The organism is Janthinobacterium longum (genome assembly GCF_051380735.1).
Taxonomy (GTDB): Bacteria; Pseudomonadota; Gammaproteobacteria; order Burkholderiales; family Burkholderiaceae_D; genus Janthinobacterium.
On the sequence record NZ_JBNYXQ010000016.1, the window covers coordinates 1 to 57671 of the forward strand.

General features: G+C 62.6%; 45 protein-coding genes and 1 tRNA gene (1 of these 46 running past the window's edge). 34 read left to right on the top strand and 12 right to left on the bottom strand.

Annotation, left to right across the window (positions count from 1 at the left end; translation table 11 throughout):
• Positions 1-231: 231 nt before the first annotated feature.
• Positions 232-306, bottom strand: a tRNA-Arg gene (locus ACQ4WM_RS24075).
• 183 nt (positions 307-489) lie between these two features.
• On the opposite strand from ACQ4WM_RS24075, the gene ACQ4WM_RS24080 reads away from it, so the two are divergent.
• The 21 genes from ACQ4WM_RS24080 to ACQ4WM_RS24180 all read left to right on the top strand — a co-directional run bounded on the left by ACQ4WM_RS24080 (position 490) and on the right by ACQ4WM_RS24180 (position 29329).
• Positions 490-2379, top strand: coding sequence for an ATP-binding cassette domain-containing protein (locus ACQ4WM_RS24080; RefSeq protein ID WP_436549182.1), 1890 nt, complete (start codon positions 490-492; stop codon positions 2377-2379).
• Between the two features lie 386 nt (positions 2380-2765).
• Positions 2766-4004 (top strand): XrtB/PEP-CTERM-associated polysaccharide biosynthesis outer membrane protein EpsL, encoded by a 1239-nt coding sequence (gene epsL / locus ACQ4WM_RS24085; RefSeq protein ID WP_436549183.1) that lies wholly within the window; start codon positions 2766-2768, stop codon positions 4002-4004.
• A 9-nt stretch (positions 4005-4013) separates the two neighbouring features.
• On the top strand, positions 4014-5396 hold the full coding sequence (locus tag ACQ4WM_RS24090) for an undecaprenyl-phosphate glucose phosphotransferase (protein ID WP_436549184.1): 1383 nt from the start codon (positions 4014-4016) through the stop codon (positions 5394-5396).
• Positions 5397-5645: 249 nt separating this feature from the next.
• Entirely contained in the window at positions 5646-6611 is a 966-nt protein-coding gene (locus ACQ4WM_RS24095; protein ID WP_436549185.1) for an EpsD family peptidyl-prolyl cis-trans isomerase, read from the top strand.
• A gap of 65 nt (positions 6612-6676) precedes the next feature.
• Entirely contained in the window at positions 6677-7465 is a 789-nt protein-coding gene (gene epsE / locus ACQ4WM_RS24100; RefSeq protein ID WP_436549186.1) for a polysaccharide export protein EpsE, read from the top strand.
• A 42-nt stretch (positions 7466-7507) separates the two neighbouring features.
• Positions 7508-8914 (top strand): chain length determinant protein EpsF, encoded by a 1407-nt coding sequence (epsF, locus tag ACQ4WM_RS24105; RefSeq protein WP_436549187.1) that lies wholly within the window; start codon positions 7508-7510, stop codon positions 8912-8914.
• 13 nt (positions 8915-8927) lie between these two features.
• A complete protein-coding gene (gene epsG / locus ACQ4WM_RS24110) occupies positions 8928-9809 on the top strand; it encodes a chain length determinant protein tyrosine kinase EpsG (protein WP_436549188.1) in 882 nt (293 codons plus the stop codon).
• Positions 9809-10717 carry an exosortase B gene (gene xrtB / locus ACQ4WM_RS24115; RefSeq protein ID WP_436549189.1) on the top strand — a complete coding sequence of 303 codons (909 nt, stop codon included), beginning with the start codon at positions 9809-9811 and terminating at the stop codon, positions 10715-10717. The genes epsG and xrtB overlap by 1 nt, the downstream gene beginning before the upstream one ends.
• Positions 10714-11400, top strand: a complete 687-nt coding sequence (gene epsI, locus ACQ4WM_RS24120; protein ID WP_436549190.1) for an exosortase-associated protein EpsI, B-type — start codon at positions 10714-10716, stop codon at positions 11398-11400. The genes xrtB and epsI overlap by 4 nt, the downstream gene beginning before the upstream one ends.
• A 43-nt stretch (positions 11401-11443) precedes the next feature.
• Positions 11444-12982: a lipopolysaccharide biosynthesis protein gene (locus ACQ4WM_RS24125; protein WP_436549191.1), complete on the top strand. Its 1539-nt coding sequence runs from the start codon at positions 11444-11446 to the stop codon at positions 12980-12982.
• The gene (locus ACQ4WM_RS24130; protein ID WP_436549192.1) at positions 12975-14393 is read left to right on the top strand and encodes an O-antigen ligase family protein; all 1419 of its coding nucleotides are present in this window, start codon (positions 12975-12977) and stop codon (positions 14391-14393) included. The genes ACQ4WM_RS24125 and ACQ4WM_RS24130 overlap by 8 nt, the downstream gene beginning before the upstream one ends.
• Positions 14393-15337 (top strand): glycosyltransferase family 2 protein, encoded by a 945-nt coding sequence (locus tag ACQ4WM_RS24135; protein ID WP_436549193.1) that lies wholly within the window; start codon positions 14393-14395, stop codon positions 15335-15337. Before ACQ4WM_RS24130 ends, ACQ4WM_RS24135 begins: the two co-directional genes overlap by 1 nt.
• Positions 15338-15520: 183 nt before the next feature.
• Positions 15521-17779 carry a heparinase II/III domain-containing protein gene (locus tag ACQ4WM_RS24140; protein ID WP_436549194.1) on the top strand — a complete coding sequence of 753 codons (2259 nt, stop codon included), beginning with the start codon at positions 15521-15523 and terminating at the stop codon, positions 17777-17779.
• 180 nt (positions 17780-17959) lie between these two features.
• Positions 17960-19174, top strand: a complete 1215-nt coding sequence (locus ACQ4WM_RS24145; protein ID WP_436549195.1) for a glycosyltransferase — start codon at positions 17960-17962, stop codon at positions 19172-19174.
• 70 nt (positions 19175-19244) lie between these two features.
• A complete protein-coding gene (locus ACQ4WM_RS24150) occupies positions 19245-20339 on the top strand; it encodes a glycosyltransferase family 4 protein (RefSeq protein ID WP_436549196.1) in 1095 nt (364 codons plus the stop codon).
• Positions 20340-20358: 19 nt separating this feature from the next.
• Complete coding sequence (gene asnB, locus ACQ4WM_RS24155; protein ID WP_436549197.1) at positions 20359-22227, top strand: asparagine synthase (glutamine-hydrolyzing); 1869 nt, start codon at positions 20359-20361, stop codon at positions 22225-22227.
• A 9-nt stretch (positions 22228-22236) separates the two neighbouring features.
• The gene (locus ACQ4WM_RS24160; protein ID WP_436549198.1) at positions 22237-24231 is read left to right on the top strand and encodes a heparinase II/III family protein; all 1995 of its coding nucleotides are present in this window, start codon (positions 22237-22239) and stop codon (positions 24229-24231) included.
• A gap of 12 nt (positions 24232-24243) precedes the next feature.
• Positions 24244-25554: a nucleotide sugar dehydrogenase gene (locus ACQ4WM_RS24165; RefSeq protein WP_436549199.1), complete on the top strand. Its 1311-nt coding sequence runs from the start codon at positions 24244-24246 to the stop codon at positions 25552-25554.
• Positions 25535-26764: a glycosyltransferase family 4 protein gene (locus ACQ4WM_RS24170; RefSeq protein ID WP_436549200.1), complete on the top strand. Its 1230-nt coding sequence runs from the start codon at positions 25535-25537 to the stop codon at positions 26762-26764. Before ACQ4WM_RS24165 ends, ACQ4WM_RS24170 begins: the two co-directional genes overlap by 20 nt.
• A 16-nt stretch (positions 26765-26780) precedes the next feature.
• Positions 26781-28217, top strand: a complete 1437-nt coding sequence (locus tag ACQ4WM_RS24175; RefSeq protein ID WP_436549201.1) for a mannose-1-phosphate guanylyltransferase/mannose-6-phosphate isomerase — start codon at positions 26781-26783, stop codon at positions 28215-28217.
• 89 nt (positions 28218-28306) lie between these two features.
• Positions 28307-29329 carry a TIGR03790 family protein gene (locus tag ACQ4WM_RS24180; RefSeq protein ID WP_436549202.1) on the top strand — a complete coding sequence of 341 codons (1023 nt, stop codon included), beginning with the start codon at positions 28307-28309 and terminating at the stop codon, positions 29327-29329.
• Between the two features lie 280 nt (positions 29330-29609).
• On the opposite strand, the gene ACQ4WM_RS24185 is transcribed toward ACQ4WM_RS24180, so the two are convergent.
• Both ACQ4WM_RS24185 and murJ read right to left on the bottom strand, forming a co-directional pair.
• Positions 29610-30368 (bottom strand): PEPxxWA-CTERM sorting domain-containing protein, encoded by a 759-nt coding sequence (locus ACQ4WM_RS24185; protein ID WP_436549203.1) that lies wholly within the window; start codon positions 30366-30368, stop codon positions 29610-29612.
• Between the two features lie 271 nt (positions 30369-30639).
• The gene (gene murJ / locus ACQ4WM_RS24190; protein WP_436549204.1) at positions 30640-32187 is read right to left on the bottom strand and encodes a murein biosynthesis integral membrane protein MurJ; all 1548 of its coding nucleotides are present in this window, start codon (positions 32185-32187) and stop codon (positions 30640-30642) included.
• 297 nt (positions 32188-32484) lie between these two features.
• On the opposite strand from murJ, the gene rpsT reads away from it, so the two are divergent.
• Positions 32485-32751, top strand: coding sequence for a 30S ribosomal protein S20 (rpsT, locus tag ACQ4WM_RS24195; RefSeq protein ID WP_010395935.1), 267 nt, complete (start codon positions 32485-32487; stop codon positions 32749-32751).
• Between the two features lie 151 nt (positions 32752-32902).
• Here rpsT and ACQ4WM_RS24200 read toward each other — a convergent pair whose 3' ends face one another.
• Positions 32903-33466, bottom strand: coding sequence for a pseudouridine synthase (locus ACQ4WM_RS24200; RefSeq protein ID WP_436549205.1), 564 nt, complete (start codon positions 33464-33466; stop codon positions 32903-32905).
• Between the two features lie 162 nt (positions 33467-33628).
• On the opposite strand from ACQ4WM_RS24200, the gene icd reads away from it, so the two are divergent.
• Positions 33629-34882 (top strand): NADP-dependent isocitrate dehydrogenase, encoded by a 1254-nt coding sequence (gene icd, locus ACQ4WM_RS24205; protein WP_436549206.1) that lies wholly within the window; start codon positions 33629-33631, stop codon positions 34880-34882.
• Positions 34883-34959: 77 nt separating this feature from the next.
• Here icd and cspE read toward each other — a convergent pair whose 3' ends face one another.
• Entirely contained in the window at positions 34960-35163 is a 204-nt protein-coding gene (gene cspE / locus ACQ4WM_RS24210; RefSeq protein ID WP_008446468.1) for a transcription antiterminator/RNA stability regulator CspE, read from the bottom strand.
• A 323-nt stretch (positions 35164-35486) separates the two neighbouring features.
• On the opposite strand from cspE, the gene clpS reads away from it, so the two are divergent.
• The 3 genes from clpS (at position 35487) to ACQ4WM_RS24225 (ending at position 41602) form a co-directional block, all read left to right on the top strand.
• Positions 35487-35789 (top strand): ATP-dependent Clp protease adapter ClpS, encoded by a 303-nt coding sequence (clpS, locus tag ACQ4WM_RS24215; RefSeq protein WP_065306728.1) that lies wholly within the window; start codon positions 35487-35489, stop codon positions 35787-35789.
• Entirely contained in the window at positions 35786-38092 is a 2307-nt protein-coding gene (clpA, locus tag ACQ4WM_RS24220; protein WP_436549207.1) for an ATP-dependent Clp protease ATP-binding subunit ClpA, read from the top strand. The genes clpS and clpA overlap by 4 nt, the downstream gene beginning before the upstream one ends.
• Positions 38093-38254: 162 nt before the next feature.
• A complete protein-coding gene (locus ACQ4WM_RS24225) occupies positions 38255-41602 on the top strand; it encodes a S41 family peptidase (RefSeq protein ID WP_436549208.1) in 3348 nt (1115 codons plus the stop codon).
• On the opposite strand, the gene ACQ4WM_RS24230 is transcribed toward ACQ4WM_RS24225, so the two are convergent.
• The 5 genes from ACQ4WM_RS24230 to prpR form a co-directional block, all read right to left on the bottom strand.
• On the bottom strand, positions 41599-42300 hold the full coding sequence (locus ACQ4WM_RS24230; RefSeq protein WP_436549209.1) for a LytR/AlgR family response regulator transcription factor: 702 nt from the start codon (positions 42298-42300) through the stop codon (positions 41599-41601). The two genes, ACQ4WM_RS24225 and ACQ4WM_RS24230, sit on opposite strands and share 4 nt — an antisense overlap.
• Positions 42297-43331 carry a sensor histidine kinase gene (locus ACQ4WM_RS24235; RefSeq protein WP_436549210.1) on the bottom strand — a complete coding sequence of 345 codons (1035 nt, stop codon included), beginning with the start codon at positions 43329-43331 and terminating at the stop codon, positions 42297-42299. Before ACQ4WM_RS24235 ends, ACQ4WM_RS24230 begins: the two co-directional genes overlap by 4 nt.
• A 16-nt stretch (positions 43332-43347) precedes the next feature.
• The gene (locus ACQ4WM_RS24240; RefSeq protein ID WP_436549211.1) at positions 43348-44244 is read right to left on the bottom strand and encodes an alpha/beta fold hydrolase; all 897 of its coding nucleotides are present in this window, start codon (positions 44242-44244) and stop codon (positions 43348-43350) included.
• A 109-nt stretch (positions 44245-44353) separates the two neighbouring features.
• Positions 44354-45274 carry a phytanoyl-CoA dioxygenase family protein gene (locus tag ACQ4WM_RS24245; RefSeq protein WP_436549212.1) on the bottom strand — a complete coding sequence of 307 codons (921 nt, stop codon included), beginning with the start codon at positions 45272-45274 and terminating at the stop codon, positions 44354-44356.
• The gene (gene prpR / locus ACQ4WM_RS24250) at positions 45274-46893 is read right to left on the bottom strand and encodes a propionate catabolism operon regulatory protein PrpR (RefSeq protein ID WP_436549213.1); all 1620 of its coding nucleotides are present in this window, start codon (positions 46891-46893) and stop codon (positions 45274-45276) included. The genes ACQ4WM_RS24245 and prpR overlap by 1 nt, the downstream gene beginning before the upstream one ends.
• Before the next feature lie 180 nt (positions 46894-47073).
• Between prpR and ACQ4WM_RS24255 the strand changes: the two genes are divergently transcribed.
• Positions 47074-50352 carry a bifunctional diguanylate cyclase/phosphodiesterase gene (locus ACQ4WM_RS24255; RefSeq protein WP_436549214.1) on the top strand — a complete coding sequence of 1093 codons (3279 nt, stop codon included), beginning with the start codon at positions 47074-47076 and terminating at the stop codon, positions 50350-50352.
• On the opposite strand, the gene xth is transcribed toward ACQ4WM_RS24255, so the two are convergent.
• Positions 50349-51113, bottom strand: coding sequence for an exodeoxyribonuclease III (xth, locus tag ACQ4WM_RS24260; RefSeq protein WP_436549215.1), 765 nt, complete (start codon positions 51111-51113; stop codon positions 50349-50351). The two genes, ACQ4WM_RS24255 and xth, sit on opposite strands and share 4 nt — an antisense overlap.
• 547 nt (positions 51114-51660) lie before the next feature.
• On the opposite strand from xth, the gene ACQ4WM_RS24265 reads away from it, so the two are divergent.
• The 4 genes from ACQ4WM_RS24265 to ACQ4WM_RS24280 are packed head-to-tail and all read left to right on the top strand — an operon-like array spanning position 51661 to position 53346.
• Positions 51661-52032 (top strand): phiTE_015 family protein, encoded by a 372-nt coding sequence (locus ACQ4WM_RS24265; protein WP_436549216.1) that lies wholly within the window; start codon positions 51661-51663, stop codon positions 52030-52032.
• A 10-nt stretch (positions 52033-52042) separates the two neighbouring features.
• Positions 52043-52231, top strand: a complete 189-nt coding sequence (locus ACQ4WM_RS24270) for a DUF1653 domain-containing protein (protein ID WP_065306721.1) — start codon at positions 52043-52045, stop codon at positions 52229-52231.
• Positions 52232-52290: 59 nt separating this feature from the next.
• Entirely contained in the window at positions 52291-52776 is a 486-nt protein-coding gene (locus tag ACQ4WM_RS24275; protein ID WP_436549217.1) for a CreA family protein, read from the top strand.
• Between the two features lie 12 nt (positions 52777-52788).
• Positions 52789-53346 carry a hypothetical protein gene (locus ACQ4WM_RS24280; RefSeq protein ID WP_436549218.1) on the top strand — a complete coding sequence of 186 codons (558 nt, stop codon included), beginning with the start codon at positions 52789-52791 and terminating at the stop codon, positions 53344-53346.
• Between the two features lie 70 nt (positions 53347-53416).
• Here ACQ4WM_RS24280 and ACQ4WM_RS24285 read toward each other — a convergent pair whose 3' ends face one another.
• The gene (locus ACQ4WM_RS24285; protein WP_436549219.1) at positions 53417-54913 is read right to left on the bottom strand and encodes a leucyl aminopeptidase; all 1497 of its coding nucleotides are present in this window, start codon (positions 54911-54913) and stop codon (positions 53417-53419) included.
• 67 nt (positions 54914-54980) lie between these two features.
• Between ACQ4WM_RS24285 and lptF the strand changes: the two genes are divergently transcribed.
• The 3 genes in view from lptF to ACQ4WM_RS24300 are tightly spaced (each overlapping or abutting the next) and all read left to right on the top strand, a layout consistent with a single transcriptional unit that may run on beyond the window.
• Positions 54981-56126 (top strand): LPS export ABC transporter permease LptF, encoded by a 1146-nt coding sequence (gene lptF, locus ACQ4WM_RS24290; RefSeq protein WP_436549220.1) that lies wholly within the window; start codon positions 54981-54983, stop codon positions 56124-56126.
• On the top strand, positions 56123-57292 hold the full coding sequence (gene lptG / locus ACQ4WM_RS24295) for an LPS export ABC transporter permease LptG (protein ID WP_436549221.1): 1170 nt from the start codon (positions 56123-56125) through the stop codon (positions 57290-57292). The genes lptF and lptG overlap by 4 nt, the downstream gene beginning before the upstream one ends.
• On the top strand, positions 57292-57671 hold the 5' portion of the coding sequence (locus ACQ4WM_RS24300; protein WP_436549222.1) for a sirohydrochlorin chelatase. 22 nt of this gene lie beyond the right edge of the window; the window shows 380 of its 402 coding nt (coding positions 1-380); the start codon lies at positions 57292-57294; its stop codon lies beyond the right edge, outside the window. The genes lptG and ACQ4WM_RS24300 overlap by 1 nt, the downstream gene beginning before the upstream one ends.

The window sequence follows — 57671 nt, forward strand, 5'->3', positions numbered from 1 at the left end:
GCGGGTCCGAAAAATGTCGAGGGCAAGGCGCAGCGACGACAACAGTACGCATGTACGGTTAGGAGCTGCAACGCAGCCATCGGCATTTTCTCGGGCTCGCGTCTCCGGCCCGCCATTTTTAAGTTTTTACGCCTTGCGCCTTCAAATACGTCAGGCAGCATAATTGAACGGCATTACGGCCAAGTAGCTGTTTTTAGTTGGTGCTTTGTGTGGGTAAGCAGAAAAGCTGCTTGGTCCCCCCGACTGGAATCGAACCAGTATCCCACGCTTAGGAGGCATGTGCACTATCCATTGTGCTACGGGGAGGACGCTGGCCCCGCCGATGTGGCGAAGCGAGCGCAATTATAGCCGACACTGCGCAACTTATCGCAAGATCTGCCTGTGCTGGCGCGACTATCGGTACAATGCGTGCTTCATTCATCCAAATCGGCGGCTGTTTTGCCTGCTTTCTGGCAGGCAGGCGACGGCACCCGAGCACTTTTACTCATTATGGCTGTCATTTCTCTTTCATCGGCGCAACTTGCGTTCGGTCACGTCGCGCTGCTCGATCACGCGGAATTTTCACTGGAAAACTCGGAACGGGTCGGCCTGATCGGCCGCAACGGCACCGGCAAGTCCTCGCTGCTGAAGGTCATCTCGGGCAAGTTCAAGCTCGACGATGGCTTGTTGGTGATGCAGCAAAACATCAAGATCGCGTATGTCGAGCAGGAACCGCAGTTTGAGCCCGAGATGTCGGTGTTCGACGCGGTGGCCTCGGGCATGGGCGAATCGCAGGCATTGCTGAAGGAATACGACGCGCTGACGGGCCAGTTTGGCCAGGGTAACGATGACGAATTGATGGAACGCATGCACGACATCCAGGTCAAGCTCGATGCGGCCGATGCGTGGAGCTTGCCGAACAAGGTTGAAACCGTGCTCGACCGTCTGAACCTGACCGGCGACATGTTGATGAAGACTTTGTCGGGCGGCATGCAGAAGCGCGTGGCGCTGGCGCGCGCGCTGGTCTCGGCGCCTGACGTGCTGCTGTTAGATGAGCCGACCAACCACCTCGATTTCACTTCCATCCTGTGGCTTGAAGGCTTGCTGCGCGACTTCCGTGGCAGTGTGTTGTTTATTACCCACGACCGCTCCTTCCTCGACAATGTGTCCACGCGGATTATCGAACTCGACCGAGGACGCTTGCTGTCGTATCCGGGCAACTTCACCACCTACCAGGCCCGCAAGGCCGAGCAGCTGGAAAACGAAGAAGTGGAAAATGCCAAGTTCGACAAATTCCTGGCACAGGAAGAAGTATGGATACGCAAGGGCGTCAAGGCGCGCCGCGTGCGTGACGAAGGCCGCGTGCGCCGCCTCGAAGCGTTGCGCCTGCAGCGCACCGCCCGCCGCGACCAGCAGGGGCAGGTCAAGCTGGAAGTCGGCTCTGGCGAACGCTCGGGCAAGATCGTGGCCGAGCTGGAAAATGTCAGCAAGCGCTTTGGCGACCGCGTAATCATCGACAACTTCACCGGCACTATCCTGCGCGGCGACAAGGTTGGCCTGATCGGCGCCAACGGCGCCGGCAAGACTACTTTGCTCAAGATGATACTGGGCGAACTGGCACCCGATACCGGATCGGCCAAGCTCGGCACCAAGCTGCAAGTGGCGTACTTCGACCAGATGCGCACCCAGCTCAATGAAGAAGCGAGTCTGATCGAAACGATTTCGCCGGGCAGCGACTGGGTCGAAGTGAACGGCCAGCGCAAGCACTCGATGAGCTACCTGAACGATTTTCTGTTCTCGCCCGAGCGTGCACGCTCGCCGGTCAAGACGCTGTCCGGTGGCGAGCGCAACCGCTTGCTGCTGGCGCGCCTGTTCGCCAAGCCGGCCAACTGCCTGGTGCTCGATGAGCCGACCAACGATCTCGATATCGATACCCTGGAACTGCTGGAAGAGTTGCTGGAAGAATACAAGGGCACCGTATTCCTGGTCAGCCATGACCGCACCTTCCTCGACAACGTCGTCACGCAAGTGATCGTTGCAGAAGGCGCCGGCAAGTGGCGCGAATTCGTCGGCGGCTACACTGACTGGGAGCGCGTGCGCACCTTGCCGGTGGCCGCCGCACCAGCCAGCAAGCCGGCTGTCAAGGCCGAGGCCGCCGCGCCTGCCGCCAAGAAAAAGCTCAGCTATAAGGAGCAGCGCGAACTCGATGAATTGCCGAAGCTGATCGCCAGGCTGGAAGACGAGCAATCGGTGCTGGCGGCCGAATTGTCGCATCCCGACTTCTACAAGAAAACGCCGGCCGAAGGCAAACGCCTGAACGCACGCGTGGCCGAGATCGAAAGCGAATTGCTCGACGCCCTGGAGAAGTGGGAGCTGATCGAGGCGCGCTCAAACGGTTAATTTTTTTTCATCCCTTGTTGTAATTAAGAGCACAATCTTTTGCCGCTAAACGGTCGCGCTTGATATAATTTCATTTTTGCATCAAGGGATGTATGTTTGTTATCAAAAATACGCACTCCGGGCGTGCCCGCCCGATGCGTTTCATGCATTCCCCGCGCGCACTGCCAGGCTTTGCGCGCGGCCCTGCCATGGTAGTGCCGCTTGCGGCCTGCCGGTTCCCGTCTTTCTCGTCAATATGCCTGGCCGCTTGCCGGATCGATGTCGCCGCATTGCGAGCGCGCACGGTGTGACGCATGGCGTGCCGGGACGCCGGATAATTTCTGGTGGGCACTGGAATTGCTGGTAGTATCGTTTGTCAACTGCTTGACTTGTCAAAGATTAAATCCATGTTGATTTTTTTGCATAAAAAGGCGCTTGCCGGCGCCGGCTCGGGGCTGGCGGCTTGGGGTGCCGTGCTGCTGCTGTGCTGCACCCTGGCCAGCCCTTGCGCCATGGCCGATATCAGCGACACCATCAAGCCGTTTGCTGCCACCTCGTATTCCTACGACGACAACCTGATGCGCTTGCCCGATGTGGTGCCGGGTTTTGACGGGCCGCGCGCGGATACCTCACGCCTGCTGCAAGCCGGTTTCCTGGTCAACCGGCCCATCGGCCGACAACTATTGACAGGCCAGGCCAAGTGGTCGAGGGTCAGTTTCAACCGCTACAATCAATTCGATTACGACGGCAAGGATTTCCTGGCCGATCTGGAATGGCATCTCGGCAACCACCTGGAAGGTCATGTGGGCGCCAGCTATGCGCAAACCTTGACGCCTTTCAGCGACTTCCAGAGTACCGTGCGCAATCTGCGCACCGAGCGCCGCGAGTATGTCGACGGCGCCTGGCGCTTTCATCCCAGCTGGCGCGTGCGCAGCGGCATCACGCGCGAGCGCTATTCCTACGACCTGCCGGTGCAGGCGTTTTCGAACTGGATCGAAGACGCGACGGAACTGGGACTGGACTACCTGGCGCCCAGTGGCAGCCGCATCGGCCTGCAGTTGCGCCAACTCGACGGCAGCTATCCGAACCGCCTGGGCGACGCCTCGGCCGTGTACGGCAACGGCTATCGCCAGGATGAGGCCAAGGCCAATATCTATTGGGAGCTGAGCGGCATCACCCAGATCGAGTTTCTCGGCGGCTGGGTACGCCACCGCAACAAGATGCTGGCGGGCCGTGACAGCAGCGGCAACAATGGCCGCCTCAGCGTGTACTGGAAGCCGCTGGGCAAGGTGCAGTTCACGGGCATGGTCTGGCGTGAATTCGGTTCGGTCGACAATTCCCTCGTCACCAGCAGCCTCAATACGGGCGCCAGCCTGGGCAGCGTCTGGACCATCTCGTCCAAGCTGCGCGCCGAAGCGCAACTGCGCCGCGTGCGGCGCGATTTTTCCGCCGTCAGCGGCCTGGTCTTGCCCGGGGACGGCCGCGACACCACCCGCACCGCCTCGCTGGGCCTGACGTATGCGCCGCACCCCAAGGTGCAACTGGGTGCGCGTGCGTTCCACGAGCGGCGCAGCGGCGTGTCCATCATCGATAGTGGCAACTACCGCGCCAAAGGCGTTTCCTTCAATGGCAGCCTGCAGTTTTAAACAATCAACATGACAGTCAACGATATTCCCCTGATTTCCTTTTTTCAAAGGGTCCTTGATCCGCTGGTCATCATGGGGCTGCTTTATCTGCTGGCGTTCGCTTCCGGTTCGCCTTTTACCGGCTATATGCTGGTGCTGATGATACTGTCCATCTTCATTTCGTCGACCGTGTTCCAGCATGTCGACCCTTACCGCACCTGGCGCAGCGGCCGCATGCTGGCGTATGCGCGTGATGTCCTGGTCGGCTGGGGTATCACCGCCATGATCCTGGTCTTCCTCGGCTCGGCCACCGGCCTGGCATATCATTTCGATACCGAGGTGGTGCTGGCCTGGCTGGTCCTCACGCCGTTCGTCCTGCTCGCCTGTCATCTGGCGGCGCGCAAGTTCAGCCTGCGCCCCGACAGCGAGCGCGAGGTGCGCTCGGTGGTGATTATCGGCGCCAATGACGCCAGCCTGAAGCTTGCCGCCACGATTGCGCGCAATCAGAACCTGTTCCTGAGCGTGCACGGCTTTTTCGACGACCGCACCGACGACCGCTGGCCCGAGAAAATGCGCGAGCCGATGCTGGGACGCATGACTGACATCGCCGCCTACGTGCGCGAACACCAGATCAAGATGATCTTCATCAGCCAGCCCATTTCGGCCCAGCCGCGCATCCGCAAGATGCTCGACGAGCTCGAAGACACGACGGCGTCGGTGTATTTCTTGCCCGATATTTATATCTTCGACCTGATGCAGGCGCGCTTCGACAGCGTGGGCGGCATGCCCGTGATCGCCATCCGCGAGTCGCCGTTTACCGGCTATAACAGCATGATCAAGCGCGGCAGCGATATCGTGCTGGGCCTGCTGATCCAGATTTTGCTGCTGCCGGTAATGCTGCTGATCGCCATTGCCATCAAGCTCACGTCAACAGGCCCGGTGATTTTCCGCCAGCGCCGTTACGGCCTGTACGGTGAAGAGATCGTGGTCTACAAGTTCCGTACGATGACGGTGGGCGAGGATGACGACAAGGTGGTGCAGGCCACCAGGAACGACCAGCGCGTGACCAGGCTCGGCGCTTTTCTGCGCCGCAGCTCGCTTGACGAATTGCCGCAATTTTTCAACGTCCTGCAGGGCCGCATGAGCATCGTCGGGCCGCGTCCGCATGCAGTGGTACATAACGAGCAATACCGCAAGCTGATCAAGGGGTATATGCTGCGCCACAAGGTCAAGCCCGGCATCACCGGCTGGGCGCAGGTGAACGGCTTGCGCGGCGAGACCGAGACGCTCGACAAGATGGAGGCGCGCATCCATCTCGATCTCGATTACCTGCGCAACTGGTCGCTCTGGCTCGATTTGTGGATTATGGTGCGCACCGTAAAAGTGGTGCTGGGGCGCGACAATGCGCATTGATGCGCGCACTGGGCGTTGCAGGCTGCCGACGAGGGAAAAGTTGTTTTGTTGACTTCTTAGTGGATTTTTATACAAATACTCTGCCGATTGAACAGGGTCATCTGTATCATTGACAAGATTGTTAACTGTTTGATGCATCTCCATATTTTGTTAGAAACATTTTGCGTTCACCGTGCTGCATCCCAGCGCCGGGCCGCCAAATACTGTCTGTACTGACGCAGCCACTCCCATTATTGCCAAGGAGCACACTTGAATCAAACTAGCCACACCCTTCACGCGTCTTGCGCACCACGCCTGCTGTGCGCCGCGCTTGTCCTGCTGGCTGCTGCCGGCCTGTCCGCCTGCGGCGACAAGGACAAGAAGCCGGGCCAGTCGCTGGCCAGCGTCAATGGCAAGGAAATCACCATCCTGCAGCTCAATGAAGAGCTGCAGCGGGCCGGCGTGCAGGCGCCCCAGCAGGCAACCGCCAGCAAGCAGCTGCTCGAGTCGCTGATCGACCGCCAGTTGCTGCAAAATGAAGCAGAGAAGGAAAAAATCGATCGCGATCCGAAAGTCATGCAGGCGATCGAGCGGGCCAAGGCCCTGATCGTGGCGCAGGCCTATATGCAGAAACGCATCGGTGCCGCCGTGCGCCCGGGCAAGCCGGAAGTCGAGGCCTATTTCACGCAGAATCCGCAATTCTTCGCCCAGCGCAAGCAGTTCGACATGCGCCAGCTGATCTTGCCGACCAGCGCCCTGAACGATGAACTGAAGGCCGTGATCGATGGCGCCAGGTCGCTCGAAGACGTGGCGCAATGGCTCGATGGCCGCAAGATCGCCTATGGCCGCAACCAGGTGTCGCGTACCAGCGCCGACCTGGCGCCGGAACTGAGCAGCAAGCTGGCGGCGATGGCGAAAGGGCAGCTGTTCATCGTGCGCGAAGGCGAGCGCAGCCTGCTGGTGTCGCTGGCTGACGTGAAGGACAGCCCGGTCGGCCTGGATGCGGCTACGCCGCAAATCGAACAATTCCTCGCCAACAAGAAAAGCAAGGATGCCGCCGACGCCGAGCTGAAGCGCCTGCGCGCCAGCGCCAAGATCGAGTATTTCAACAAGGACCCGGTCCCGGTCCCGGTCCCGGCCACGGCGCCGGCCGGCACGCCGGCGGCCCCGGCAGCGGCAGCCCCGGCGGGCAGCACCAATGAAGCCAATGAGCGTGGCGTGGCCGGCTTGAAATAAGCGTGGCCTGGGCATTACCTAATATCTGCTTCAACAACAGCACCAACCTGAAAGTATCAGTCATCATGAAACGACTCGCAAACTGGATAATGGCAGCCTTTTTGTTGCTGGCCGCCGGCATGGCCGGCGCCGCCGATGTGCCGATCGGTGCCGGTGACGTCCTGAAAATCTCCGTCTACGGCAACCCTGACCTGGGCCTGGAGACGCGCGTGAGCGAGGCGGGCCAGATCACCTTCCCGCTGGTGGGTGCGGTCGATATCGGCGGCCTGTCGGCTTCGGCGGCGGAAAAGAAACTCGGCGGCCTGCTCGAGAGCGGCGGCTACCTGCGCAAGGCGCAAGTCAACATCATCGTCACCAGCCTGCAAAGCCAGCAGGCTTCGGTGCTGGGACAGGTCAACCGCCCGGGCCGCTATCCGCTGGAAGGCAAGCGCACCGTGATGGACATGCTTGCCATGGCCGGCGGCATGAATCCCGAAGGGTCGGACCAGGTCAGCCTGATACGCAAGCGCGCAGGCGCCACTTCGCGTGAAGTGATCGACATCCTCGACATCGTGCGCAATGGCGACCTGAAGGGCGACATGGAGGTGTCGGGCAACGATATCATCTACGTCGAGCGCGCGCCGCGCTTCTATATCTATGGCGAAGTCCAGCGCCCCGGCGCCTTCCGCCTGGAACGCAACATGACCGTGGTGCAGGCGCTGGCTGTCGGCGGCGGCCTGACACAGCGCGGTACCGAACGCGGCGTACGCATCAAGCGCCGCAATGCGGCCGGCCAGGTCGAAGTGATACAGGCCAGGCACGACGACCTGCTGCTGGTCGACGATGTCGTGTATGTCCAGGAAAGCCTGTTTTAAGCGCGTACCTGCGCCTTATCGTGAAGTATTGAAAGTCTCGACATGAATCTCTCCCAACTGTTGCTGATCCTGCGGGCCCGCAAGACCATCGTCTTGCTGACCCTGCTGATCACCGTCGCGCTGGCGCTCGGTGTCAGCCTGGTCTTGCCGAAGACCTACAAGGCCACCAGCACCTTGCTGATGAACTACAAGGGCATCGATCCCCTGACCGGCGCGACCCTGCCGGGGCAGCTGCTGCCCGGCTACATGGCGACCCAGGTCGACATTATCGGCAGCAAGAACGTCGCGCTGCGCGTGGTCGACCAGCTCGGGCTCGATCGCAGCCCGGCCGTCATCGCCCAGTTCAATGAGGCGGCGAAAGGCAAGGGCACGGTGCGCGACTGGCTGGCCGACCTGCTGCTGAAAAAACTCGAAGTGATGCCTTCGCGCGAAAGCAGCGTGGTCGACATCAGCTTCAAGGGCGCCGACCCGCAATTCGTGGCGAACGTGTCGAATGCGTTTGCCGAGCAATACCAGAAGGTCAGCATCCAGCTGAAAGTCGATCCGATGCGCAAGGCGACGACCTATTTCGACGACCAGACCAAATTGCTGCGCGATAACGTGGAACAGGCGCAAAGCCGCTTGTCGAAATACCAGCAGGACAATGGCATCGTCAGCCTCGACAACCGTCTCGACGTGGAATCGAACCGCCTGAACGACCTGTCGGCCCAGCTGGTGATCGCCCAGGGCCAGGCGATGGAAGCCAATTCGCGCCAGCGCATGGCGTCCGGCGGCAACACGGCCGAATCGCCCGACGTGGCCGCGAACCCGCTGATCCAGAGCCTCAAACTGGGTCTGGGCAATGCCGAAGGCAAGCTGGCCGAACTGAGCCAGCGCCTGGACCGCAATCACCCGCAATACCAGAGCGCCAAGGCCGAAGTCGACAAGCTGCGCCGCGACCTGGCCGAGCAGACCCGCGCCACCTCCCAGAGCGTGGGGAACAATGCGCAGATTTTGCAACAGCGCGAGGAGTCGATCCGCGCCGCCCTGGCCGCGCAAAAGGCCAAGGTGCTGGAACTGAACCGCGCCCGCGATGAAATGGGCGTCATGAGCAAGGATGTGGAAAGCGCCCAGCGCGCCTTCGACGTGACCTCGCAGCGCCTGTCGCAAACGCGCATCGAAGGCCAGGCCAACCAGTCCGATATCGCCATCCTCAATCCGGCCGTGGCGCCGATCGAACCGGACAGCCCGAAGATCCCGCGCAACGTCATGCTGTCGATTTTCCTCGGTATCATGCTCGGCTGCGGCATCGCCTTGCTGGCCGAATTGCTGGACCGCCGCATCCGTTCCGACCAGGACCTGAGCGAGGTGCTGCAGATACCAGTGTTTGGCGTGGTTGACTGGAAACCGAAAAAGCGCCGCCTGCGCGGCCTGCGTGGCTTGCTGTCGCGCCGCCTGCGCCCCAATTGAGATGGAAGCGAACATGACTTCAAGTGCACATATCCCGAACAGCCAGCCCCAGCCCCAGCCACGCGGTGCCGACTCCAGTATTGGCGGCCTGCTGCTCGAATCGGGCAAGATCACGCCGGAAAACGCCGAGCGCGTGCTGCGCATGCAAAAGGAGCTGGGCATCCGCTTCGGCGAAGCAGCGCAGCGCCTGGGGCTGATTACGGAAGCGGACATCCAGCAAGTGCTGGCGCGCCAGTTCGACTATCCGTATTTGCAGCCGGGCGTCGGCAAATATCCGCAGGAACTGGTGGCCGCTTACCAACCGTTCAGCTCGCAGGTGGAAACCCTGCGCGCCGTGCGCAGCCAGCTGATGCTGCGCTGGTTTGCCCGTGGCAGCAAGTCGCTGGTGGTGCTGGGCATGGAACCTGGCGATGGCGCCAGCCTGTTTACGGCCAACCTGGCGGTGGTGTTTTCCCAGCTGGGCGAGCACACCTTGCTGGTCGACGCCAACCTGCGCACGCCGCGCCAGCATGACATCTTCGACCTGAAAACACGCCAGGGCCTGTCCGACGTTCTGGCCGGACGTGCCGAGCTCGACGTCATCGCCAAAGTGGAATCGTTTGTCGCCCTGTCGGTGCTGGCGGCCGGCACCTTGCCGCCAAATCCACAGGAATTGCTCAGCCGTACTTCCTTTGTCACGCTCAACAAGCAACTGGAAAGCCGCTACGACGCGGTGCTGTACGACGTGCCGGCCTACACCACCGGTTCCGACGCGATCGCGGTGGCCGCGCGTGCCGGCGGCGTGCTGCTGGTGGCGCGCAAGAACAAGACACCGATGGCGGACGTGGCCGCCATGTCCGAGCAGATGACGCAAAGCGGGGCCCAGGTGGTCGGTTCCGTGATGGTTGATTTTTGATGGTTGCGCGTGGCCACGCCATTCCGCCGGCCCGTACTGGCCGCTTTGCGCTGCCAGACTGGCTGCCGCTGGCGCTGGGCTTCCTGGCCATGCTGCTGCCCAGCTTGGTTGGGCTGTTTCGCGGCATCTGGTTGACCGAAGAGCAGGCGCACGGCCCGATCATCCTGGCCCTGTCGCTGTGGCTAATCTACCGCAAGTGGCCCGACATGCTGGCGGCCAGCAGCGGCGCAGCGGCCAGCCGCGCCGGCTGGCCGCTGCTGGTGCTTTCCCTGCTGTTGTACGTGCTGGGCCGCTCGCAGCAGATATTGTCGCTGGAAATCCTGGCCCTGATCGGCACCGGCCTGGCGCTGCTGCTGATCAAGCGCGGCCGTCCCGCCGCCCGCCTGCTGTGGTTCCCGTTCTTTTTCATGCTGTTCATGGTGCCGCTGCCGCTGCCGCTGGTGACCACCCTGACCATGCCGATGAAGATGGCCGTGTCCTATGTCACCGAACACCTGCTGTTCCTGGCCGGCTATCCGATCGCGCGCACCGGCGTGATCCTGCAGATCGGCCAGTACCAGTTGCTGGTGGCCGACGCCTGCGCCGGCCTGCAGACCCTGCTCACGCTCGAAGCGCTGGGGCTGTTCTACCTGAACCTGGTGCGCCACACCTCGCCGTTCCGCAATATCGTGCTGGCGCTGTTGATCGTGCCCATTTCGTTTACCGCCAATGTCATCCGCGTGATGACGCTGACCCTGATCACCTATTATTTCGGCGACGCGGCCGGCCAGGGCTTTTTGCATGGCTTTGCCGGCATGGTGCTGTTCATCAGCGCGCTGTTGCTGATCCTCTCCGTTGATTCCCTGCTGCAGTGGATCGTGCGCAAGCGCGGTGGCGCAAGCGCGCCAGTTGCGGGAGTGGCGCCATGAATGCCTCGCTACGCATGAATGTGCTGCTGGGCGCCTTGCTGCTGGGCGCCGCCATCCTCAGCCGCGCGGTGGCGCCCGGCGTGAAAATGTCGGACCAGCGCCCCAGCTTTTCGCTGGAAGCGGCGATACCGCAGGCGTTTGGCGAATGGCGCCTCGACCCCACCCTGGTGCCGCTGCAGGTCGATCCGGAAACCCGGTCGCGCCTGGACAAGATCTATAACCAGACCCTGTCGCGCACCTATGTCAATCCGCGCGGCGAACGGGTGATGCTGTCGATCGCGTATGGCGGCGACCAGAGCGACAACATGAGCGTGCACAAGCCCGAGGTATGCTACGCCGCGCAAGGCTTCCAGGTCGAGCGCGACGAATACGGCGAGCTGGCCTCGCCGTACGGCAAGCTGCCGGTCAAGCGCCTGCTGGCGGTGAGCGGCAACCGCAGCGAACCGATCACCTACTGGATCACGGTAGGCAACAGGATCAGCAAGGTCGGCCTGCAGCAGCGGCTTGAACAATTGCGCTACGGGCTGACCGGCACCGTTGCTGACGCCATGCTGTTTCGCGTTTCCAATATCGACACCGACTTGCCGCACTCGTATCAGTTGCAGGCCAATTTCGTCAACAGCCTGCTGGCCAGCATGCCGGCGGCCGAGCGTAGCCGGCTGATCGGCACGCCGGCGGGCTGAGACGCGCCCACGGCGCCCGTCGCCGTGGCAGATAGTGAGAATCATGGGCAGCGATATCAATCAAAAAAGCGTCAGCGCCGTCAAGTGGGCGGCGATGGGCACGGTCTGCATGTTCGGCCTGCAACTGGTCACGCAAGTGCTGCTGGCGCGCCTGCTGGGACCCGAGAGCTACGGCTTGTTTGCAATGGGCTTGCTTGTCATGACGTTCAGCAATTTCCTCGCCGATTTCGGCTTTTCCTGGGGCCTGGTGCAAAACCAGACGCTGAGCGAGGAAGACGTGCGCTTCACGGTGACCTGGCAGGCGATCACGGGGCTGGCGGCAATGGCCTTGCTGTTTGTCGTCGCGCCATGGGTAGCGGTGTATTTCAATGAGCCGCGCATCGCCCCGGTGATCACCTGGATGAGCCTGACCTGCGTGCTCAATGCGCTGACGGCGACCGGCAGCGGCCTGCTGCGCCGCCAGCTCGATTTCCGCGCGCTCAACATCATCCAGCTGACCAGCTATATCTTCGGCTACCTGATAATCGGCCTGTCGATGGCGTATGCCGGCGCCGGCGTGTGGACCCTGGTCTGCGCCTGGCTGGGCCAGTCGGCCACGGCGCTGCTGCTGACCTATGCGCGCACGCGCTTTTCGCTGCGCCCGCTGCTGTGGTACGAGGGCGCGCGCCGCTCGACGCATGTGGGCCTGACGGTGTTCGTGACGAATCTGTGCAACTGGTTCCTGAACAACCTGGACCGCGTCTTCCTGGGCCGCTTCCTCGCCGCCCATGCGGTCGGCGTGTATGCGGTCGGCTACAACCTGGCCAATACGCCCAACGGACTGTTCCTGAATGCCCTGCAGCCGGCGTTTCTCGCCACCGGTGCCAAGCTGCAGGACGACTTGCCGCGCCTGCGCGACATGTATGTGTCGGTGTTGGCGACCATCTGGATCGTGATCCTGCCGCTGTTCGTGCTGCTGGCGGTGACGGCACCGGCCCTGATCGGCGTCTTGTACGGTACCGTCTGGCAAGAGTCCGGCATGGTGCTGGCGATCCTGGGGCTGGCCATGCCGGCCTATATCACCTGGGGCATGTCCACCCCCATCTTGTGGAATACCGGCGGCAAGCACCTGGAAAGCCTGCTGCAGCTGCCGCTGATCGCAGCTGCTGCCGCGCTGCTGTTCTTGTTTGCGGGGCAGGGCGCGGCCACGGTGGCGCTGATCGCCGCCGCAACCTTGCTGGCGCGCGCGCTGGTGGTGGGCACGGCCGCCTGCCGGCGCTTGCACGTGGGCCTGCGCGAGCTGGCGCCGCTGGCGGCGCGTGGCGTCGCCATGGCCTTGGTGGCCGGCGCCGGCAGCTGGGGCGGCACGGTGCTGGGCGGCATGGCCGGCAGCCATCCGCTGCCCGCTTTCCTCGGTGGCGCAGTGCTGGGCGGGGCGCTGCTGCTGGCCGCCGTGCTGGCCTGGCCGCCTTTGCTGGGCCTGCGCGTGGTGGGCATGCTGGGGCGTTTCAGTCCGCCCGTGCCGGCCAAAGCCATCCGCTATTTGCACGCCCGCTGTGGCGTGCGTGACAAGCTGAACGAACCGCGAGAACCACATGAGTGACATACTGTTTGGCCTGTTTGCACTGGTCGCCGCGCTGGTGGTGGTGTTCGTCATCGCCTTGAGCATCCATTGGGGCAGCAAGCGCGAGACCGGCCTGGTGCCTTATGTGTACTACCCGGTGCTGCTGTCGATTGCCGTCACCGCCATGTTGTCGAACCGCGATTTTTCGGTCAGCGAAATCCTGCTGGGGGTGCAGGCGGTGGTGCGCCACCCGGCCAGCATCTGGCTTGGCCGGCTTACCTCGCTGTTCGTGATTTTTGCCTGCGGCGAGCGCATCCTGCACCGCATGATGACGCGCGAAAAAACCCAGCCGCTGCCGCTGCTGCTGTTCTGGGCCTTCGTACTGTATTTCCTCTCCAATATCGTCAGCCCGGGCCTGTTTGGCCAGCATATGGAAGTCTCGCACGAGTATCTGTACATGTTCCTGGCCGGCTGCGCCGCCATGCTGATGACGCCGAAGGAGGTGGGCATGAGCATCGTTTCCATGCGCAACGCCAACTTGTTGTTCCTGGTGCTCAGCGCGGCCATGCTGGCCTGGAAACCGAACATGATCATCGTCAAGGACTACCACGGGCTGCTGCCTTTTCTCACCATTCGCTATGCGGGCCTGGCCAGCCACCCCAACGTGCTGGCGCCGATGGTGGTGGTGTTCCTGCTGTGCCTGTGGAACAAGCCGTATGCCTGGCGTCCGCTGAACCTGTTCGCCTGGGCCGTGGGGCTGGCCAGCCTGCTGCTGGCGCAATCGAAAACCAACTGGATCGCCTGCATCCTGTGCTTTGGCTGTATCGCGTATTTCGGTTTCCGCGAACAGATCAGGGAGCGCCTGTTCGATTACCGGCGCCCGCAGCTGTCGATCATTGCCATCTTCTGCCTTATCCTGCTGTGCAGCTCGGGCGTGCTGATGCTGATGTTCGGCGGCCTGGACGCCAGTCTGGCGCGCTTCGCCTCGAGCAGCGAAGGGTTTGAATTGCTGAGCCTGACGGGGCGCGACCTGATCTGGCAGGTGGCGGTGCAGGAGTGGCACAAGAATCCCATGTTCGGCTATGGCCTGTTGCTGTGGGATGATGCGTTTCGCGCCAGCATCGGCATGCCTTATGCGACGCATGCGCACAGCCAGTTTTACCAGAGCCTGGCCAGCGCCGGCACCATCGGTGCTGTCGGCCTGGTGCTGTACTCGCTGGTGCTGCTGTACGCTTCGGCACGCACGGCCAAGGCCAGTTCCGGCATGTCGATGGCGCTGTTCGTGCTGATCGCCAGCCGTTCCTTCAGCGAGGTGCCGCTGTCGCTGTCCGGCTTTGCCGCCGAAGCGCTGACGCATGTGCTGCTGCTCATTATCGTCACCGCCTATTATCCGGTGGCCGACAAACAGGCCGTCAGGGCCCGCAAGGTGCGCATACCGGGGGTGGTTTGATGCTGTGTTCGGTTGTCATTCCGCTCTATAACAAAGCGCCGTATATCGACGCTGCCCTGGCCTCGGTACTGGCGCAAACCCATGCCGACTGGGAAGTGGTGGTGGTTGACGATGGATCGAGCGACGACGGGCCGGCGCGCGTGCAGGCCTGCCTTGATCCGCGCGTGCGGCTGGTGCGCCAGGCCAACGGCGGCGTGTCGCGCGCGCGCAACCGCGGCATCGCCGAAGCGCGCGGCGAACTGGTGTGTTTCCTCGATGCCGATGACTGGTACGCGCCCGACTACCTGCGCACGCAGGTCGGCATGGCGCTGGCTTATCCCGCCGAGTCCTATTTTGCCACCGGTTTCAAGGCCGTCACGCCGGGCGCCGATGCGCGCCTTGCCGCGGCGCCGGCCTTGCCGCAGGATGTCGAGCTGGTCGATGATTTCTATGCGCGGTGCAATCGGCAGTGGATCTCCTTCTTTACCAGTTCGGTGGCCGCCAGGCGCAGTGCGCTGTTGCCTTTGCAGCCGTGTTTTCCCGAAGGCGAGCAGTTCGGCGAAGACCTGGACCTGTGGTTCCGCCTGGCCGAACGCCATCGCCTGGTGCAGACGGCGCTGCCGCTGGTGGCTTACCGGCTGGACGTGGGCGGCAGCCTGAGCGCCATCTCCGGGCGCGACGTGGTGCTGCCCGTGTTTGCCCGCCTGGAACAGCGCGCCCGCAGCTGGCCGGCCAGTGATCCGGCGCGCCGGCCGGCCTTGCTGCTGGTGTCGAATGCGCGCGTGGTGGTAGCGCGCGAACTGCTCGAAGCGGGCCGGCGTAGCGCGGCGCTGGCCGAAATGGGGCGCGCCATGCGCGACGGCGTCACCCGACACTGGTACAGTACGGCCATCATGTGTTTGCTGTTTACCCCAAGCATGACCAGACGCTGGTCGGCATGGCGAAAGTCACGCATCACCGCTTGAACCAGTCGTTGCCGACAGGCATTTCGGTATAATTGCAGCAAGTGCACAAGTTCTCGCTGGTTGAATATGCACTTCCTGCTTTTGCAGCAAAAGACAGTCCCCCTGCGTGACGGTAGCGCCGCGCAACGTCGATGGTCACCCCGGATCCATGCCCAACCTGACACCCGTCGAAGGAATGCCCCCATGAAATCAAGCTGCCGCCCCCTGTTGCGTACCGCCTTGCTGTTGCTGCTGGCTTCGTGCGGCGCCGCGCGGGCAGACTGGGTGCAGGCGACCGATCCGCTGGCCGTGCGTGCACTGCCGGACAGCCTGCAAGCCCAGGTGCAGAACCCGCCGACTTTCTCGTGGTCGCGCCATCCCTCGGCACCGCGGGAATACGTGCTTCAGCTTTATCTGAACAGCGTGCCGAACCGTACTTTCAACACTACGCGCAACTGGTATTTGCCAGCGCAGGCATTGCCTGTTGGCCGCTATACGTGGCGCGTGCGGCCATCGACCTCGCAGGAATGGTCGACCCCGCGCAGCTTCGTCATCGCCGGCAGCTCGCAGCTATTCGAGGTCAATGAAAACGCGGCGCTGCGCAATGCCGTCATGCGCAAGGCGCGCCCGCGCGCGCTGCCCAGCGGCCTGAAGCCGTTCTCGTCGTGGAGCGCCGCCATGCGCTCCGACCGCCAGCAGGCGCTGACGGGGCTGACGAACGAAGTGAACCATTACATCGCGTCGCTGAAAACCGTGTCCGACAGCGAGTGGCCGCTGCCGCCAAGCAAGATACGCACGCCGGCACTGGTGGCGCAGCAATCGAACATCATGCAGCGCGTCAATCCGAATGCGCGCCAGCTGGAGGGGGCGGCGACCTTGTACCGCCTGACCGGCAAGCAGGCCTACCTTGATGAAGCGATCCGCCGCGGCGACCAGTTTGCCGCGCTGGACGTGAACGGCCCCACCAGTTTTGCCAACCAGGACATGGGCAGCCGCGTGATCGCGCAAAGCCTGATGAAAGCCATCGACATGCTGGCCGGCGCACTGGTGGTCAATGGTGACACCACGCGCCGCGACAAGTGGCTGTCGGTGGTGGCGGCGCGCACCGGCGCGCTGTACGCCGACCTGTCGGCCGGCGGCGGCCGTCTCGACCAAATGCCCTATGATTCGCACGCGGCCACCAGCATGGCTTACCTGGCGCTGACCTCGACCCTGGCGCTGGGCGACATTCCCGCAGCGGCCACCTGGTTCGATTTTTCGTTCCGCGCCTTTGTCAGCTCGTTCAGCGTCTGGAGCGGTCCGGAAGGCGGCTTTGCCAACGGCACTGCATATGCCGAATATGAAGCCGACTTCGCGCTGCAGATCTGGCCCGCGCTGGCGCAGGCGACCGGCGTGAACATGTTCGACAAGCCCTGGTCGCGCGGCTTCGCGCAGTTCCTGATGCATTTCGTGCCGCCCGGCCAGCAAACCCACGTGTTTGGCGACGGCCACGAGACGGCGCCCGAATACCGTTTCATGAAGGGGTTCGCCTCGCGCCATGCCACGCCGCAAGCGGCCTGGTATGTGAAAAGCCTGAGCCGTCCGGACGACGTGCTGGCCACCTTGCAGGCACCGTATCCGATGCCGGTCGCGACCGTCGCGGCGGCGGCCGCCATGCCGCCGGCCAACGCCGCCTACTATCCAAGCATAGGCTGGACCGCCATGCACAGCAACCTGGCCAGCAGTAGCCGCACCTCGCTGTACTTCAAGTCCAGCCCTTTTGGTTCGTTCAATCACAGCCATGGCGACCAGAATGGTTTCGTGCTGTTCAGCGCTGGCGTGCCGCTGCTGACGGAAACCGGCTGGTACGACTGGTACGATTCGCCGCTGTGGAATTCCTGGTATCGCCAGTCGAAGTCGCACAATACGCTGACTTTCGACGGCGGCATCGGACAAGCGGTGGAGGGCTATGAAGCGCCGATGTCGCGCAACGGCCGCATCACCGCTTTTTCCACCACGCCGGGCGTCGACTATGTCGAAGGCGACGCCACGCCGGCCTATGCCGGCCTGCTGAAATCGGCCACGCGCAAGATCTGGTACGTGCGCGGCACCGACACGGCGGTGATACTCGACCAGTACGCGTCGGCCAGGCCGCGCGTGTTCGAGTGGAACTTCCACGGCTATGCGCCTGTCGTCGCCGATAGTGCCGGCAATATTTCCATCACCAACCAGGGCCGCAAGGTGTGCCTGCTGCCGCTGGCCACCAGCGCGCAGCGCTTCGAGCGACGCGCCGGCCCGCCGCCGCAAAGCGGCACCTATGAAGACCATGCTGCGTTCGTCAAGACCGCCGCCGCCACCAGCGGCGAATTCCTGACGGTGCTCGATGTCGGTTGCAAGGGCACCGCCGTCAAGCTCGACACCAGCGGCGGCCTGCGCAAGGTCGTGGTCGGTACGCAAACGTTGACACTGCCATTGCCAAAGTAAGCGCGGCACGCAGCGACGCAACGAGCATTGCCGGCTGGCATGGCCGTCTTTTTCGTCTCTGGCATGCCGCTCTAGCCATGCTGTTCGGTTAAGATGCTTCATCATTTTGCAGAGGGTGGGCAGGATCGCTGCGGCGGCTGTCACACCCACTGCAAAGCAAGTCAACCTGCGCCGTCGCCCATGCCCTTGAATATCCTGCAATTTGTGCCAGAAAGCCTGCCCACCTTTCGTGCCGATGTGGCGGTGCTGTTTGGCAAATACCTGCCGCGCCACGGCGTGACATGCGATATCGTCGGCATGCCTTCGCAGCAGGCGCCGCAGGAGCAGGGCTTTCGCTCGGTGCGCACGCCGCGCTTTCACGCTGGCCGGCTGCGGCGCGAACTGGCGTATCAGGCAACGTGCGTGCGCGCCTTGTTGCAGGCGCACCGCGCCGATTGCGATGCGATCCAGGTACGCGACATGGTGCCGACCGGCTTGCTGGCGCTGCTGGTGGCGCGCCTGAAGGGCATCCCTTTCTATTACTGGGTTTCCTATCTGATCAGCGAAGGGCGCATCGAGCGCGCGCGCGCCGATCTGGCGCGGCGCAGAACCGTGCGTAGCCTGCTGGTGCTGAGCAAGGGACTGGTCGAGCGCTGGCTGCTGTACCGCGTGCTGCTGCCGCGCGCCGACCATGTGTTCGTGCAAAGCGAGGCCATGCTGCGCATGATGCAGCAGCGCGGCGTCGCAGCGCTGAAAATGACCGCCGTGCCGATGGGGGTCGACACGGAAGTGCTGGGCACGCAAACCATTGTGGCGCTGCGTCCCGAGGGCTGGGAAAGCGTGCCGCTGCTGGCCTACCTTGGCACGCTGGACCAGTCGCGCCAGTGCGAGCGCATGCTCGACGCCCTGCAGATCGTGCGCCGCGATGTGCCTGGCGCCTGCCTGCTGCTGATCGGTGCCTCCGATACGCCGTCCGATGTCGCTGCCTTGCTCGATTACGCACGCCGCGCCGGCCTGGCCGACCAGGTACGGGTGACCGGCTGGTTGCCGTCCAGCCAGGCGTGGCAACTGCTGGCGGGCGCCGATGTGGCCGTGTCGTATTTTCCGCGTGGCCTGCTGTTTGACGTCAGCTCGCCCACCAAGCTGCTCGAATACCTGGCCCTGCGCATGCCGGCCGTCGGCAACGACAGCCCGGACCAGGCACAAGTGCTGTCAGGCAGCGATGCGGGCTGGCTGACGGCCAGCGATCCGGCCGCGATGGCTGGCGCGATGGTCGAGATCCTGCACGACCTGCCGGCCGCGCGTGCGCGTGCGCGGGGCGGCGCCGCCTATATCGAAGCCGAGCGCAGCTACCGCGTGCTGGCCGGGGAACTGGCGGCCTGCTACCACCGCCTGGCGGGCACTGTTGCGTCGTGAGCGCCAAATAAACGGTACTGCGAAGCGGTACTGCGCGCGCAATTGCAAATCTATAACATATAATGCAAATATGACTACTGTAATGCTGCTGGGACCAGCCCTCGATGCCGTCAGCGGCGTGACAACGCATCTGAATCAATTGTTTCATTGTTCGCTGGCGCGCGACTTTCAGCTGGTGCATTTCCAGGTGGGCAGCGAAGGGCGGCGCGAGTCGCGCCTGCACAAACTGCTGCGCTTCGCCTGGAGCCCGTTCCAGTTCCTGCAGGCCTTGCGCGTGCAGCAGCCGCAGATCGTGCATATCAATACGTCGATGGAGCAGAAAAGTTACTGGCGCGACCTGGCCTATTTGCTGGTGGCCAAGGCGATGGGCAAGCGTGTGCTGTACCAGGTGCATGGCGGCGCCTTGCCGCAGGTGTTTTTCCGCGGCAAACCTTTGTTGACGGGTTTGCTGCGTCGTGTGCTGCATTTGCCCGACGCGGTGGTGCTGCTGGCGCAATGCGAGTTGCGCGCCTACCGCAGTTTCGACGCCGGCTTGCCGCTGGAGGTGATCCCGAACGCCATCGACGCTGGCGTGGACGCGGGCCAGAAGCTGCAATCGCCGCAAGCGCCGCTGTCGCTGGTGTACGTGGGGCGGCTGGCCGCAAGCAAGGGCTTGTTCGAACTGGTCGAAGCGCTGGCGCTGGCGCGCGCGGCGGGCAGCACGGCGACCCTGGCGCTGGCCGGCAGCGGCCCGGCGCAAGCGGCCTTGCGCGCGCGCGTGGCGGCCTTGCAGCTGGAGGGGCAGGTGAGCTTCCTGGGGCCGGTGTTCGGCGCGGCCAAGAACGCCTTGTGGCGCAGCGCCGATGTGTTTGGTTTTCCCACGCATCACGAAGGATTGCCGTATGCTTTGCTCGAAAGCATGGCCGCGCGCACGCCGGTGCTGATCTGCCCGGTGGGCGCGATTCCGGACGTGGTGCAAGATGGCGTGCACGGCCTGTTCGTGCCGCCGCGCGATCCGCAGGCGCTGGCCGACGCCATCGTGCGCCTCGACGGCGACCGTGCGCTGTTGCGGCGCATGGGCCAGGCCTGCCGCGAGCGCATCGACAGTCACTACGCGATCGAGCGCCTGGCCCACGATTTCCGGCGCGCCTACCGCGCCTTGCTGGCGCCGCCAGTATCCGAATAGTTTTTTCAAGCGAGATGTTATGTGCGGTATTGCCGGTCTGATCTTTCCCTCTTCCGATGCCGGCCAGCTGGCCGCGCTCGAGTCCATGGGGCGCTCCATTGCGCACCGGGGGCCCGATGACACCGGCGTGCTGCAGGCCTGCACAGCTGACGGCGCCTGGCAGGTGGGCTTGTTGCACCGGCGCTTGGCCATCATCGATATTGCCACCGGCCACCAGCCGCTGGGCAACGAGACGGGCGATGTGCAGATCATCTTCAACGGCGAAATCTATAATTACCAGCTGCTGCGCGAGCAGTTGATTGCACTGGGCCATCGTTTTCGCACCGCCTCCGATACCGAAACCATCGTCCACGCTTATCTGCAGTGGGGCGAGGACTGCGTGCGGCACTTTCGCGGCATGTTTGCCTTTGCCATCTGGGATGCGCGCATTGATCGCCTGTTCATGGCGCGCGATCCGTTCGGCAAGAAGCCGCTGTTCCTGTGGCAGCACGATGGCCGGCTCGCCTTCGGTTCGGAAATCAAGGCGCTGCTGGCCTTGCCCGGCGTGGCCGCCCGCGCCAATGAGGAGGCGATCTGGGATTATTTCGCCTATCGCTATGCGCCCGGTCCGGCCACCCTGTTCCAGGGCATCAGGAAGCTGGCGCCCGGCTCTACCGCCACCTGGGAAAACGGCGTGCTGCGCGAGAACGTGTATTTCACGCCGCCCGACAGCCGCCCGCGCATGGTGGCCAGCTTGCCGGCCGACCCGGTCGCCACCTTTCTCGACAAGCTCGATGAGTCGGTACGCATGCGCATGATTGCCGACGTGCCGTTCGGCGCCTTTTTGTCCGGTGGTATCGATTCGTCGGCGGTGGTGGCGCTGATGTCGCGCCATGCGGGCGTGCCGGTGAAAACTTTTTCGGTGGGCTTCAAGGAGGGCGGTTTCAGCGAACTGGCGTATGCGGCCGATATTGCGCGCCAGTTTTCCACCGATCACCATGAACTGGAAGTCTCGGTCGATCAGGTGATCGCGTTGTTGCCCGAGCTGGTGCGCTTTCGCGACGCCCCGGTGGCCGAGCCGTCCGATATTCCCATCTATTTGCTGGCCAGGGAGGCGCGCAAGACGGTCAAGATGGTGCTGACGGGCGAGGGCGCCGATGAAATCCTCGGGGGCTACCCCAAGCATGTGTATGAGCGCCATGCGAGCAGTTACCAGCAATTGCCGGGGGTATTGCGGCGCGGCCTGATCGAACCGGCCATCGGCGCCTTGCCCTATCGTTTTCGCCGCGCCAAGACGGCCATCGTCAACCTGGGCCTGGAAGCGTTCGACGAACGCATGCCGCGCTGGTTCGGCATGATGTCGGACCAGGAACGGGCGCGCCTGGTGGCGATGCCGGCGCCGGTGCGCATGCGCGAGCCGGGTCTTGGCTGTGGCGGCAGCGACAACAGCGCGCTGCGCCGCATCCTGTGCTTCGACCAGAAAAGCTGGCTGCCCGACAATCTGCTCGAACGTGGCGACCGCATGACCATGGCCGCCTCGCTCGAAGCGCGCATGCCCTTCATGGACCATGAACTGGCCGCCTATGTAGCCAGCCTGCCCGACGACTACCGCGTGCGCGGGCGCACCACCAAGTGGATCTTGCGCGTGGCGATGAAGCAGTTGCTGCCGCCAGCGATACTGGAACGGCCGAAGGTGGGTTTCCGCGTGCCCGTCAATGAATGGTTCCGTGGCCCCATGAAAGATTATCTGTATGAACACCTGACGGGCGCCTCGTCGTGCACGCGCCACTACTACCATGCGCAAGCGCTGCAGCAGGTGCTGGCCGAGCACGTGCAAGGGCGGCAAAACCACGAAAAGCTGCTGTGGAGCTTGCTGACCCTGGAAATCTGGCATCGCCAGTATCTGTGAGCGCACACCATGCTGGCTAATTTGTCCTGGAAACTGAACCGTTTGCGCGCCATGGGGGCGCTTGAGGTTGCGCACCGCGTGCGCGACGCGGTGCAGCAGCGGCTGCAGGCGCGCGGCATCGGCCTGGCCCACGTGCCGCCGCCGGCGTCCCTTGGCCGCTTCGGCCAACCGTGGCTGGGCTTGCCCGCCGACCCGGCGCCGCACCTGGCGGCGGCCGAGCGCATCCTGGCCGGGCGCTTCGATGTGTTTGCGCTGCGCGATGTCGAGCTTGGTTTTCCGCCCGAGTGGAACCGCGATCCGAAGACCGGCATCGTGGCCCCGCTGACCTTTGGCAAGACCCTCAATTACCGCGACGAAACGATGGTGGGCGATATCAAATGCCTGTGGGAACCGAACCGCCACCTGTGTATCGCCGACCTGGCGATGGCGTATCGCCTCAGTGGCGACATGCGCCATGCGCAGGGCGTGCGGACCTTGCTGGAATCGTGGTGGCAGCAGTGCCCGTATCCGCTCGGGGCCAACTGGAGCAGCGCGCTGGAACTGGCGCTGCGCCTGGTCAGCTGGTCGCATGCCTGGCAGTTGCTGGGCGGCGCCGGCAGCGTGCTGTTCCAGGGGCCTGACGGCCAGGCATTTTTGCAGCGCTGGCTGGCCAGTATCTACCAGCATTGCCATTTTATTGCCGGCCATTTTTCGCGCCACTCGTCGGCCAACAACCATCTGTTTGGTGAACTGACGGGCTTGCATGTGGCGGCGCTGACCTGGCCCTGCTGGCCTGACAGCGCAGCCTGGCTCGCGCAGACCGAGCGCGAACTGGAGCAGCAGGCCATGCTGCAAAATGGCCCGGACGGCGTCAACCGCGAACAGGCGATTTATTACCAGCATACGGTGGCCGACGAAATGCTGTTGTGCGTGCTGGCTGGCCGCGCCAATGGCCGGCCCCGCTCGGCTGCCTTTTTGCAGCGGCTGGAACGCATGCTGGAATTTATCGCCGCCATGATGAACGTGGCCGGCGAGGTGCCGATGATCGGCGACGCCGACGACGCGCAGCTGGCCAACTGGGACAAGTCGCCCGGCGCCAATATTTACCGGTCTTTGCTGGCCAGCGGCGCGGCGCTGTTCGGGCGCGCCGACTTCAGCTTCAAGGCGGGCCGGTTTGACGACAAGAGCGCCTGGCTGATGGGGCCTGCCGGCCGGCAGGCTTTCGACGCCTTGCCGGTCGTAACGCAAACAAGCTTGCCGCGCAGTTTCGCCGAAGGCGGTTATTTCATTATGGGCGCGCGCCTGGACAAGCCCACCGAAGTGCGCCTGATCGCGGATGCCGGTGCGCTGGGCTACCTGGGCATTGCCGCCCACGGCCATGCCGATGCGCTGGCCTTGAGCCTGTCGGTGGCGGGGCAGGCGGTGCTGGTCGACCCGGGTACCTACGCCTATCACACGCAGCAACAGTGGCGCGATTATTTCCGTGGCACCAGTGCGCACAACACGCTGCGTATCGATGGCCGGGACCAGTCTGTATCGGGCGGCAACTTTTTGTGGCTGCGCAAGGCCAGGGCGCAATGCCTGGCCTGGCGAGACGATGAGGCAGGCCAGTTCTGGAGCGCCAGCCATGACGGCTATATGGCCCTGCCGGACCCGGTATTACACCGGCGCGAGGTCAGCGTGGCGCCCGATGCCGCGCGCATCGTGGTCGATGATGTGCTTGAGTGCAAAGGCACGCATGAGGTGGAACTGTTCTGGCATGTCGATCCGCAATGTCAGGTCACGCTGGCCGGCAAGGTGCTGCAGGTGCGCGGCAAGGCTTTTTCACTGGAGATGCATTTGCCCGATGTGCCCGGCGCCACGATGGCGCTGGTGCGCGGCAGCGAGCAGCCGGTGCTGGGCTGGATCTCGCATCGCTTTGATGAAAAACAGGCTGCGCCCACTTTCGCCTGGCGCGCGCGGCTGGGCGGCGGTGCCAGGCTGCGCACCACATTACACTTGATGACAGCTGATCTGAAAAAATGAACGAGGAAAAACATGAAAATTAGTATCTTTGGCCTGGGTTATGTGGGCGCCGTCTCTGCCGGTTGCCTGGCTACCGACGGCCACGAAGTGATCGGCGTCGACCCGAACAGGACCAAGGTCGACCTGATCAACCAGGGCAGCACGCCGATCATTGAAAAAGATATCGGCGAGATGATCGCCGCCACCGTGAAAAGCGGCCATCTGCGCGCCACGGCGGACGTGCGCGACGCCGTGTTCGGTTCCGACATGTCGCTCATTTGCGTCGGCACGCCATCACAGCTGAACGGCAACCTTGACCTCAGCCATGTGCGCAAGGTTTGCCAGGAAATCGGCGCGGCGATCGCCGAAAAAGACACTTTCCACGTGGTCGTCGCGCGCTCGACCATGCTGCCCGGCTCGATGCGTTCGCTGGTGATTCCAACCCTGGAAGCGGCCTCGGGCAAGGTGGCCGGCGTCGATTTTGGCGTCTGCAACAATCCGGAATTCCTGCGCGAAGGCACGGCCGTCCACGATTACTACCATCCACCGAAGACGGTGATCGGCGAGTCCGATGAAAAGGCCGGCACCCTGCTGGTACAGCTGTATGAAAAGATGGACGCGCCGCTGGTGCGCACCGATGTGGAAACGGCCGAGATGGTCAAGTACACCGACAATACCTGGCATGCGGTGAAAGTGGCGTTTGCCAACGAGATCGGCAATATCTGCAAGGCGGTCGGCATCGACGGCCACAAGGTGATGGACATTTTCTGCCAGGATACCAAGCTGAACCTGTCACCGTATTACATGAAGCCGGGCTTCGCCTTTGGCGGCTCCTGCCTGCCGAAAGACGTGCGTGCACTGACCTACAAGGCGCGCACGCTGGACCTGGACTTGCCGCTGCTCAACTCGATCCTGCCGTCGAACCAGAAGCAGGTGGAAAAAGGCATCAAGATGATCACCGACAAGGGCGCGCGCAAGGTGGGTATTCTGGGTTTCTCGTTCAAGGCCGGCACCGACGACCTGCGCGAGTCGCCGCTGGTCGACGTGATCGAATACCTGCTGGGCAAGGGCTATGAGCTGAAACTGTACGACAAGAACGTCAACCTGGCCGCGCTGACCGGCGCCAACCAGGACTACATCCTCAACCATATCCCGCACATCTCCAAATTGATGGTGACCAGCATGCAGGACGTGCTCGATTTTGCCGACACCATCGTGATCGGCAACAGCGCGGCCGAATTCAACACCGTGCCGGCCAGCCTCAAGCCGCACCAGTATCTGGTTGACCTGGTACGCATCAGCAAGGAACAAAGTGGAGACAATTATGACGGCATCTGCTGGTAAGGCGCGCCGGGTATTGATCCTGGTGGAGAACCTGCCGTCGCCGTTCGACCGGCGCGTGTGGCAGGAAGCGACCACGCTGCATGCGAACGGCTATGAGGTGTCGATTATCTGCCCTACCGGCAAGGGCTATGAAGCGCGCTACGAAGCCATCGACGGCATCCATATCTACCGCTACCATCTGCCGCTGGAAGCCGAAGGCGCCAAGGGTTACCTGGTGGAATACTCGCTGGCGCTGTTCCACACCTTCCGCCTGGCCTGGAAAGTGCATTTCGCACGCGGCTTCGATGTGATTCACGCCTGCAATCCACCCGACCTGCTGTTTTTGATCGGCGGCTTTTTCAAGCTGACCATGGGCAAGCGTTTTTTGTTCGACCACCACGACATCAACCCGGAACTGTACGAGGCCAAGTTCGGCCGGCGCGACTTTTTCTACAAGTTGATGGTGTTGTTCGAGCGCTGGTCGTTCAAGAGCGCCGACGTGTCGATCGCCACCAACGAATCGTACAAGAAGATCGCCATCGAGCGCGGCGGCATGAAACCCGAAGACGTGTATGTGGTGCGCAGCGGTCCCAAGCTGGATCGCTTGCGCGTGCTGCCGCCAGTGCCCGCACTGAAAAAAGGCCGCGCTTATCTGGTTGGCTATGTCGGCGTGATGGGCGCCCAGGAAGGCATCGACCTGTTGCTGCAGGCGGCCCGGTACATTGTGCAGACGCTGGGGCGCCATGACGTGCAGTTCGGCCTGGTCGGCGGCGGCACGTCGCTCGAGCAGATGAAACAGATGGCGCAGGACATGGGCATCGCCGATTACGTGACGTTTACCGGGCGCGTGCCGGACCAGCAGTTGCTGGAAATGCTCAACACGGCCGATGTGTGCGTCAATCCCGACGTGGCCAACGACATGAACGACAAGTCGACCATGAACAAGATTATGGAATATATGGCGCTGGGCAAACCGATCGTGCAGTTCGACCTGGTCGAGGGCAAGGTATCGGCCCGGGAAGCGTCGCTGTATGCGCTGAAGAACGACCCCGTCGACATGGCGCGCAAGATCGTCGAACTGCTCGACGACCCGGTGCGGCGTGAACAGATGGGTGCATTTGGCCGCCACCGCGTGGTCAACGAGCTGGAATGGGAGTATGAGGCGCCTAAATTGCTGGCTGCCTACGCGCGCCTGTTTCCCGCCGCGCCGGCAATGCAAGCGAACCAATAAGATCGGGAGAAAAGCCATGAAGATCTATCCAGTCATCCTGTCGGGCGGTTCCGGCACCCGTTTGTGGCCGCTGTCGCGCGCCGTGCTGCCAAAGCAACTGCTGCCGCTGGTGGGCGAGCAGACCATGCTGCAGGAAACGGCGCTGCGTGCGCACAGCCTGCCTGGCGGGGTTTGCCAGGTCATGCCGCCACTGGTGGTATGCGGCAATGAGCACCGCTTCATGGTGGCTGAGCAGTTGCTTGAAATCAAGCTGGAAGCCTTGGGCATCCTGCTTGAACCGGTGGGCCGCAATACGGCGCCGGCGGTGGCGGTGGCAGCGCAGTACCTGCTGGCGATCGACCCCGAGGCCTTGATGCTGGTGTTGCCGGCCGACCACGTGATCACCGATGTGGCGGCCTTCCACCAGGCTATCATCGCTGCCGCAGCGCTGGCGCAAGGTGGCGCGCTGGTCACTTTCGGCATCGTGCCCACGGCACCGGAAACGGGCTATGGTTACATCCGCGCCGGCGCGCCGGTGGGTAACGAGCCGGTGCAGGGCGCTTGCCGGGTCGAGCGTTTCGTCGAAAAGCCGGACCTGGCAACGGCGCAAGGTTTCGTCGCGGCCGGAAATTACTTCTGGAACAGCGGCATGTTTGTATTCCGCGCCGAGCGTTATCTGAGTGAGCTGGGGCAATTCCAGCCCGCCATGCTGGACGCTTGCGTGGCGGCCGTGCGCGATGGCTGCCGCGACCTTGATTTCTGCCGCCTCGATGAAAAGGCTTTTACCGGCAGTGCGTCCGATTCGATCGACTACGCCGTGATGGAACGCACGACGCATGCGGTAGTGCTGCCGGCCAGCATCGGCTGGAGTGATGTCGGCTCCTGGTCGGCCCTGTGGCAGGTGCAGCAAGGCGACGCCAGCGGCAATGTGGTGCGCGGCGATGTGTATCTCGATGGCGTCAGCAACTGCCTGGTGCGCGCCGAGCGCCGCCTGGTGGCCGTGCTGGGCGTGAGCGACCTGATCGTGGTGGAAACCGATGATGCGGTGCTGGTGGCCCACAAAGACCAGGTGCAGCGGGTCAAGCAGGTGGTCGACCATCTGAAACAGCAGGGCCGCAACGAACATGTGCAGCACCGCAAGGTGTATCGCCCGTGGGGCAGCTACGAAGGCATCGACCTGGGCCAGCGTTTCCAGGTCAAGCGCATCACGGTCAATCCGGGCGGCAAGCTGTCGCTGCAGATGCACCATCACCGGGCCGAACATTGGGTAGTGGTCAGCGGCACGGCCAGGGTGACGTGTGGCGAAAAGGTGACCTTGCTGACGGAAAACGAATCGACCTATATTCCGATCGGCATGACGCACCGCCTTGAAAACCCCGGCAAGCTGCCGCTGCACCTGATCGAAGTGCAGTCGGGCAGCTATCTGGGCGAGGACGATATCGTTCGGCTGGAAGATGTCTATCAGCGCACATGAGGCCTGGCAGCGCGTGTAGGACGCTATAATCGTCGGCAGGCAGGCGGCCCATGCCGCCCGCTCTCTCAACCTGACGGCGGCGACCACTCTTGCGTATATTTCTTTATCTTTCCCTGGCACTGGCTGCCAGCAGCGCCACTGCTGATGCGCCGCCAGCGGCCGCCGGCCTGCAGCCGTCGCAACTGGCCATCATCATCAACGACGCCGAACCCAACAGTGTCGAAGTGGGCGAATATTACAGGCAGGTGCATGGCGTTCCCACCGCCAATGTCGCCCACGTCAATATTCCGAACCGGCCCCGCAAGCTGAGCATGGACCAGTTCAACCGGCTCAAGGAGCATATCGATGCCCAGCTGAAACCCGGCATCGAGGCCGTGCTGATGGTATGGAGTGCGCCGTACGCCGTCGAGTGCAATTCCATCACCTCAGCCTTTACTTTGGGCTACGACGCAGGGCAGTGCAGCAAGAGTTGCGACCCGGGCAAGCCCAGCCCTTATTTCAACAGCAATGTGACGCAACCGTACACCCAGCTGGGCTTGCGCCTGGCGATGCTGCTGCCTGTCGATTTTGTGGAAGAGGCCAAGGCCGTGGCCGATCGTGGTGCCGTCAGCGGTTTTTCGCCGCCGGCCGCCAGCGCTTACTACCTGACGACGTCGGACTCCGCGCGCAACAGCCGCGCGCCGCTGTTTCCGCCGCCCGGCATGCTGGCCCCGCACAGGCTGGCCATCAAGCACCTGAAGGCGGACAGCCTGGAAGGGGCGCAAGACATCATGGTCTACCAGACGGGCCTGGCCAAAGTGGCCAGGCTCGATACCCTGCGCTTCCTGCCCGGCGCACTGGCCGATCACCTCACTTCGTTTGGTGGCGACTTGCAAGGTACCCAGCAAATGAGCAGCCAGCGCTGGCTGGAAGCGGGCGCGACGGCCAGCTATGGTACCGTCAGCGAACCGTGCAGCTACTGGCAGAAGTTTCCGCAGCCCAGCGTGCTGCTGCGCCGCTACCTGTCGGGCAGCACCGCGCTTGAAGCATATTGGGGTAGCGTAGCCTGGCCGGCGCAAGGCTTGTTTATCGGCGATCCGCTGGCAGCGCCGTACGCGCGCTTCAGGCGCTGATTGCTGGTGCAAGCGCCCCTATGCCATCAGGAAAACCGCAAAACGGATTAAGGAATCATTTGCTCGCACGGGTATACCGGGCCAAGCGGGTCCGAAAAATGTCGAGGGCAAGGCGCAGCGATGACGACAGTACGCTAGTACGCATAGGAGCTGCAACGCAGCCATCGGCATTTTCTCGGGCTCGCGACTCCGGCCCGCCGTTCTTATGTTTTTAGGCATTACGGATTAAATACGTAAGACACTTAACTGGACGGCATTAGGCCCCGGCGGGCTGCTGCGTTTACGCTGTTTTGGCCAGCTTGCGCCGTCCTGCAAAGGCAACCAGGCCCAGGCCTGCCAGCAACATGGCCCAGGTTTCCGGTTCCGGTACGGCCGGCACTGCCGGCGTGGTCGGGACCAGGCCGCCGCTGGTATTAAGGCCGCCGGCTGCGCCGCCGCCGCCCACGCCGCTCGAGTCGCCAGTGGTGGTGGGCAGGTTTTCACTGAGTGACGACGCCACCAGCAGTGGCGCCTGGTTGTCGGCGCTGCCGCTGCGGCTGCGGTTCAGCGCACGGCCGGCCGCACCGTAGGCCGCGGTCTCGTCGAGTGGGTACACTTCCTCAGCGGCCACGAAATCACGGGTGCGGAAGCGAAACTGATTGTCGTCGGCTGCCAGTATCTTGCCGCCAGATATAACAGCATCATTGCCCGAACTTGCCTTGATCGCCAGGCGATGCGTGCTGTCGGCGGAGTCGAACTTGCGCAACTCCTGGTCCGACACCACGCCGGTAAAGTCCGGCGTCTTTTGCTTGCCGTCATTGGCACGCGTGCTGCCACTGATAAACCCGTCGGCCAAGCTGCAGGCGCTGTAGGTGCCGTCGAGGTTGGCATCCTTGGCATTGCCGTTCGCGCTACTGGTGCTGGCCTGGCAGCTTTTTTGATTGTCGCGCGGCTGGGCTTGCGTCTGTGTCTGCGCATGCGCGCTGCTGCCGAACGCCATGATGGCGGCGGCCAGCAGCCAAGGGCGCGCGGTCAAGCAGCTAAGAATCGATAGTGACATGATAGTTCTCTCAAAAAGCAGGCGCGCCGCGTCGCTGGTGACGCTGATTGCGCATATTGCAGCCACCTGTCCCGGTGACCGTTGTGTGCGGAGAGAGGTGTGCTTTTCAAGGCCAGGCATGGATGAGGCCTGAACCTGCTTGTGCGGTATCTGGTTTAATCCTTGTCAGGAATTAAACTTATTTGCAGGAAATATATCATATTTTTCTGTTTAGTGTCGAGCCTGCTTTCAGAATTCTGCACCTTGTTGCAACGCCTGGGCCTGGCAATGTTCATGCGGTGCGCTTGAAATCGCGGAAGCGGAAGCCAGCGAGCAACAGCGTGCCGAAGTAGGCCACGCCGCACAGGCAGAGCAGCAGGCCCAGTGTGCCGGCCCGCATTAATGGATGGGCTTGCATGGCGATCCAGTCGATGCGTGTCGCGCCATACGCGGCCACGCCGCCCATGACGGCCAGGGCCGGCAGCAGGCGCAGGAAGAACTTCAGCCAGCCTGGTTTCGGCGTATAGATGCCGCGCCGGCGCAAGCCCCAGTACAGGAACGTGGCGTTCAGGCAGGCGCCCAGGCCGATCGACAGGGCCAGGCCGGCAACCGCCAGATACGGCACGAAGAGCCAGTTCATCAGTTGCGTGGCGATCAGCACGCCGATGGCGATCTTGACGGGGGTGCGGATATCCTGGCGTGCATAAAACGCTGGCGCCAGGGTTTTGACCAGGATAATGCCCAGCAGGCCCAGGCTGTAGGCCACCAGCGGCTCGGTCGACATGGCCACAGATTCGGCCGAAAATTTACCATAATGAAAAAGCGTGGCGATCAGCGGCGTGGCCAGGGTGGCCATGCCGACGGCCGCCGGCAGGGCCAGCAAAAAGGTCAGGCGCAGTCCCCAGTCCAGCAAGGACGAGTATTCCGTCTTGTCGCCGTCGACATTGGCCTTGGACAGGCTGGGCAGCAAGATGGTGCCCAGCGCCACGCCCAGCATGGCGGTCGGGAACTCCATCAGGCGGTCCGCATACGACAGCCAGGAAATGCTGCCTTCGGCCAGGCGCGAGGCGATGCTGGTGTTGATCATCAGGCTGATCTGTGCGGCCGACACGGCAAACACGGCCGGTCCCATTTTTTTGAGCACGCGCCGCACGCCGCCGTCCGACAGGCCGATGGCCGGGTTGATCGACAAGCGTGGCAGCATGCCGATCTTGATCAGGGCAGGGATCTGGATCGCCACCTGCAGCAGGCCGCCGACAAACACGGCAATCGCCATGGCGTAGATAGGCTGCGCCAGGTAGGGTGCCAAAAATAGCGAAGCGGCAATAAAGGACAGGTTCAGCAGCACCGGCGTGAATGCGGGGATCTTGAATTCGCGCCAGGTGTTCAGGATGCCGCCGGCCAGCGCCACGAACGACATGCAACTGATATAAGGGAACATCAGGCGGGTCATCCAGACGGCCGCGTCGAAGGCGCCGGGGTCCTTGTTCAGGCCGGTGGCGATCACATACACAAACCATGGCGCGCCGAGGATGCCGATGGCGGACACCAGCAAGGTGGCCCACACCAGCGTGGTGGCCACATGGTCGGCCAGTTGCCTGCTGGCGTCCTGGCCGTGCTGGTTTTTATACTCCGACAAGATGGGCACGAAGGCCTGCGAGAACGCGCCTTCGGCAAACAGTCGCCGCAGCAGGTTGGGAATGCGGAAGGCCACGATAAAGGCGTCGGTATAGGCGCCGGCGCCGAAGGCGCGCGCGAACAGGCTTTCGCGCAATAAGCCGGTGACTCGGGACAGCATGGTCATGCTGGAAATGGCGGCGAGGGTTCTGAGCAAGTTCATGGGGGCAGATTATAGCTGTGCGCGGCCTGCGCAAACGGTTAACATGCTGTAATAATCACGGTTGCTGGCCCCCTGGCTGTGATGTTTTTTGCCTTGTCAAAGCCAATACGGGATTTTTTGAATTGCCCTCGCCCGAAAATATCGTTATAATCGAAGGCTGTACAGAATTCTGTTACGCAGACACTAATGTTTGACAGGCAATGGTTTGGCACACATGGTTCGGCAGACGCACAGAACGCACCGGTTGGCAAACACTAATGTTTGCAAACGCACTTTGACCCTGTTTTAGGAAATTCCATGGCAAATACCGCACAAGCGCGCAAACGCGCTCGTCAAGCAGTTAAGCAAAACGCACACAATTCGTCCCAGCGTTCGACCTTGCGCACAGCTATCAAAGCTGCTCGCAAAGCGATCCAGGGCGGTGACAAGGCAGCTGCTGCTGCAATCTTCCAAGCTTCCGTGTCGACCATCGACCGTATCGCTGACAAGAAGATCATTCACAAAAACAAGGCAGCTCGCCACAAGAGCCGTCTGGCAGCTGCCTTGAAAGCACTGTCCGCTTAATATTCAACCATGCACCAGTTCTCTGGTGCCGGATGAAAAGCAAAAACCCGCAGACTTGTTCTGGCGGGTTTTTTCGCTTGGTAAATACTATTTTTCGCTCTGCATATCGTCGCTGGCGGTCATGCAGAGCGCCAGCCGTCAGGCCGTCGCATCATGTGCCGGCCAGCGCGTCGCCCGGCACTTGGCACCATTCACCCGGCATCAAGGGGTGGCTGGCCAGCGAGAACGGCCCGATGCTGCTGCGCACCAGGCGCAGGGTAGGCAGGCCGACTGCCGCCGTCATGCGCCGCACTTGCCGGTTTTTTCCTTCTTTCAATGTGATCGCCAGCCATGACGTTGGCTGGTCGAGGCGCGCGCGGATAGGCGGATGGCGCGGCCATAGCCAGTCGGGCTCGGCAATCTGCACGGCATGGCACGGTTTGGTGACGAAGTCGCCCAAGTCCAGCGGCGCCTGCAAGCGCGCCAGGCTGGCCGCATCGGGCACGCCGTCGACCTGCACCAGGTAGGTCTTCGCTTCCTTGCGGTCGGGGTGGCTGATGGCGTGCTGCAGGCGGCCGTCGTCGGTCAGCAGCAGCAAGCCTTCGCTGTCGGCATCGAGCCTGCCGGCCGGGTAGATGCCGGGGATATCGAGATGGTCGGCCAGGGTACTGCGGCCATCCTGCGGCGAGAACTGGCACAGGACCTGGAATGGCTTGTTAAAAAGTATTAATGGCATGGTGTTATCTTGATGCAAAAAAGGGTGATGCCGACGGTGTGGCGTGGCACCATGTACTATAGTGGTGCATAATGAGAAAGTAGGCATCTTATATCTTATAGAAGACTCATGCCTTTCTCTGCCCCTGATTCGTTTTGTGTAGCAATCCCCTCGGAGATTTTGATGTACCAACATATTACAGTACCTGCTGACGGACAAAAAATCACCGTCAACGCCGATTTTTCGCTGAACGTGCCCGACCAGCCGATTATTCCCTTCATAGAAGGCGATGGCACCGGCAGCGATATCACCCCGGTGATGATCAAGGTGGTTGACGCGGCGGTGGCCAAGGCTTATGGCGGCGCGCGCAAGATCAGCTGGATGGAAATCTTTGCCGGCGAAAAAGCTACCCGGGTGTATGGCGCCGACAGCTGGCTGCCGGCGGAAACGCTGGAAGTGCTGAAAGACTATGTGGTGTCGATCAAGGGGCCGTTGACCACCCCGGTCGGTGGCGGCATGCGTTCGCTCAACGTGGCATTGCGCCAGCAGCTCGACCTGTATGTATGCCTGCGCCCGGTGCGCTATTTCAAGGGCGTGCCGTCGCCATTGAAAGCGCCGGAAAAAACCGATATGGTGATTTTCCGCGAAAACTCGGAAGATATCTATGCCGGCATCGAATACGCGCAGGGCACCGATGAGGCGAAAAAGCTGATCGATTTCCTGGTCAGGGAAATGGGAGTGACGAAAATCCGCTTTCCCGACACCTCGGGCATCGGCATCAAGCCGGTCTCGGTCGAAGGCACCGAGCGGCTGGTGCGCAAGGCGCTGCAATATGCAATCGACAATGACAAGCCGTCCGTGACAATCGTGCACAAAGGCAACATCATGAAATACACGGAAGGCGGTTTCCGCGACTGGGCCTATGCGCTGGCGCAAAAGGAGTTCGGCGCTGAACTGATCGATGGCGGCCCGTGGTGCAAGTTCAAGAATCCGAAAACCGGGCGCGACATCACCGTCAAGGATTCGATTGCCGACGCATTCCTGCAACAAATCCTGATGCGTCCGGTGGAATACAGCGTGATCGCTACCCTGAACCTCAATGGCGACTATATTTCCGACGCGCTGGCGGCCCAGGTCGGCGGCATCGGCATTGCACCGGGCGGCAACCTGTCCGATTCGGTGGCCATGTTCGAAGCCACCCACGGCACGGCGCCGAAATACGCGGGCAAGGACGTGGTGAATCCCGGTTCCCTGATTCTGTCGGCGGAAATGATGTTGCGCCACATGGGCTGGGTCGAAGCGGCGGACCTGATCATCGCGGCGATGCAAAAGTCGATCGCCCTGAAACGCGTGACCTATGATTTTGCGCGCCTGATGGAAGACGCCACGCAGGTGTCGTGCTCGGGCTTTGGCGAAGTGATGGTCGAGCAGATGTAAAGATCAGGTGTAAAGCGAAGGACGAAAAAAACCCCGTTCGAAAACGGGGTTTTTCACATCTGAGGGCCGAAAGAAGCTTAGGCGGACTGGATGTTGGAAGCTTGCTTGCCTTTAGGGCCTTGCGTGACTTCGAATTGAACTTTTTGACCTTCTTTGAGGGTCTTGAAACCGTTCATGTTGATCGCGGAGAAATGAGCAAACAAATCTTCGCCGCCATCATCTGGAGTGATGAAGCCAAAGCCTTTGGAATCATTGAACCACTTAACTGTACCTGTTGCCATAAAAAGAACTTTCAAAATTAAAACAAATCACACGAGCCATAAAAGCAAGAAGCTTCTTGCCCCCTCCTCGACGTCTCACTTCTTATCAAGCTGTACATATTACTGCAACAGTCGATACAGCATTGTTGGCGGAATAAATATCGAAGTCAAGCGCTTTTCCACTGATCTTGCCAAATTCTTCACGGCCACCAAAAAAGCCACTCTTGATTTTGGCGACAGGGACGCCATCTGCGCTGAAGTGAGAAAACGCGTAAGATTGAAAACAATTGGAAACGCGCAGATATTGCGCATGACAACCACTGTGAAAGCATTAGAATAAGCGTATGGCAACCAAGCACGACACAGAAGCCCTGCTGGAGCGGCAAGCCCTCAAGCCGCCGCCACTCTATCAGGTAGCCTTGCTCAATGACGATTACACTCCCATGGAATTCGTGGTGGCCGTCATTCAGGAGTACTTCAACAAGGACCGTGAAACGGCAACGCAAATCATGCTCAGTGTTCACCGCTACGGCAAAGGAGTGTGCGGCGTGTTCTCTAAAGATATCGCGTGTACCAAAGTGGAGTTCGTTTTAACGCATGCGCGCAAGGCGGGGCATCCCCTGCAGTGCGTGATGGAGGAAGTATGATTGCGCAGGAATTAGAAGTAAGTTTGCACATGGCGTTTGTCGAAGCTCGGCAGGCACGGCATGAATTCATCACGGTTGAGCATCTGCTGCTGGCACTGCTGGACAATCCCTCTGCAGCCGAGGTGTTGCGTGCCTGCGCGGTCAATATTGACGACCTGCGCAAGACGCTCACCAACTTCATCGGCGACAACACGCCGACCGTGCCTGGCACGGGCGAGGTCGATACCCAGCCGACGCTTGGTTTCCAGCGCGTGATCCAGCGCGCCATCATGCACGTTCAATCGGCATCGAATGGCAAGAAAGAAGTCACCGGCGCCAACGTGCTGGTGGCCATCTTCGGCGAAAAGGATTCGCACGCGGTCTACTACCTGCACCAGCAGGGCGTGACCCGCCTGGACGTGGTCAATTTCATTTCCCACGGCGTACGCAAGGACCAGTCGACCGAAAGCGCGAAAGCGTCAGAAGGCGTGGAAGAGGGCGCATCGGGAGCCGAAGGGCAACCGAAGGAAAGTCCGCTCGACCAGTTCACGCAAAACCTGAACAAGGCCGCGGCCGAAGGCAAGATCGACCCGCTGATCGGGCGCGAGGACGAAGTCGACCGCGTGATCCAGATCCTGTGCCGCCGCCGCAAGAACAATCCGCTGCTGGTCGGCGAGGCGGGCGTGGGCAAGACGGCCATCGCCGAAGGCCTGGCCTACCGCATCACGCAAAGCGATGTGCCGGAAATCCTGCAAAATGCGGTCGTGTATTCGCTCGACATGGGCGCCTTGCTGGCCGGTACCAAATACCGCGGTGACTTCGAACAGCGCCTGAAAGCCGTGCTGAAACAGCTGAAGGACAACCCGAACGGCATCCTGTTCATTGACGAGATCCACACTATTATCGGTGCGGGTTCGGCTTCGGGCGGCACGCTGGACGCGTCCAACCTGCTGAAACCGGCGCTGGCCAATGGCCAATTGAAGTGCATCGGCGCGACCACTTACACGGAATTCCGTGGCGTGTTCGAAAAAGACCATGCGCTCTCCCGCCGCTTCCAGAAAGTGGACGTCAACGAGCCTACCGTCGAGCAGACCGTGCAGATCCTGCGCGGCCTGAAATCGCGCTTCGAAGAGCACCACGGCGTGAAATACTCGGCTTCGGCCCTGTCGACGGCAGCTGAACTGGCAGCGCGCTTCATTAACGACCGCCATCTGCCCGACAAGGCGATCGACGTCATCGATGAAGCGGGCGCGGCGCAACGCATCCTGCCGAAGTCGAAGCAGAAGAAAACCATCGGCAAGGCCGAGATCGAGGACATCATTGCCAAGATCGCCCGTATTCCGCCGCAAACGGTCAATCAGGACGATCGCAGCAAGCTGCAAACCATTGATCGCGACCTGCGCAATGTGGTGTTCGGGCAAGATCCTGCCATCGATGCGCTGGCTTCGGCCATCAAGATGGCGCGTGCTGGCCTGGGCAAGACGGACAAGCCGATCGGCTCCTTCCTGTTCTCCGGTCCTACCGGCGTCGGCAAGACCGAGGTGGCCAAGCAACTGGCGTTTATCCTTGGCATCGAGTTGATCCGTTTCGACATGTCTGAATACATGGAGCGTCATGCGGTCAGTCGTCTGATCGGCGCGCCACCCGGCTATGTCGGTTTCGACCAGGGCGGTTTGCTGACCGAAGCGATCACCAAGAAGCCGCATGCGGTGTTGCTGCTCGATGAAATTGAAAAAGCCCATCCGGACATTTTCAACATCCTGCTGCAAGTGATGGATCATGGCACCTTGACGGACAACAACGGTCGCAAGGCCGACTTCCGCAACGTGATCATCATCATGACCACCAATGCGGGTGCGGAGAGTTTGCAGAAGGCCTCGATCGGCTTCACCAATTCCAAGCAGGCAGGCGACGAGATGGCCGACATCAAGCGCATGTTCACGCCGGAGTTCCGCAACCGTATCGATGCGACCATCAGCTTCCGTGCGCTGGACCAGGAAATCATCCTGCGCGTGGTCGACAAGTTCCTGATGCAGCTGGAAGAGCAGCTGCACGAGAAAAAAGTCGAGGCCGTGTTTACCGAGAAGCTGCGTGCCTTCCTGGGTAAAAAAGGTTTCGATCCGTTGATGGGCGCGCGGCCGATGTCGCGCCTGATCCAGGACATGATCCGCAAGGCGCTGGCCGACGAACTGCTGTTCGGCCGCCTGGTCACGGGTGGCCGTGTCACGGTCGACCTTGACGACAAGGACCAGGTCTTGCTGGAATTCCCGGAACCGCCAGATGCGGCGCCGACGGCAGCGCCGGAAACGGTCGAAGTGGAATAAGCGCTTTTCCGGCTTGAGAAAAACCCGCCCACGCAAGTGTCGCGGGTTTTTTTACGTCCTTTTGGGCAATAAAGAAGGTTTTCTTCGGGGCGCTTTATGCCAGAATTGTCGTCCGGTATCGACATGATGTCCATGCCGCCTGACCGCTATCTGGATGCCCTCATGAAAATTTCCAATCGTCTTGCCCTGCTGTTGTTGTCCGCCGGCCTGCTGGGCAGCGCCACCGCTACTGCCGCCGCCACCAGTTACTTCCGTTTTCCCGCTGTGCGTGGCGACACCGTGGTCTTCACCGCCGAAGGCGACTTGTGGAAAAGCAGCGTGCGTGGCGGGCCGGCCCAGCGCCTGACCACCCATCCCGGCTATGAAACCAATGCGGCGATTTCGCGCGACGGCCAGTGGCTGGCGTTTTCCGCCTCGTATGAAGGGGCGCAGGACGCCTATGTCATGCCGCTGGCGGGCGGCTTGCCGCGCCGTATCTCGTATGACAATGGCGGCGTGCTGGTGCTGGGCTGGACGGCGCAGGGTGAAGTGCTGATCAGCACGCAAAATACCGATGGCCCGGCCTCGCGGCGCATCGTCGCTGCCATCGATCCGGTCAAGCTCGCGCGGCGCGTGTTTCCGGTCGCCGACGCCAACGACGCCGTGCTCGACGATGCCGGCAAGACGCTGTTCTTCACGCGCTTTGGCCTGGCCATGACGAACGACAATGTGCGCAACTACCGTGGTGGCGCACATGCCCAGCTGTGGCGCTATGAACTGGACGGCAAGAGCGAAGCGGTGCCCCTGCACGGCGACGCCGCTGTGCGGGCCGGCAATAACAAGCGGCCCATGTGGTGGCAGGGCAGGGTGTATTACATCAGCGATGAAAGCGGCAGCGACAATCTGTGGAGCATGCTGCCGGACGGCAGCGACCGCCGCGCCCTGACCAGCCATACTCAATGGGATGTGCGCAATGCCTCCCTGGGCGACGGCAGGATCGTGTATCAGTTGGGCGCCGATCTGCAGGTGCTGGACCTGGCGGCGGGCACGGACTCGCCGCCATTGCCGATCAGCCTGGTCTCGGACTTTGACCAGCAGCGCGCGCGCCAGGTACGCTCACCGCTCGATACCCTTTCCAATGTGCAGCTCTCAAGCAAGGATGAACGGCTTGTCCTGACGGCGCGCGGACGCGTCAGCATCGCCGGCACCGGCAGCCAGCGCCGGGTCGATATCGCGATTCCGGAAGGGGCCCGCGCGCGCGACGCCGTCTTCAGCAGCGATGAAAAATTCGTCTACGCCATTGTCGACACCAGCGGCGAAAACGAGATCTGGCGCTATGCGGCCGACGGTTCCGGTCCCGGCGAACGATTGACCACCGAGGGCGACAGCCACCGCTGGAAACTGTACCCGTCGCCGGACGGGCGTTATCTGGCGCACAGTGACAAGAAGGGCCGTTTCTGGCTGCTCGATCTGGCCACCAGGGCCAATCAGCTGATCGACGATGCGGGCAAGGCTGGCGTCGACAAGCACGACGAAGTGCAATGGTCGCCCGACAGCCGCAACCTGGCGCTGGTGCGCGTGGCCAGCAACGAGCAGCGCGAACAGATCGGTCTTTACAATCTCGCCAGCAAGGAACTGCATTTCGTTACCAGCGACCGCTATACCTCGGGTTCGCCGATGTTCTCGCCCGATGGCCGCTGGCTGTATTTTTTGTCGGCCCGTCATTTCCAACTGGCCAATGAATCGCCCTGGGGCGACCGCAACATGGGCCCGGTGTTCGACAAGCGCGTCGGCGTGTATGCGCTGGCGCTGCAGCCGGGCAACCGTTTTCCCTTCCAGCCCGACGACGAGCTGAGCCGCCCCGGCGTGAAACCACCGGAAACCGACGATGAAAAGGCGGCCGAACTGGCCGCCGAAAAGGCACTGGAAAAAGTTGGAGGCAAGGCGGCCGTGAAAAAAGCGCCCGCCACCGTGCCCGCCATCGTCACCAACGGGCTGGCGGCACGGCTGTACGAAGTGCCTTTGGCGTCCGGCAACTACACGGCGCTGGCAGTCGACGACAAGCGCCTGTATTTGCTCGATCGCGATGGTGCCGACAACAAGTCCAGCCTGAAGACTGTGGCGATCGGCAATACCGGTTCCAAGCCCGAGTTGCTGGTCGCCAATGTGCGCGAATTCGACCTGGCGTTCGATAAAAAACATCTTTACTACCGGACAGCTGCGGCCACTGGTCCCGGCGAGATGCTGGTGATCGAGGCGGGCGCCAAGCTGCCGACCGACCTGACGAAGGCGAAAGTGAAAGTCGACGACTGGACCTTTGTATCGAATCCGCGCCTGGAATGGAAGCAGATGTTCAACGATGCCTGGCGCTTGCACCGTGACTTCCTGTATGACGCGAAAATGCGCGGCGTCGACTGGACGGCCGCACGCAGCAAATATGCACCGCTGGTCGAGCGCGTGACCGACCGCGCCGAACTCAATGACCTGCTGGGCATGATGGTGGCCGAAGTGGGCGCCCTGCATTCGCAGATCCGTCCCGGCGAATTGCGCCGCACGGAACAGGAAGGCACGCCGGCCGGCCTCGGCGCCGTGCTGGTGCGCGGCAAGGATGGTTATCTGGTCGAACATATTTACCGCAGCGAACCGGAATTGCCGTCCGAGCGCGCGCCCTTGTCGCGCCCGGAAGTGGACGTCAGGGAAGGCGACGTGATCACGGCCGTCAATGGCAAGCCTGCCCTGGGCGCGCGCGATATCAGCGATTTGCTGCTGAACCAGGCCGGCAAGCAGGTGCTGCTGCAGGTCAGGCGCGGCAATGGTGCGCCACGCGCCGTGATCGTCACGCCGGTCGACATGGCGAAACAGACCGCGCTGCGCTATGGCGACTGGGAGCTGAGCCGCGCGGAACAGGTGGCCGCCAGCTCGCAAGGGCGCATCGGCTACCTGCACCTGCGCGCCATGGGGGCGCGCGATATCGCCTCGTTCGCGCGCGATTTTTATGCCAATATCAACCGCGAAGGCTTGATCATCGATGTGCGCCGCAATAACGGCGGCAATATCGACAGCTGGATCATCGAAAAGCTGCTGCGCAAGGCCTGGGCCTTCTGGGCGCCGCCCGGCGTGCAGCCGTCGTCGAACATGCAGAACACCTTCCGTGGCCACCTGGTGGTGCTGGTCGACGAGCTGACCTATTCCGATGGCGAGACTTTTGCCGCCGGCATCAAGGCCTTGAAGCTCGCGCCGCTGGTGGGCAAGCGCACGGCCGGCGCCGGCGTCTGGCTGAGCGACAACACCAGACTGCTGGACAACGGCATGGCGCGCGTGGCGGAAAACGGCCAGTTCGGCGTCGATGGACAGTGGCTGATCGAGGGTGTCGGCGTGGTGCCCGACGTGGAGGTGGAAAACCCGCCGCACGCCACCTTCAATGGCGGCGACCGCCAGCTGGAAGTGGCGCTCGAGATGCTGGCCAGAAAGTTGAAGGAGGAGCCGCTGCACCAGTTCCAGGCGCAGCCGATACCGGCCTTGAAGCGTTAGAGGCTGGCGGCAGCGCGGAACTGCTGCGCGCGGCGGCGCGACACCTCCACCTGCGTGCCATCGGTCAGCAGCAGGTCCAGACCGTCGGCCGCATTGGCCGATACCCCGGCGACATGCGCCAGGTTGACGATCTGGCGCCGGTTGGCGCGGAAGAAGCGCGACGGGTCGAGCCGTTCTTCGAGCTGGTTCAGCGAGCGCGGCATCAAGGGTTGTTCGGTACCAAAATGGACGCGCGCGTAATTGCCTTCCGACGTGAACAGGCTGATGTTCTCCAGCGCCACGAACCAGCAGCGCGCGCCGTCCTTGATAAAGATCTTGCACGCAGCCGGGGGCGCCGCCTGCACGCGTGCGCCGGCGCGCAGCAGGGCCGTGGCCAGCCGGTGCGCCTGCACCGGTTTTTGCAGGTAGTCGAGGGCGCTCACTTCAAACGCCTGCAGCGCGTACTGGTCGTAGGCGGTGCAGAAGATCACCTCGGGCGCCGCATCGAGCGCAGCCAATAAATCAAAGCCGGAACCACCGGGCATCTGTACGTCTAGCAGCAGCACATCGGGCCGCAGCGCGGCGATCTGCGCCATCGCCTCCAAGGCGCTGGCTGCTTCACCGACGATTTCCACTGCGGGATGGGCTTGCAACAGGCGGCGCAATTCGGCGCGCGCCAGGCGTTCGTCATCGACCAGCAATACGCGCAAGCTGCTCATGGCTGCGGCAACCGCAGCACCGCATGCACGGCGCCGTCGCGTTCATCGAGTGACAGCGCGGCCGCAGCGCCAAGCGCCAGCGCCAGGCGCTGGCGCGCATTGGCCAGCCCCACGCGGGTAGAGCTTGAGTGCGCGCGCAGCGCTCCCGTATTGGTCACCGTGATGGTGACGCCGCCATGGTGGCGCCTGGCGCTGATGGCGATGTCGCTACCGGCCAGATTCGGCTCGACGCCATGCTTGACGGCGTTTTCCACCAGCGTTTGCAGCGCCATCGGCGCGATGCGCACTGTACCGAGGCCATCATCGAGCGACATCGCGACGCGCAGCCGGTCTTCGAAGCGGATCGCTTCGATCGCCAGGTAGGTTTGTACTGCCTGCCATTCGTCGGCCAATGGCACAGTGACGTGCTGGTTCGATTGCAAGGTGTAGCGCATCAAAGCGGCCAGCTGGTCGACCATGTCGGCGGCCGCTTCCCGGTTTTCGAACACCAGCGCGCGCACGCTGTTGAGGCTATTGAAAAAAAAGTGCGGGTTGACCTGCGCCTGCAGCGCGCGCAGTTCGGCGTCCTTGGCCAGCACTTGCAGGCGCAGTGCTTCGGCCTCGAAGCGGCTGGCGCGGCGCAGCGACTGTGTCATCGAATACAGCACGGTCCAGACCAGAAAGATGCCGAACCACGACACCAGCGCCGACGGCAGCCAGTTCAGGCTGGTGACGGGGCCTAAGGGCTGCAATATCACATAGCCCAGTCCCGCCAGCGCGCATTGCAGCAGCGTCAGAAGCATCAGCGATGGCAGCACATGCTGCCAGGCGAAGCGTCCGTTTGTCCAGCCGCGCTGGCGCAGCACGCGGCGCCATGCCATCGATAGCAGCAGGCCGCTGGCCGCGCCCCACCAGCTTACGCCGATCACGGCCCAGCTGACGGGTGCAAAGCTCAGGCTCAATAGCGCCAGCAGGGCGGCGATATTCCATCCCGTCAGCTGGAAAATCCAGTACCAGTTCAAGCGGGCAAGCAGTGGCGGCGAAGGTTGCATGCAAAGGTTTGAAGACTTATTTCAGGAATTGGTCGATCTGGCCGTGCAGCCAGTCAGGATCATCGTACATGATGAAGTGGCGCGCCGCATCGCTGATGGCGATTTGCACGCCGGGCAGCTTCTGGTACTGGCTCCGGAAGGTAGCCTCGATGGCGGCGCGCGGCGCGTAGTCCTTGTAGGCGATCCAGGTACCCAGCACCAGCGTCGGCGTAGTGATGCGCGCCACGTCCTGGCGCAGGTCGGTGCCGATGATGGTAGCCATTGCGGCGATCACCGTGTTTTTATCCGAACGCATGCCCCAGCCCGTGATGCGCGCCACGTCATCCGGCTTGCTGGCCATGCCGGCGACGCTGCGGCGCTGCTGTTGCGCAAAGCTGGTGTCATCCTGGGCCAGCATGGCGGCGCGCATCTGCGCGGCCATGCCCTGCAGCTGTTCCGGCGTGATGGTCGGCAGCTGGGTCGCGCCCAGCGCCGGCAGGGCGTCGACAATCACCAGCCTGCCCACCTGTTGCGGATGGTCGATCGCCAGTTTCAAGGCCAGAAAGCCACCGAGGCTGTGGCCGATAATGGCCGGCTGGCCCAGGTGATTGTCGCTGATATAGCCGGCCAGCTGGCTTTCCGCCTGCGCCAGCAGGTCTCCTGCAACTGGCGCCGCGCCGGCAAAGCCGGCCAGGGTAAGCACATGGCACTGGCGTTGCTGCGCTGGTCCGCACAGGTGTGCCACCGTGCCTTGCCACACCTCGCCCGACGATGCCAGGCCAGGGATCAGGATCACGGGCGTGCCCTTGCCGGTGACCCCGACCTGGAAGGCCGGGTGGGTGGCGGCAGCGGCGGCCGGTGCGGCGTGGACTGCACCGGCAATGGCCAGGGTGGTGATAAAAGCGGCGCAGCGGCGCAGCAGCGAACTGTTCATGGGAGGCTCCGAATGGGTGATAGAGATGCCGATCTTAGCGATGCCTGCCATGCGGCGATAGCGCCGGGTGATGAGTGGCGCCCGCCGAGGATAAGCGGTGCCGCTGCCTTCAGATCCACTGTTCCTGCTCCACGCCATCGTCGGCATGGTAGGTCAGGTATTGCACCATGCGTGGCACCGCGCCGAGGTTGGGCGTCGCGCAATGGGGCAGGGCCTGGTGCCAGATGATGAAGTCGCCGGCCTGGCCCGGCACCGCCACCGGCTGCAGTTGCTGCAGCGCCCATTCGCGCGGATTGTGGCCGGGCGGCACGGTCGCCAGCCAGTCGGCGATGTGGTGCTGGAAGCCCGGCACGCAGTGAAACGCGCCATGGCTGGCGGCGCAGTCGCCCAGGTACAGCAGGCCTTGCAGCTTGAATGGTATCGGCAGGGCCAGGCTGGTATCCCAGTGCAGCGGGCTTCCCGTAAAACAAGTGCCCTCGGCTTGCGGCGGACTGAAGCTGACCTTGTCGATCGTCGGATAAATTGCATCGCTGCGATATAGCTGCTGGTAGGCGCGCCGGATGCGTGGCTGGTGGCGGATGGTTTCCAGTGCCGGATGATCTGAAAACTGCAGCATGAAGCCCACCTTGCCCGGATGTGTCCGGTACCAGGAAGCACGGTCGTCCAGGCTTGCGCCCAGGTAGTCCCAGATCGCCGCCTGCGCCGCCTGGCACAGGTCCTGCGGCACGGCGCCGCGCAGCACCACATAGCCATGCTGCTTCCAGAACTGCAGGTCAACGGCCGTCAGTACATCGTCGACGGTGTCAAACGCATGGGCAGGCCGCGCGCGCGTGCGCGTCGTGATCCATGCCAGGAAGGCCTCGAAGGTGGGGCGCTGATGAAACAGGAAGTGCAGGGCTTCGTCCATGAAGATGCCGCGCGCGTACAGTGCCCTGATCTGCGCCTGGTGCTGAGCCGGCGCATCGGCGCCTGTCGGCTTGCCGGTACAGCGCTGCCACAGGCCGCGCAGGCGTGGCAGATCATCTATCACTAAGCCTTCAGCCGCCGCCACAAGGTAGTGCGGCTGATGCCCATGTGTTGCGCGGCGGCGTCGCGCCGGCCGCCGAAGCGGGCCAGCACCTCGGCCGCGCTTTCTGCGCGCACGGGCGGGCTGGCTACAGGCAGCGATGGCGGCGGTACGCTGTTGCCATCGCTGCCGCCCAGTTCCGGCGCGACCGCCAGCATGAAGGCAGGGGTGAGTGCCTGCAGCGGTTCGGCCGCCAGGAACAGCGCCAGCCGTTCGGCCAGGTTGCGCAGTTCGCGCACATTGCCAGGCCAGCCGTAGCGGCGCAGCAGCGGCGCGCAGGCCAGCAACTGCGCATGCAGGTTCGGCTGCGGACGGGCGCCGAGCGCGGCCAGTGCAGTTTTCAGCGACCACTCCATCAGGCCGGCGATATCTTCGCTGCGCTCGCGCAGCGCAGGCAGTTGCAGACGCAGTACGGCCAGGCGGTAAAACAGGTCTGCCCGGAAGCGGCCTTCGCGGATGCGCTGCTCCAGGTCGCAATGGGTGGCACTGATGATGCGCACATGGATGGGAATCGGCCGCGTACCGCCGACGCGCACCACTTCGCGTTCTTCCAGCACGCGCAGCAAGCGCGTTTGCAAAGGCAAGGGCATTTCGCCGATTTCGTCGAGGAACAGGGTGCCGTGGTTGGCCGCTTCGAACAGGCCCGCATGGCCGCCCCGGCGCGCGCCCGTAAACGCGCCGTCTTCGTGGCCGAACAGTTCCGATTCCAGCAAGGATTCTGCGATGGCGCCGCAATTGATGGCGACAAACGGCCGGTTGGCGCCAAGGCTGCGTGGGCTTTCACGGTGGATCGCCTGTGCCACCAGCTCCTTGCCGGTACCGGTCTCGCCCTGGATCAGCACCGTCGCCGGCGATTTGCCGAACAGCAGCACCGACTGGCGCAGCGCTTCCATCGTGTCGGATACACCGCGCAGGTCGTGCAGTCCGTGGCGTGCGCGCTGCACCTCGCCGGCCGGCGCGCGCTTGCCGCGATTTGCTTCGAGCTGTGTCAGGCGCGCCAGTTCCAGCGCATCGTCGAACGCGCGCCGTATCGCCGTGGCCGAATATACGAACACTGCCGCCAAGCCTGCCTCTTCGGCCAGGTCGGTCACCAGGCCGGCGCCGACGACGGCTTTCACGCCGGCTGCCTTCAGTTCATTGATTTGCGCGCGCGCGTCTTCTTCGGTCGCATAGCTGCGTTGCGCGATGCGAAAGCCGAAGGTGGACGCAAATTCGGCCAGTTCCGGCATCGTATCCTGGTAGGTCACCACGCCGATTTGCGGCGAGATGCGGCGTGCGCGCGCCAGCGCCTGCATCACGTCGTAGCCGCTGGCCTTGGCGATAATCACCGGTACCGACAGCCGGCCTTTCAGGTAGGCGCCGTTCGAGCCGGCCGCGATCACGGCGTCGCAGCGCTCCAGTGCCATGCGTTCGCGGATATGGCGCACGGCGTCATCAAAGCCCAGATTGATCGGCTCGATGGTGGCCAGGTGGTCGTATTCGAGGGTGATATCGCGGAACAGGTCGGACAGGCGCGAGACCGAGACGGTCCAGATGACGGGCTTGTCGCGGTGGTCCAGCATGGGCAGGGAAGGGCGGCGCATGGGGCCGATTGTAAAGCATTTGCCCGGGTGCCTGACGCGGAGACAGGCAAGTGCTCTGTTGTATCGCCGGCACGCGCCACGGCTTGCGCGTGCTGCTGCGGCGTCATATGAAGAAATCCGCTGAAACTGGTTTATGATCTGTCAGCATCTTGTTGCCCTTCCTTCAATCTTGTGGTGTCCATGAACCGCGTTCCGACCAGCCTTGACTTCATTGCCGACGCCTTGCAGCTGCTTGCCTTGCCGGCCTGTGCCTGCGACTGCTGCGGCATGGTGGTGGCCGCCAATGGCGCGTTGGCGCAGATGCTGGGCATGGATGTGACGGGGCGTCTGCTGGCCGCTTGTTTCAGCGATGCGTATCGCGCGTCCAGCACCAGCATGCTGCGGTCCACCCTGGGCCCGGCGGGGCGCGAGCGCCAATGGGACAGCTGCCTGCAAGGTATCGATGCGCACATCGCGGTACAGGTCTGGGCCAAGCCTTTGCAGCCGGCCGATGGCGCCGGCCTGGCCGGCGCCATCCTGGTGTTTGCCGACATCAGCGTGCAGCAGCGCGACCAGCAGGCCCTGCGCAAGTCGCTGCTGGAACAGCAGGCGATCCTGGAAAGCGCCGCTGTCGGCATCCTGTTTTCGCGCGACGGCGTGATTGAGGAGTGCAATAGCCGCGCCGCCGAAATGCTAGGCTATGCGCGCCACCAGCTGACCGGCTTGCCGGGCGCGGCACTGTACCGCTCGCAGGAAGACTACCAGGCGCTGGGCTGCGAGGCCGGCCCGCTGCTGTCGATCGGCCGCTCATTCAGCACCGAGCTGCAATTGCGGCGCCTTGACGGCAGCCTGTTCTGGAGCCGGCTGCACGGGCGCGCCGTCGACCCGCTCAACACACAGGACGGCACGGTATGGATCATCGAGGACATCAGCGACCACCGGCGCGATGAAGGCCAGCTGCGCCGCGCCATGCTGGAGCAGCAGGCCATCCTCGACAACGCTTCGGTCGGCATCCTGTTTTCGCGTTCGCGCCAGGTCTTGCGCTGCAATCCGCGCTTTGCCGAGATGTTCGGTTATTCGGTGCAGGAGATGACGGGCATGCCCGCCAGCGCGCTGTTCCCATCGCCCGAGGCTTACGCTGAACTTGGTGCGCTGGCCACGCCGCTGCTGGGCCAGGGCCTGTCGTACGAACAGGAGGAAACGCAGTTCCGGCGCCGCGACGGCAGTCTGTTCTGGTGCCGCATCCGTGCCAAGGCGGTCTACCAGGAGCGCAGCGAGCAGGGCACGATCTGGATACTGGAAGACGTCAGCGCCAGTCGCCAGACGCAGATGGAAGTGGCGGCCATCATGACCAATGCCTCGGTCAGCATCCTGTTTACCAAGAACCGCCTGATCACGCGCTACAACCTGGGCTTTGCCGAAATGTTCGGCTACCAGGGCGACGAGGCGCTGGGCCTGCCCGGGCGCGCGCTGTATCTGTCGCAGGATGCCTACGACAGGCTGGGTGCGGCCGCCTTTCCCTTCCTGTCGGTGGGCAAACCGTTCCAGACCGAAGTGGAAATGCAGCGCAAGGACGGCAGCACCTTGTGGGGCCAGTTGATCGCCTATGTCGTCAATCCGGACGATGCGGCAGCCGGCACCATCTGGATTATTGAAGACCGTACGGAAGCCAAGCGGGCCGAAGAATCGTTGCGCAATGCAATGCTGGAAAACCAGGCCATCCTCGACAGCGCCGTGCTGGGTATTTCGGTGATCGAAAACGGCTACAACCTGCATGCCAACACCAAGATGGAAGAGTTGTTCGGCTACGGTCCCGGCCAGATCAACGGCCTGTCGGTGCAGGCCCTGTATCCGGACCAGGCCTCGTGGAAGGCGGCGCGCGGCGAAACGGCGCGCGACTTCGAGGCTGGCCGCGTGCACATGTCGGAATACCAGCTGGTGCGCAAGGACGGCAGCCGCTTCTGGGCGCGCCTGTCGGGCCGTCCGTTCGACCTGGCGCATGCGCATGGCCGCTCGGTGTGGCTGGTCGACGATGTGACGGCGCGCCGCGAGGCGGCCGAAGCGGTGCTGCGCGCGCGCGACGAACTGGAATTGCGGGTGCGGGAGCGCACGGCCGAACTGGCCGGCGCCAACGCCCTGCTGCAAGGCGAGATCGCCGAGCGGCGCCAGGCCGAGGCGCGCGTGCACCACATGGCCTATCACGACAGCCTGACCGGCTTGCCGAACCGCGCGTTGCTGGCCGACCGCCTGGAACGCGCGATGCTGGCTTCGCAGCGCTCCGGCGGCAAGCTGGCCGTGATGTTCATCGACCTGGACCGCTTCAAGAACATCAACGATTCGCTGGGACACATGACCGGTGACATTCTGCTCAAGGAAGTGGCGGCACGGCTGTGCCGCGCGGTGCGCACCAGCGACACGGTGGCGCGTCTGGGCGGCGATGAATTCGTGGTGCTGGTGCCTGGTATCCGTGGCGCCGAAGAGGCCGCTACGGTGGCCGCCAAGATCATCGAGTCGCTGACCCCCGCGTTTCCGCTCGAAGGCCACGTGCTGCATATCACGCCGTCGATCGGCATCTGTCTGTATCCGGACGATGGCGCCGATGTCGACGCGCTGATGCGCCATGCCGATGCGGCGATGTATCACGCCAAGGCGAACGGCCGCAACAACTACCAGTTCTTCACGCAGAAGATGAACCAGGCGGCGGCGATCCACTTCGACCTGGAAAGCAGCTTGCGCACGGCGCTGGCGCAGGACCAGTTCGAGCTGTACTACCAGCCGGTGATCGATATCGCCACGCGCACCCTGCATGGCATGGAGGTGCTGCTGCGCTGGCGCCGGCCCGGCCACGGCCTGGTGATGCCGGACCGTTTCATTCCCATCCTGGAGGAAAACGGCATGATCGTGTCGGTTGGCGCCTGGGTCATGCGCAAGGCCTGCGAGCAGAGCATGGCATGGCTGCGCCAGGGTTTGCAGCCGGTGCCGCTGGCGGTCAATCTGTCGCCGCGCCAGTTCATGCACACGGGCCTGGTGGCCTCGATCGGTGCCGTGCTCGAGGAAAGCGGCATCGCGCCCGCTTTGCTGGAGTTTGAAATCACCGAGACGGCGCTGATGCAGCAGGGTGAGCAGACGCTGGAGATCCTGCGCCAGATCAACGCCATGGGCTTGCGCCTGTCGATCGACGACTTTGGCACCGGCTACTCCAGCCTGGCCTACCTGAAGCGCTTTCCGGTCAGGAAGGTCAAGATCGACCGCGCCTTTATCAAGGACCTGGAAACCAGCGCGGAGGACCGCGCCATCGTGTCGGCCATCATCGCGCTGGCCGACAGCCTGCAATTGTCGACCGTGGCCGAAGGAGTGGAGACGGAGCAGCAGTTCGCCTTGCTGCAAGGCAAAGGCTGCCGCTATGCCCAGGGCTATCTGTTTTCGGCGCCGATGCCGGCCGCGAATGCACAGATGCTGCTGGAGCGCCAGGCAGACTAGTCGATGGTGGCTATAACGGGTGCATGATCGGACGGTTGTTCCCACTTGCGCGGCACGCGGTCGATCACGCAGGCGCTGCAGCGCGCAGCCAGTGCCGGCGACAGCAGGATATGGTCGATGCGCAGGCCCTTGTTCAGGCGGAAGCCCAGCTGGCGGTAATCCCACCAGCTGAACGACTTGTCGGCCTGCTCGAACAGGCGGAAGGAATCGACCAGGCCGAGGTCGAACAGGCGCCGCAGGGCGTCGCGCTCCTTGTCTGATACCAGCACCTGGCCGGCCCAGGCGACCGGGTCGTGCACGTCGCGGTCGTCCGGCGCGATATTGTAGTCGCCCAGCACTGCCAGTTGCGGATGCCTGGCCGCTTCTTCGGCCAGCCAGTCATGCAGGGCGGCCAGCCAGCCCAGCTTGTATTCATACTTGTCGGAATCGACGCTCTGGCCGTTCGGCACATAGGCGCACACCACGCGCACGCCGCCTATGGTGGCCGCCAGGATGCGCTGCTGCGCGTCTTCGTAGCGGGGATTGTTACGGACCACATCCTCGATCGTCAGCTTCGACAGGATGGCCACGCCGTTATAGGTTTTCTGGCCGCTGAAGACCACTTGGTAGCCGGCTGCCGCGATCTCGGCGGCGGGAAATTTGTCGTCCGTCAGCTTGGTTTCTTGCAGGCACAAGATGTCGACCGGATTGTCGGCCAGCCACTGCAGCACTTGCGGCAGGCGCACTTTCAGCGAATTCACGTTCCAGGTGGCTAATTTCATGGGAGAGTTTCCTTAAGGGGCGATAGCGGCGAATCTTACCGCATGGCGCTAGCCGGCGTACCGGCATCGTTGGCTGGCCGCTGTGGTTTATTTGCCCTACGGGAAGATAAGGTTCAAAAAAGACTATATTTTTAACCAATCGTGGCGCATGCGGTTTCGGTTTTTGTGTATGATTGATCAAGCGCCATGGTTGATTTGCCAAATTTGATTGTGTTGATGTTATCTGCGGGAAGCCAAACACGATAAAGGTGTAAAGTTTCTCGCTAAAACGCAATGAACACTACTAAAATGGCATATTGTGACAGCCGTGTCATGCAGGCTGTGGCAACCGTGAGATGAGATAATCGGAATTCACCGTGTGTGATTCTGAATTACAGACCATTGCGCCTGAGGCTGATCGCAAGTTCCGTCTTTGGCGCCGCCGGTCTTGCTATATAACTGCGTTACTGTTTCTGAACATTGTTTTTTTTAGTTAAGAAATGGTACCATCTGGAAATGTTGCAGTTTTAATAGTGAGACTTGCGCGTAGCATTTGCAAAGGAAGAAAATGCGAACTGCATTTGAAGCGTGGGCGCAGCGTGACGGCCACATTGTTCGGCGACGAGAAGACAAGCCGGACGAATATCTGATTTTCGAAACCCAGCGGCGCTGGGTGATCTGGCAGGCGGCCTTGACTCATGGCAAGACGACGCCGAAACCACGCGTAAGCGCGGCCGAAAAGGCCGCGAAGGCGCAGCGTGCACTGGAAATGTCGTCCGACGAGGCGGCCGTGCGCAACAAGGTGCTCAATGAGGTGCTCGACGCTTTCAGCAGCGCCGACGGCGCCGCCGGCATGGAAGGCATCCTGAAAGTCATCCAGGGCCTGAAACAGCAGCAGAAAGTGCCGGCCGCCGACAAGAGCGAAGATTCGACGGCTTGAGGAGACGGCGATGCGTTACCGGCATTACAAGGGCGGAATCTACGAACTGGTGTGCGAAGCCACGCTGGAGTCAGATCTGACCCCGATGATCGTCTACCGCGCCGCCGACGGCTCGATCTGGACCCGGCCGAAAGACGTGTTCTTTCAGTTGATCGAGGTCGAGGGCGTCATGGTGCAGCGCTTTGCTCCGATTAACTGATCTGATCTTATCTTATTATTACTCACTGACGGCCGTGTTCGCGCGTGCCAGGAAACCTCATGCCAAGTAACATCATGCGTCATCTGCTGGCATCGGCCACGCTGCTGGTCCTTGCCTGCGCGTCGGCGCAGGCTGAAACGGTCGGCTCGGTCGACACTGCTTTCAAGCTGATCGGTCCCGATCACAAGATCGTCGTCGAAGCGTATGACGATCCGCGCGTCACCGGCGTATCGTGCTATCTGTCGCGCGCCAAGACGGGCGGCATCAAGGGCGCCGTCGGCCTGGCCGAAGACAAGGCTGACGCCTCGGTCGCCTGCCGCCAGGTGGGTCCGCTGCAATTTAACGGCAAGCTGCCGCGCCAGGAAGAAGTGTTCAGCGAACGCGCTTCGATCTTCTTCAAGCATGTGCGCGTGGTACGCATGGTGGACCCCAAGCGCAATGCGCTGATCTACCTCGTGTATTCCGACCGCCTGATCGACGGCAGTCCGAAAAACAGCGTGACTGCCGTGCCGGTTCCCGCCAACCTGCCGATTCCCTTGCGTTAAAAGGACTCTGCGATGCGCCGCTTTTTCGCTGCCATGCTGCTGTTGACCGGCTTGGCCGGCTGCGCCACCATGACCGGTTCGACCGAGCAGATGGTGCTGGTGCAAACCATTTACGACAACCGCCAGCTGGCCGGTGCCGGTTGCATCCTCAGCAACGACATGGGCAAGTGGTTCGTTACCACGCCGGGCCGCATCATGATCCGCAAGAGCCGTGAGCCGCTGAAGGTCGACTGCAAGAAAAGCGGCTCGCCGGCCGTCGTGATGGACAATCAGTTTGACGCCGCCATCAATGGTGGCAGCGCCTGGAGCAATGCCATCTTTACGCTGGGCGTCGGCTATTTCGTCGACCGCGACACGGGTGCCGCCTATGATTATCCGTCGACCCTGACCGTCATCATGCAGGATCCGGCGCGCCGGGCGCCGGCTGCAGCGGCGCCGGCGGCACCGGTAGTGGCGCCCGCTGCGGCGCAGCCCGCTGCCGTCACCATGCCGCCGGCCACGCTTGCACCTGCGCCTTCACTTGCGCCCAAGCCCGCGCCTTCACCGATCCCCGATCCCGTCGTCTATTAAACATTTCCACGCATGAAAAAAGCCGCCAGGGTCGATTGAACCGTGGCGGCTTTTGATCTTTATCGCGCGTTTATTGAACGCGGTTCAGCAGGAAGGTGGTCAGCAGTGGCACCGGACGACCGGTCGCACCTTTTGCCGCGCCCGATTTCCAGGCCGTGCCGGCGATGTCCAGATGCGCCCAGGTGTACTTTTTGGTGAAGTTTTCCAGGAACGCTGCGGCCGTGACGGCGCCGCCGCCAGGTGAGCCGATATTGCCCAGGTCAGCGAAGTTCGATTTCAGCTGCTCGTTGTACGCTTCCTCGATCGGCATGCGCCATGCGGTGTCGGACGCCTGCTTGCCGGCCGCCAGCAGCTCGTTGGCCAGCTGGTCGTGCGCCGCATCGGAACGCGTGAACAGGCCCGTGTTGTGGTGGCCCAGCGCGATCACGCAAGCGCCGGTCAGGGTGGCGATGTCGACCACCACCGCCGGCTTGAAGCGCTCGGCATAGGTCAGCGCGTCGCACAGCACCAGGCGGCCTTCGGCGTCGGTGTTGAGCACTTCGATCGTCAGGCCGTTCATCGAGGTGACGATGTCGCCCGGCTTGGTGGCGCGGCCCGACGGCATGTTTTCGCAGGCGGCGATCACGCCGATCACGTTCAGCTTCAAATTCATTTCGCCGATGGCGCGGAAGGTGCCCAGCACCGAGGCGGCGCCGCACATGTCGTACTTCATTTCATCCATGCCGGGACCGGCCTTGAGCGAAATGCCGCCCGTGTCGAAGGTGATGCCTTTGCCGACCAGGACCACCGGTGCATCCTTGGCCTTGCCGCCCATGTGTTTCAGGACGATGAATTTCGGTGGCTGTTCGCTGCCGTTGGTGACCGACAGGAAGCTGCCCATCTTCAGCGCTTCGAGCTGTTTGCGGTCCAGTACTTCGACCTCAAACTTGTAGTCCTTGGCCAGCTGCTTGGCGGTGTTGGCCAGGTAGGTCGGGTTAGCGATATTGGCCGGCAGGTCGCCCAGGTTGCGGGTGAAGTTCGAGCCGTTGGCAATTGCGATCGCCTGCGCCAGAGCGCCGCGCGTGGCGGCGGTAGCCGGTGCCGACAGCACGATCTTGCGCACGCCGGCAGGGGCCGGATCCTTCTTGCTTTTTTGCGAGTCGCAGCGGTACTGGCCGTCATGCGCAGCCTGCACCACGCAACGAATCGCCCAATTTACATCGCGCTCTTTCACATCACCCAGCGGTAATGCGATAATGGCGTCCGCCGCGCCCAGCGAACCGAAGACCTTCAGGGCCGCTTGTACGCCGGTGGCAAAGCTTTTTTCGCTGACGGCTTCATCGCTGCCCATGCCGACCAGCAGTACGCGCTCGGCGCTGACGCCGTCAACGGCGCGCAGCAGCAGGGTGCTGCCAGGTTTGCCGGTGATGTCGCCGGACTTCAGCGCAGCCGAAATGGCACCCTTGCTGTCCAGCGCTTGTGCCGCTGGCGACAGTTTTTTGTTTTCGAATACCGCAACCGCGATGCATCCGCTTTTGGCGGTGCCGAGGGGGCTCTTGGTATCGAATGCTTTTATGCTAAAGTCCATTTGGTTCTCCGTTTTCATTTACCAGTAACGTCTTACTCAACTAACTGACCCGAATTATAAACTCCGAATGATCTTTCAACGTGCCCTTCGACGTGAATTGGCTAGTGCCGCCGGGGCCACCTTCACTGTTTTATTCAGTATCCTGCTCACCTGGATGCTTATCGGTATCCTCGGCAAGGCCGCCGGCGGCAAGGTCGCCTCGGCCGACGTCATGTCGCTGATGCTGTTTTCCTCGCTGATGCAGCTGCCCACCATTTTGATACTGACCGGTTTCATCTCGGTGCTGATGGTCGTCACACGCAGCTACAAGGAATCCGAAATGGTGGTGTGGTTCGCCTCGGGCCTGAGCCTGTCGCGCTGGATCGCGCCGGTACTCAGCTTCGGTCTGCCGCTGGTGGTTGCCATCGGCGCCCTGAGCCTGTACGGCACGCCGTGGGCCCAGCAAAAAAGCGATGCCTACGTGGCGCGTTTTGAAAAGCGCGAGGACCTGCAGAAAGTCACGCCTGGCCAGTTCCGTGAGTCCGCCGGCAGCAACCGCATTTTCTTTGTCGAGGGCGTCAGCGGCGAGAAGAACGTGGTGCAAAACGTGTTCGTCAACACCGTCGACGCCAATGGCAGCGCGGTAGTGGTGGTCGCCAAGGAAGGCGTGATCAATACCGACGCCACAGGCAGCCGCTTCCTGGTGCTGAAAGAAGGCCGCCGCTACCAGGGCATCCCGACCCAGTCCGATTTCCAGACCATGGAATTCGAACAATACATCATGCGCGTCGAAAGCCGCCAGCAGGAGCTGGGCGCCGACCTGGGCGTGCGCGCCATGAGCACCATGGCGCTGATTGAAGCGAACAACCGGTTCACCATGGCCGAACTGGTGTGGCGCGTCAGTGCGCCGCTGATCGCGCTGCTGCTGATCCTGCTGGCCATTCCACTGGGATTCGTCAATCCGCGCGCCGGCAGTTCGGCCAACCTGATCGTGGCGCTGTTGATTTTCTTCAGCTACAGCAACCTGACCAAGGTGCTTGAAGCGAGCGTGAAGCAGGGCCGCCTGAGCTTCGGCATGGCCTGGTGGCCACTGCACCTGCTGGCGCTGCTGGCCGTGGTGGCGCTGTTCGCCTGGCGCCTGAATGTGAATCACCGCTATCATCCGCTGGTCCTGCTGGCGTCCTTCAAGCGCGCGCGCTGCGCCGGCAAACAGAGTAAAGCGGACACGAAATGAAGATATTACAGCGCTATTTTGCGGTCTCGATATTCCAGGCGGTGTTCTTCGTCCTGCTTGCCTTCCTGGCGCTGCAGGCGTTCATCGACCTGACGGGCGAGCTGCCCAAGGTCGGCCGCAACGGCTATACCATCCAGTACGCCTTTTTCTATGTGCTGGTGCTGGTGCCAGGCCACGTGTATGAGGTCATGCCGATCGCCGCGCTGATCGGCACCATCTACACGATGGCGCAGTTCGCCGCCAGCTCGGAATTTACCATCATGCGCGCCTCGAGCATGTCGACCTCGATGGCGGCCGGCTTCCTGCTGCGCATCGGCGTGGTGTTTGTCGCCATCACCTTTCTGTTCGGCGAATTCGTCACGCCCTACACCGAGCCGCTGGCCGAGCGTTTGAAACTGACCGCGCGCGGCACCGCGGTGTCGAGCGAGTTCCGCTCCGGCCTGTGGACCAAGGACATGATCAAGAGCGACGGCTTGACGGGCACCGTCACCGGCTCGCGCTTTTTCAACGTCGGCGAGGCGCGTCCCGACGGCCAGCTGAAAAACGTCAAGCTGTACGAATTCGACACCACCATGCGCCTGCGCACCATGACGGTGGCCGCCAGCGCGATTTACCAGGGCAACAACGTCTGGCGCCTCAGTGACGTGACGGAGACGGCGTTCTCGAACAGCGCCGCCACCACGCCCGGCTACGAACCCAAGCTGCAGAATTACTATGGACAGGAAACCAGTCTGGTGCGCACCGTGAAAAGCGCCACCAAGGACATGGTCTCGGAAGTGACGCCGAAGATACTGACTGTGTCCGCTTCCGACCCGGAGCGCATGTCGGCCAGTGAACTGGCGGTGTACACACGCCACCTGGCCGAGAACAAGCAGGAGACCGAGCGCTTCCGCATCGCCTTCTGGAAAAAGCTGATCGACCCGCTGGCCATTTTCGTGCTGATGGCGCTGGCGCTGCCGTTCGCCTACATGCATACGCGCAGCGGCGGCGTCAGCCTGAAGATTTTTATCGGCATCATGATCGGCGTGAGCTTCATGCTGGTCAATACCCTGTTTTCCCACCTTGGCCTGCTCAGTACCTGGCCAGCTTTCCTCACTGCAGCCGCGCCCAGCGTGCTGTATCTGTTGGCGGCGCTGGTCATGCTGTGGTGGGTGGAGCGACACTGATGAGCAATATTCCTGTACAGCAGACCCTGATCCTGTTCGCGCATGGCGCGCGCGCCGCTTCCTGGGCTGCTCCCTTCGAACGCCTGCGTGAGATGACGCAAGCGCGCATGCCCGGCGTTGCCGTACACCTGGCCTTTCTGGAGCTGATGACGCCGCGCCTGCCCGAACTGATCCCGTCCTTGCTGGCCGGCCTGCCCGATGGTGCGGTGCTCGACGCCATCGTGGTGCCGGTGTTCCTGGGGCAGGGCGGCCATGTACTGCGCGACCTGCCGCTGCTGGTGGACGAATTGCGTCAGGCGCACCCGCAGCTGCGCCTGAAGGTGGTAGAGGCGGTCGGCGAAAACGCCAGCGTGCTGGCGGCAATTGCCGATTATTGCGT

What these genes read in the sequence shown, in the direction of transcription:
- ACQ4WM_RS24080 (WP_436549182.1), top strand. Translation starts at nt 490, where the DNA reads ATGGCTGTCATTTCTCTTTCATCGGCGCAACTTGCGTTCGGTCACGTC.
- epsL (WP_436549183.1), top strand. Translation starts at nt 2,766, where the DNA reads ATGTTGATTTTTTTGCATAAAAAGGCGCTTGCCGGCGCCGGCTCGGGG.
- ACQ4WM_RS24090 (WP_436549184.1), top strand. Translation starts at nt 4,014, where the DNA reads ATGACAGTCAACGATATTCCCCTGATTTCCTTTTTTCAAAGGGTCCTT.
- epsE (WP_436549186.1), top strand. Translation starts at nt 6,677, where the DNA reads ATGAAACGACTCGCAAACTGGATAATGGCAGCCTTTTTGTTGCTGGCC.
- epsF (WP_436549187.1), top strand. Translation starts at nt 7,508, where the DNA reads ATGAATCTCTCCCAACTGTTGCTGATCCTGCGGGCCCGCAAGACCATC.
- epsG (WP_436549188.1), top strand. Translation starts at nt 8,928, where the DNA reads ATGACTTCAAGTGCACATATCCCGAACAGCCAGCCCCAGCCCCAGCCA.
- xrtB (WP_436549189.1), top strand. Translation starts at nt 9,809, where the DNA reads ATGGTTGCGCGTGGCCACGCCATTCCGCCGGCCCGTACTGGCCGCTTT.
- epsI (WP_436549190.1), top strand. Translation starts at nt 10,714, where the DNA reads ATGAATGCCTCGCTACGCATGAATGTGCTGCTGGGCGCCTTGCTGCTG.
- ACQ4WM_RS24125 (WP_436549191.1), top strand. Translation starts at nt 11,444, where the DNA reads ATGGGCAGCGATATCAATCAAAAAAGCGTCAGCGCCGTCAAGTGGGCG.
- ACQ4WM_RS24130 (WP_436549192.1), top strand. Translation starts at nt 12,975, where the DNA reads ATGAGTGACATACTGTTTGGCCTGTTTGCACTGGTCGCCGCGCTGGTG.
- ACQ4WM_RS24135 (WP_436549193.1), top strand. Translation starts at nt 14,393, where the DNA reads ATGCTGTGTTCGGTTGTCATTCCGCTCTATAACAAAGCGCCGTATATC.
- ACQ4WM_RS24140 (WP_436549194.1), top strand. Translation starts at nt 15,521, where the DNA reads ATGAAATCAAGCTGCCGCCCCCTGTTGCGTACCGCCTTGCTGTTGCTG.
- ACQ4WM_RS24145 (WP_436549195.1), top strand. Translation starts at nt 17,960, where the DNA reads ATGCCCTTGAATATCCTGCAATTTGTGCCAGAAAGCCTGCCCACCTTT.
- ACQ4WM_RS24150 (WP_436549196.1), top strand. Translation starts at nt 19,245, where the DNA reads ATGACTACTGTAATGCTGCTGGGACCAGCCCTCGATGCCGTCAGCGGC.
- asnB (WP_436549197.1), top strand. Translation starts at nt 20,359, where the DNA reads ATGTGCGGTATTGCCGGTCTGATCTTTCCCTCTTCCGATGCCGGCCAG.
- ACQ4WM_RS24160 (WP_436549198.1), top strand. Translation starts at nt 22,237, where the DNA reads ATGCTGGCTAATTTGTCCTGGAAACTGAACCGTTTGCGCGCCATGGGG.
- ACQ4WM_RS24165 (WP_436549199.1), top strand. Translation starts at nt 24,244, where the DNA reads ATGAAAATTAGTATCTTTGGCCTGGGTTATGTGGGCGCCGTCTCTGCC.
- ACQ4WM_RS24170 (WP_436549200.1), top strand. Translation starts at nt 25,535, where the DNA reads ATGACGGCATCTGCTGGTAAGGCGCGCCGGGTATTGATCCTGGTGGAG.
- ACQ4WM_RS24175 (WP_436549201.1), top strand. Translation starts at nt 26,781, where the DNA reads ATGAAGATCTATCCAGTCATCCTGTCGGGCGGTTCCGGCACCCGTTTG.
- ACQ4WM_RS24185 (WP_436549203.1), bottom strand. Translation starts at nt 30,368, where the DNA reads ATGTCACTATCGATTCTTAGCTGCTTGACCGCGCGCCCTTGGCTGCTG.
- murJ (WP_436549204.1), bottom strand. Translation starts at nt 32,187, where the DNA reads ATGAACTTGCTCAGAACCCTCGCCGCCATTTCCAGCATGACCATGCTG.
- rpsT (WP_010395935.1), top strand. Translation starts at nt 32,485, where the DNA reads ATGGCAAATACCGCACAAGCGCGCAAACGCGCTCGTCAAGCAGTTAAG.
- ACQ4WM_RS24200 (WP_436549205.1), bottom strand. Translation starts at nt 33,466, where the DNA reads ATGCCATTAATACTTTTTAACAAGCCATTCCAGGTCCTGTGCCAGTTC.
- icd (WP_436549206.1), top strand. Translation starts at nt 33,629, where the DNA reads ATGTACCAACATATTACAGTACCTGCTGACGGACAAAAAATCACCGTC.
- cspE (WP_008446468.1), bottom strand. Translation starts at nt 35,163, where the DNA reads ATGGCAACAGGTACAGTTAAGTGGTTCAATGATTCCAAAGGCTTTGGC.
- clpS (WP_065306728.1), top strand. Translation starts at nt 35,487, where the DNA reads ATGGCAACCAAGCACGACACAGAAGCCCTGCTGGAGCGGCAAGCCCTC.
- clpA (WP_436549207.1), top strand. Translation starts at nt 35,786, where the DNA reads ATGATTGCGCAGGAATTAGAAGTAAGTTTGCACATGGCGTTTGTCGAA.
- ACQ4WM_RS24225 (WP_436549208.1), top strand. Translation starts at nt 38,255, where the DNA reads ATGAAAATTTCCAATCGTCTTGCCCTGCTGTTGTTGTCCGCCGGCCTG.
- ACQ4WM_RS24230 (WP_436549209.1), bottom strand. Translation starts at nt 42,300, where the DNA reads ATGAGCAGCTTGCGCGTATTGCTGGTCGATGACGAACGCCTGGCGCGC.
- ACQ4WM_RS24235 (WP_436549210.1), bottom strand. Translation starts at nt 43,331, where the DNA reads ATGCAACCTTCGCCGCCACTGCTTGCCCGCTTGAACTGGTACTGGATT.
- ACQ4WM_RS24240 (WP_436549211.1), bottom strand. Translation starts at nt 44,244, where the DNA reads ATGAACAGTTCGCTGCTGCGCCGCTGCGCCGCTTTTATCACCACCCTG.
- prpR (WP_436549213.1), bottom strand. Translation starts at nt 46,893, where the DNA reads ATGCGCCGCCCTTCCCTGCCCATGCTGGACCACCGCGACAAGCCCGTC.
- ACQ4WM_RS24255 (WP_436549214.1), top strand. Translation starts at nt 47,074, where the DNA reads ATGAACCGCGTTCCGACCAGCCTTGACTTCATTGCCGACGCCTTGCAG.
- xth (WP_436549215.1), bottom strand. Translation starts at nt 51,113, where the DNA reads ATGAAATTAGCCACCTGGAACGTGAATTCGCTGAAAGTGCGCCTGCCG.
- ACQ4WM_RS24265 (WP_436549216.1), top strand. Translation starts at nt 51,661, where the DNA reads ATGCGAACTGCATTTGAAGCGTGGGCGCAGCGTGACGGCCACATTGTT.
- ACQ4WM_RS24270 (WP_065306721.1), top strand. Translation starts at nt 52,043, where the DNA reads ATGCGTTACCGGCATTACAAGGGCGGAATCTACGAACTGGTGTGCGAA.
- ACQ4WM_RS24275 (WP_436549217.1), top strand. Translation starts at nt 52,291, where the DNA reads ATGCCAAGTAACATCATGCGTCATCTGCTGGCATCGGCCACGCTGCTG.
- ACQ4WM_RS24280 (WP_436549218.1), top strand. Translation starts at nt 52,789, where the DNA reads ATGCGCCGCTTTTTCGCTGCCATGCTGCTGTTGACCGGCTTGGCCGGC.
- ACQ4WM_RS24285 (WP_436549219.1), bottom strand. Translation starts at nt 54,913, where the DNA reads ATGGACTTTAGCATAAAAGCATTCGATACCAAGAGCCCCCTCGGCACC.
- lptF (WP_436549220.1), top strand. Translation starts at nt 54,981, where the DNA reads ATGATCTTTCAACGTGCCCTTCGACGTGAATTGGCTAGTGCCGCCGGG.
- lptG (WP_436549221.1), top strand. Translation starts at nt 56,123, where the DNA reads ATGAAGATATTACAGCGCTATTTTGCGGTCTCGATATTCCAGGCGGTG.